We start from the raw sequence: 56,051 nt of genomic DNA, 5'->3' as shown, positions 1-56,051 counted from the left end.
TTTAGTCATTGAGTACGGGTAGTAAGTAGGCCAATTTTCCATTTCCTGTAACAGTTTTTCATGAGACTCATTCCCCATATAAATATGAAAGTGAGATGATTTATGAGGCTCAATAATATGGTCGCTAAACTGAATATATTGAGGTGCATTTGAGCCGCTATCCTGACAATTAAACAGATAGCGCACCCCTTTCTTTCCTGATGCGTAATGCAGAATCTTAAAACCAGAGTAAGTGTATTTACATGAATCTATTTTATTACCCGAATGAAACTCAACAACACCATTCTCGATTCCTATCATATTAGTGTCAGTGGCATAGCCCTTTTTATAGTAGTCCCTATATTCCTCAACGCTTTTACTTTTATCTTTCTTTGCTTTCTCAATCAATACCGGGTCTAAATCACCATTCAGTAAATAGGAATTCAATGATTCCCATACACCATCCCAGTCACTAAGCATTCTGTCTTTAACCTCTTTCTCATCAAAAATACCATTACTTGCCTGAAGCGCTTTTTCAGATTGTTCATGACTATGACTATGCGAGCTATGAGCAAATGTTTGAAAAATGATAAGTGAAAAACAGGCACTTAATACCAGAGTGGGTAAGGTGTAATGCTTTCTTTTCATTGAAATGTCCTGATTAATTTATGAATTAAGATATGTTATAACATAACAATTATTAATTTAAAATTGTTTCTGAAAGATTCTTGATAAGGTAATAAATGGTATCAGGTCGGACATTATCGAATGATATTGCTCTGAAGGTAGTCATAATGAATGGTTTACAACACTGTAGTTTGCTGTTCTTTTGTGGAGATATGCATTTTCCTCTTTATACTGTATGCCAGCAGAAACAGGTTTTAACTATTTTATATCTAATGGCTTCTCTGGCAGTTATCGACACGTTTATATTTGGATAATCTCTCAATATCTCCATCAGGTAAAGAACGACTGATATCGCCATCGGTCACATATTTATATTCATTATCAGATACATAGATATACTCTATTGTTTCAATAATAATATCGTCTGTCTTGTGGTGGTATTCACCTTTAATTTTAAATTCATACTTATGTTTTCCCGGTTTTTTATCAACACTCACCAGAAAATCATTATCTCTCTTAAAATATGATATGGTTCTTGTTGTACCGATTCTGTCTGTATCGATTATAGGATCGTTAAACTTATCGCCATTAAAATATGTTTGTTGAGCATCGACCACTTCACATTTCCATTCACCACCAACAAGCATGTCTTCTGTGACTTGTTTATCATCGCCGCATCCGGATAAAAACAATGCTGAAATAATTAAAATCTTCGTATATGCGATCCCTTTCATTTGTCCTCCTTTAAACATAACAGCCAAAACAGAACTAAAACTTATCAGTTTCGTTTGATTCTAGTACCAATAACGAACTGTTACTTAAGCAAGTTCTCCTCACTTCTTCATGTATTTATCCCAGCTTATCATTCCGATAGGACATCTACACCAGCAATAAGACGATTAAGGTCTTTTGATGAAAAGGCAACATAACGCGCCGCCCTGAAAGGGGTTGAATTAGATAAATGTGAGAACACAAATCATGGTTAACTTATTGTTTGATACAATCGAATACCAGAAATAAAAAGCCCCGCAATTGCAGGGCTCTGTTAGATTATTGACCTTATCGGTAACACAAATTTTCTTCGAACTCCCCGCCAGCTTTGCCACGTATCGCTAAGTTGCGTGCTGACTTGCCAATTATGGCCATCGAAGATAATTGGACCACCTCCCTATGGGGTTGAACAATCTTCTTACCGCACTGCCGCTTATCACCTTGTCGGGTTGATTCTGTTTGTGATTTCTTAGGCTTTATATATACATAATAGTTGATTATTAAATTTTGCAAGGTGTTAGTCAGTAAAAAATTTGGTTAACCGGTAATATGTCGATGGATAAATTCTTATCCATTGGACTTCGTATAGCATCAACAATACCTGTTCACGCAAACCAGAAGTCTGCTCAACTATGAAAAATAGTACCCGGTTTAATACTAAACGATTTATCGTAGCCAAAATAGTTTAGCACTAGCGTGATTACTCCGTGTCGGAAGCTTACAGTTCTTAGCTACGACTGAAGATGGCTCAGGATGCAAATGAGGTACGATCCTTGGTGCTTCACTGTGCATAGTCGTGATATCAATCACCGCCATAATAACACCTGAATTTGAGCATAAAAAAGCCCCACTTTAAAAAGCGAGACTCAGCATCTTTTCGTCATCTAACCCTTTAATGGGACTGTTAAGCCTCTATCTGTGTTTATATGAATTTAACAAGTTAAATCGCTGGTCTTTTAATGTTATTACTATATAAATTGAGATTATTTTATGAAACTTAGTATTTTTGAAAATGGTATGGATTCATCAGTAAAAGGTTTTAATTTCTAACGAGTTCTTTTAAAGTTGATAAAGCAGATGCTTTCTATTAATTAGGGTGACTAACCATGCCTAACTTTTGTACCCAATGTGGCTCAACAATTACTGATAGTGTGAAGTTTTGTGGTCAATGCGGCGTCGCAGTCACTGTAGTAGATGCAGCACATTCAATGCAACCCGATAGTCCAAAAGACAAAGTACCTGCTATTGGTGGATGGCTTTTGGTTATGTGCGCTAGTTTAGTATTACCAGTATTAGTTTCTTCATTATACTCTTTATATTCAAATAATTACCAATTTGGAGTAAGTACAATAACTGATCTTGCTGGCTTTGTACTCTTAGCGATGCTAATAGCAAAAAAACCAAGGCGATTTATTTTGCTAAATTATATTTTAGTATATGTATTTTTCTCTACTCAATCTCTTTCATTATTCTTATAACAGTAATACCCCTTGATGATATACAATTATGGCAACTTATCATTATTACCGGTTTTTTATTGGATATAGTTTCTCCCATTGTTTGGCTTTTATATATAAGTAAATCAAAGCGAGTAAAATTAACATTTCCTGAAGCTTTTAAATAATACCCTTTCGAGGCTTTTTTATTTAAGTAAATATCTCAATCCAATGAGTTACTTAGTTAAGGAAAATTCATGGGATACTCATGGTTTCTTGACGGAGATTCCCCCAAGAAGATAAAGCCCCTAAATAGGGACCCAGTCTTTCGTATCTTAAACTAGTTGAAACATGCATATTATCTATGGAGTACTGAACAACACATCATCTTTTGATTACATAATAATCTCTGGCATGTTCAACAAGATGACTTACCTTTACTCCGGCCAGACCTGTACTCACACTGTCTTTAGGTTTCTTTTCAACCCGGATACTCGTAAATATACCAGCTTCATCCTGGCCCGAATCACCCAATAATGAACATAAGTAACACCAATAATATGAGAGTTTGATGGCAGACCGCTATTCTGCTTTAACCCTCAAGATAATCACTCCACTTTGTTGTATAAGATGGGGAAAGATGTTCTTGTTTCATTTTCCAGCTTTGCTGTATTCCCTGTCCTGCAAATCAGACTCTTCCTTTTCCCGAGTAGTTAATACCGTCAATCAATCATGGAATCCCCATCAGCTCGCACAAAAAAAGTTGCTGCCGGATGATTGATACAAAGCTCATTCAAATCAAGCGAACGCTCTACATAATCGGCAGCAGGAGATGGGAAACCAGCAGGCACACTCTCACCATAGAATGGTACTTGCTGACCATCTGCTATGACGGGTTTGAAGATTTCTAATGACATACTGCTCTCGAAATACTGATAATATTCACAGTGCATCCAAAGCGTAGAATTGAAGCGGACGAGAGATTGTAAAGTCTTGTGAGTGACAATAGAAATGATTGATGATCGGAATAAGGCTAGTTGATAAGATACTGAAAAAAATAATAGGAGAAAAAATGAAAAAGTTATTTTTACTTCTGGCGCTGTCAGGACTAGTAGGATGCCAAACTGTCACTGATATGAGAGCACAAGGCCCATATGCTGAATACTCCAGCTCTAAAGATGCTAAGTCACTAGCCACATGTATTATGGCTGGATGGGAAAAAGAACCACTAGTTCTTGGTCAAGCTTTTGATGCGGCGATCAATTTGCTTGATGGCGGCTACTCAGTTTATACCCCCAACTATGCTGAAGTTGCCGATGTTTACGAAGCAAAAAATGGTTCGCTTATTAAATACTATTTACAGCGCGGCGGTGCTATGACTACTCAGTCTCGAATAGATAAGAGAACAAAAACTGTTACTTCTTGTTTATAGTAATTCTCAGTAAGCATAGGTCCTCCCCATAAGAAAGCTCTCTAATGAGGGCTTTCTTATGGGGAGGACCTACCAAGAACTAAACCATGACCGAGCAAACCATTACAAATACTCTAATACGTAGCACTGGAGTAAAGTTTAAATCCGATGATCATTGCGATTACACAGATGTGATTATCCATCGCCTGCAAGTTCGTTCCCGGGCAAACTGTAGAGCTCCTTATATACCGGAGCCCAAACCCAGAAAAATCAAAATTCCTGTTATTGCTCTGCGTAAAAATCCAAACAAATAGGAACACTGCGAAGTTATTCTTACAATATAATGTTAGCTGTTCATCAACTCGGTTGTCTGGGCACTAACGAAAAGGTGGTAGCAAAAGACCTCTCTATTCCGATCAACAATATCCGACAAACTCTTGCTCATGAAACTAAAACATCACACAAGTCATGGATACCGGCTGGTCCCCCACCAAAATCCTTTCCCGTCTCATTTTAGAGAACTAGCTCTCAATAGAACATTAGAGTACAACAAAGTAGTTGGATAAGCGTTTAATGGATAACACTGACTGCTCAGCAATGTTATTTTGATTCATAATAGTTTTTATAAGCTTCATTAAATTTTTTCGTGTTATTATCAATTGCAATTTGAGCCTAGGTAATAAATGTAAGTAAATCATCTTGATGCACTCCCCCGTCACAAACGCGATCCCGCAGAGAGCCATTCTTTTTATAGCGCCGGGTAAATACAACATTGTGTTTTACATTAAGAATAACTGTTTGTTGATAGTCCTGATAAAAACGACTTTCTGGGTCAAAGAAAGTACTAATGTCATTAGCACTTCGCTTTAAAGCTTTTTGAGCAAATATTTTTAATGGAACGAAACCATTATCATCAGCTGAAACTATAAATTCATTGATTAATGAGTTTTGAAGCATTGTCATCTGTATTCTCAATAAAATCATAATTCAATATAATTATATTACTGAACATATATGGTCATCACAATAGCCTTATATCTCCAGTACAAATAAGACATTATCATAAGCTACAATCTTACCAACCTACCTAAAGGCGTCTTGTTGATGTTTTATTCGCTAAAGAATCAGCACCAAGCATGACTAACACCACTCCCAGAATAAACTTTTTCATCTTACATTCTTTTTAAAAGCGTTTGATGGAGATTCATAAACTCGTTGCAAAATTTTAGCCTTTACACAGGAAGAATAAAGCTGATACAGTCCATACAAATCATTTGTCAGCGACAAATTACCTCAGATAATAAAAAGGATTTTATTGTGAAAAAGAATATGAAGCTTATTCTTTATGTTTTATTGACACTCAGCCTTACCACAGTGGCTAGTGGTTGTGTAAAAACCAGTGGTGGTAGATTGTGTACTCCACTCCTTACCTGTTAATGTCCCCTCCCGGCTCTGTATAATACTGGAAATATTTAATACGGAGCTGGCATAATGAAATTGTTAATTCTTGTTGTTCCCCTTTTGCTTTCTGCTTGCTCGTAACCTGCACCAAATGAATAAAATATGGACATAAGTACTCTAATCTTAATTGCAGTAGTATTGATGATAATAGTTTCTATTATTTCTACGATAATCACACAATCCATAGCAAAGCCGTCAGGAATGAGTATTATTTTTAGAATACTCATTTTTGCGGCTATATCTGGGATCCTGTTCTTTATTGTTATGTCGATTACTTTAGCTGAGCTATAGCGTTATTAATCTGATTTAAGAGCCCGCCTGGTACGTTTTTTTATCACCCGAATTTGGAATGAATATAAAACTCCTTATAGGTAAAAGTTTTTATAGCCGCATGCAGTTGTGGTTTTTTATTAACCACACAACCACTTCCCTATTATTTTCAATCAACTATAACCGAGTGACTAAGGCATGGTATGACAAGAAAGCTGGATTTTCAGAAGACCAGAACCTGGAAACTTATGGCGTAACCCACTGGATGCCAATGCCAGCTGCACCTGCTGTCAGAATTATAAATTCATAGTTATTTTTACAATGTTAACTCAATAACATCTGGTCTTTTTAATACCTCTTTACAGTATTCAATTTCAGGATGCTCATGGGTTTCAGTGTTTTCACCTTCCAAACCAACTGCCGTTTTACACGTACCTACGAGGGAGCCATATGCAAAGCCCATCTTGGCAATGCTAAATAATCTTTCCTTGCAATCATCCATATTACTATCATTCATTTCGTGACACGTATGCTCGATACTTTTTCTTATTAAATTTTCATTAGCTAAAGAGCTGGTACTAAGCATGGCTATCACTACACCCAGAATAAACCTTTTCATCTCATGTCCTTATTAAAAGCGTTTGATGGATATTATCACAAGGAAATTAAATGACTAACACTGACTACTCAGCAATGAGTGATTTTGAGATAAATAAGCTGGACCCAAATCAACGAGGATTCATCACGCGATAAACAGTTATTCAGTGGTCATAAAACAGAAAGCCAGGTGCTAATTTATGACAGAAAACTGACCGTTACCCCATCGCTGGATGCCCCGTTAATAAAGCCCAAAAAGTAGCAACTGAGAATAAATATTCTCAGTCAATTCTCACAAGCATAAAAAAACGGGCTAGCCGTTAAGCTAACCCGTTGATAATTCTGGCGGAGGAGGTGAGATTCGAACTCACGGTAGGTTGCCCTACGACGGTTTTCAAGACCGTTGCCTTCAGCCGCTCGGCCACTCCTCCGCAACGGCGTGAAATATAGAACAGCTTGAGGTGCCTTGTAAAGAGGATAATTCAGCTATTTTGATCGTTCGGCTGAAAAAACAGCAAAAACAATGTTTTTTGTCGATTTAAACGCCATTCCTCTCAAATTCATCCAAGGCTTATCAGAGATTTCTCTCTATAACTCCTTCTCCAGACCCAATTTTTTAATTTCAATTTTTGGGCATTTATTCATTATGACTTTCAGTCCGGCTTTTTGAGCTATCGCTTCGGCTTCTGGATTAATTACATCTAACTGTAACCACAAAACCTTAGCGTTAATGGCTATAGCCTCTTCAGCGACCTCATAGGCCGCATCTGAGTTGCGAAAAACATCCACCATATCTACCGGACGATCGATCTCTTTTAAACTGGCAAAAACTTTTTGCCCTTGTAATGTCTGCCCTGCCAATTTAGGACTAACAGGAATAACCTCGTACCCTTGAGACAGCAAATAGTCCATCACGACATAACTGGCCCGTGCAGGCTTATCACTCGCACCGACCAGAGCAATAGTCTTAACTTGCTGTAATACTGACTTTATTTCACTTTCTTGCACCATCATTTGCTCCTGCAATTATTCTTTCTGTTTATCTCAGTTTAGCCACCAAACCGATACTCAGCTTAAGGCGAAGACCAATAAGATGTATACTTTTATATATTATCGCTTTTTTCCGAAACAGAGTTTCAGTAGTCTATGCAGAATAACTATTTAAATAGAGGTTTGGTTTCATATGCAACTAACAACACGAACAATTCCAATACAAAAGAACATTGCACTGGTTGCTCACGATCACTGTAAACAGTATCTGTTGAAATGGGCTGAAGACAATAAATCCGTACTGGCCAAACATAAACTATTTGCCACAGGGACTACCGGGAATTTAATTCAGAGAACGGCAAACGTTCCTGTCTCCAGTATGCTTAGCGGACCAATGGGTGGAGACCAGCAAATTGGCGCTATGATCTCTGAAGGTAAAATTGATGTATTAATTTTCTTCTGGGACCCGCTAAATGCCGTTCCTCACGACCCTGATGTAAAAGCCTTATTACGACTGGCAACCGTCTGGAATATTCCTGTCGCGACCAATCGGGCAACTGCCGATATGTTGATATGCTCAGGCCTGTTTGAAAAAGAGATCGTCATTGATATTCCTGATTATCAGAAATACCTGCAAGAACGTCTGAAATAATTTTCAGCCTGACCTTAGGCTTGCTTTACAGCGCGGGCCTAAGGTTTTCTTTTAATCACCGCACCACTCTCTGCTAATTGCTTAATAAATACTGATGGAGATTCAGGATCCTGTAATAGCCATACCTGATATTTAGCACGGGTTAACGCTACATACATTAAGCGCCGCTCTTCCGCATAAGGAAAACGCTCCGTTTGTGGTAATAACACCTGTTCAATAACCGCACCACGCTCTGTCAATGGAAAACCATCTCTCCCCGAATGTAATCCGGTAATAATCACATATTCAGCCTGTTGTCCTTTGCTGGCATGCATCGTCATAAATTGAATATTCAACTTTGGCCATCGCGTTGCCGCTTTAGCTAAAGCAGAAGGCTTAGAATAGTGATAGCGTCCCAGAATAAGAATCCTTTCATTCGGTTTCACATAACTGCTTAACTTATCAAACAACGCTTCCAACTGATTATCGGGCAAAATAGTGATGGGATGTTTCTCTCCCTGCATCAGACTTGAGATATCTCTTTTTATCTGAGCCGGATTCTGCTGGATATAACGGCTAGTAATATCACTCATGTTTTGACCAAAATGGTAAGTTAAATCCAGATTACATTGCTCACCAACCCCGAAAATATGATTAAAGTTGGTGGTTAATAACTGCTCTGCCCCGCTGAACCGGTATATAGACTGCCAGTCATCACCAACGGCAAACAGGTGACTTCCCGTTTGTTGAGCGCGTAACGCATTAATCAATGCTGCCCGCTGAGGCGAAAGATCCTGAAACTCATCGACCAAAATGTGATGCCAGGGACTAACAAACTTTCCTTTTTCAATCCAGTTCACCGCCTGATGAAGTAAGCCGGGGAAGTCTACTGCCCCCTCTTCTTTTAACGCTTTTTTCCAGGCTTTTAATAGTAGGGATAATAAGCGTATTTTCTTCTGAAAATCTGTCTTCAACTCTTCTGGTGCTGACTCAATCATTTCGGCCTGGCTTCCACCATGATTGCGAATGAGACCAAGCCAGTAATCTAACCTTACGGCTAAACGTTCAGATAATGTACTGTCTTTCCAAAATGCATCCTCTGCCAATTGCCACCCTAATTCTTGAGACAGCCAGTTTTTCCAGCCTGACGCCTGACTCTTTTTCTCTGCACACTCAGACTGCCATTGCTCAATTAAGAATTTCTGTCGGGTTTTGGTATCCGTTTCCAGTTTGCTGATAACCGGAACCTTTTTGCTGCATTGGCTAATTATCGATAAGGCCAATGCATGAAATGTTTTAGCCTGAACATCCGTTCTCCCCAAACGTTGCTGGATACGGTTGTTCATCTCATCAGCAGCATTACGCCCAAATGCCAGTAACAACATTTCCTCTGCGCTGGCTTCTTTGCGGTATAGCAACCAGCCGGCTCTGGCAACCAAAACAGAGGTTTTACCGCTACCCGCTCCCGCCAGAACCAAAACATTTTTTTCACCGCTAATAACCGCTCTGCACTGTGCTTCGTTCAGCGGTTGAGTTTCTATATGGTCAAAAAATTGCCGGTGCTGTTTTAGCATGGTTTGAACCCAATGCCGATTGCTGGTCTCAAGCAATTGATTGCCCATCGTTAACCATTTTGAGCAAAATGCATAACATGGTTGGCAGTTAGCAAACTCAATTAAACGCTCAACAGGCAACGGGACGGAACTCACAGCAGTTGTAACTTCATCCTGAATCGCTGATAAGTCATCATGAGTGAGCCACCTTTCTTGTCGTAAACGAACGTTAATTTTTTCAGCTTGCTGTTCCAAGATCTCAGCAGCAATTTGACTCATCTCCTCTCCCCACTGCTGCCAAATGCTCATCAAGTGTTGATAGAATTTTTGAGTCTCTTGCCACTCAGTGCCGTGAAGACGCACCACTTTTTGTTCAGGTAATTCAAACTCCAACTCCCCCCAAACAATGCCTCTTTTACAACGAACGGCAACTAATTGATTAAAAGGAATGGTATAAGCATGTTTTGGACCACTGACTTCAACGCCAGCATTCAACATTTTCACCCGATTATAGGGATGTTGAGCTAAATGTTGCCCAACCGAAGTTGATTTTAATTCCATAGTGTTAACAGCGCCTGTTTTATACAGTAAAGATTCTAATCACAGTTTACCCTTTATTGCACCGAGCTCTCCAGCCAGAAACTGCGAAATATGCTGAATTTATCAACCAGAAATATTATCGGTAACTCTTTTCCATTGAGTAAATTTGAATAAACCGTAACAATACACTCGTTGTAACGATTCTCTTATCATTGTGCGGAGTTAGCTGATGCGTAGTATATTAAATATACTCAATTTTATTCTCGGTGGTGTGATCACTACATTAGGATGGTTGCTGGCAACAATCGTAACCATTGTGCTTATATTTACTCTGCCATTGACGCGTTCCTGTTGGGAAATAACAAAACTTTCACTGTTTCCATTTGGTAATGAAGCCGTACATGTTGACGACCTCAATCCTGATGAGAAAAACGCATTAATGAATGCGGGCGGAACTGCGCTAAATATCTTTTGGTTTATCTTTTTTGGTTGGTGGTTATGTTTGGCTCATATCTGCGCCGGGATAGCTCAATGCATTACTATTATTGGTATCCCTGTAGGAATCGCTAACTTCAAGATAGCCGTTATTGCACTATGGCCAGTTGGTCGTCGTGTCGTTTCGGTTGAAGTAGCACAACAAGCTCGTATATCTAAAGCCAAGCGTCAGCTTCAACAACGCTAAGCCTTCATCTTTTATGAGTAACAGGATACGGATGTGATTTCATTGATTTTAGGGCTTCGTCGTTACTTCTATAATAGTAACCTGCTCTACAGCATCCGTATCTTTATAGCGCTTACGGGAGTGGTTTTTGTTCCCTGGTGGATTAATCAAAGTTTACTCACGCTTCCATTAACGCTTGGTGTTGTTGCCGCAGCATTAACCGATCTGGACGATCGTCTGACCGGGCGACTGCGTAATTTGTTGATTACGCTTATCTGCTTTTTTCTGGCTTCCGTTTCCATTGAGTTATTGTTCCCTTATCCCTGGCTCTTTGTTGTTGGCTTACTCTTCTCAACAGCCGGATTTATTCTGCTAGGATCTCTTGGGCAACGTTATGCCACTATCGCTTTTGGTGCTTTGCTGATTGCGATCTATACCATGTTGGGTGAATCACTGTATGAATCATGGTATATACAACCGGTATTACTGCTGGCGGGAGCTATTTGGTACAACCTCATTACCCTGTTAGGACATTTGATCCTGCCAATTCGTCCTCTGCAAGATAATCTGGCTCGCTGTTTTGATAGTCTGGCTGGCTATCTTGATAGCAAATCAATGTTGTTTGACCCGGATGAAGAACATCAATTCACCGACCAGTTGATTCACGCCACTATGGCTAATGGTGTACTGGTTAGTACTCTAAACCAGACCAAGGTTTCATTACTTACTCGTCTTAAAGGCGACAGAGGCCAGCGCAGTACTCGTAGAATGCTGCATTACTATTTTGTTGCCCAGGATATTCATGAGCAGGCCAGCTCTTCTCATGCTCAGTATCAACAGTTAAGCGAAGCCTTGCGTTATACCGATATTCTTTTCCGCTTTCAGCGGCTTTTAACCTTACAGTCAAAAGCATGCCGTAGCATTGCTTACTCTATTCGATATCAGCAAAAGTATGTTTATGATACTTACCAGACTCAGGCGATAACACATCTGGAAAAAAGCTTATCTAATCTGGAATCCAGCCATAGCCTCCCCGTTGCTATGACACAGTCATTACAGCATCTGCTAAATAATTTGAAATCCATTGATTCCCAACTCAATAACATCGAATCAGAACAAACGACCAATACTAAATCAGTGCAAGACAGTATGCTGGCGGATGATAAACTCACGGGCTTAAAAGATATCTGGTCAAGAATTTCTCAAAACCTGACACCGCAATCGGCACTGTTTCGCCATGCCGTTAGAATGTCAGTGGTCTTGTGTATTGGATATGCCATTATCCAGTTGGCGAATTTGCAAAATGGTTACTGGATTATGCTAACAAGTCTGTTTGTTTGTCAGCCAAACTATAATGCCACCCGAACTCGTCTGACATTAAGAGTCGTGGGCACCGTTGCTGGTATTTTATTAGGCCTGCCAATACTCTACTTTGTACCTTCTCAGGAAGGTCAGTTAATACTGATTGTTATCAGCGGCGTTTTGTTTTTTACCTTCCGCAATGTTCGTTATGCATATGCAACCATGTTTATCACACTGCTAGTCCTTTGCTGTTTTAACCTGTTGGGCGAAGGTTTTCAGGTTGCACTTCCCCGAATCATCGATACGTTGATAGGTTGCGGTATTGCCTGGGCTGCTGTCAGTTTTATTTGGCCTGACTGGAAATTCCGACATTTATCCGTGGTGCTGAAAAAAGCGATTGATGCAAACTGTCGTTACCTTGATGCCATACTGGAGCAATATCATCAGGGCAAAGACAACAGCGTTGACTACCGAATCGTACGACGTAATGCCCACAACTGTGATGCTGAACTTGCTTCTGTAATTTCGAGCATGGCTGCAGAACCTAATAAAGACGCGCATCAATTGGATAATGGTTTCCGATTACTCTGCCTGAATCACTCTTTACTGGGTTATATTTCAGCATTAGGCGCCCATCGGGAACAGCTAACCAGCAGCCCGGAAACGCTATCTCTTCTTGATGATGCTGTTTGTTATATTGATGACGCATTGCAAATAGATACTGAACAGAATGAAAAGATGATTTCAACGCTCAATGCGATTAATCAAAAGATAAAAATGCTCAACAGTCAGTCTGAAAATAAAAACCAACTAGTTACACAACAACTAGCGCTAATAATTGGGCTACTACCTGAGTTTGTCTCTCTGTCAGATACAATCTATTCTGAGATAAAGGAATCTCCGGCCTCTTCCAAGTAAGAGCGCTATCTATTGAATTATTTTATTTTTTAGAATTAACGAAACTTACTTTTTTGTCTTATCGTAAAGTTTAAGCTGTTCTGTTAAATCATCGCGAAGTGCCGTGGGTAAAGTAACAACATGACACCCTTCTATTGCACCGGCTAATGAAAAAAGTAGATCAGATTTTATGCCCTTCTTCATTTCTCGAATCTTAATGAAAGACTGAAACGCACCCAGGCTGAATAACTCCTCACAGGATTTAATTCCCGCTTGCCTTAACATTCTTTCTATTACCAGATTAAGGTTAGGTAAATCCTTTATTCTTACGTACTCTTGAGTATCTTTTTCTCGCATTTCAGACGAAGCCGCAGAAAGCGCATAGGTAGCAAGTCGCCGTAAAATCTCTTTGTTCTGCCATAAAGACTCATTCACATGGTAATACTTCAGCAGCACAGGAATTCCCCTTTTTCTATAAACAAACTGATTCATACCATAAGTAACAAAAATCGATTCCAATTGGTTATTTGCTCTTAAATAAAACTTATCTTCAGATACTAATCCAAACATTACCTTGCCTTTACATATCCCGTATCCCCCAAACATTGAACGAGATGTGAGTTCTCCCAATTCACTAAAATGTTCAATAACGTTCCTGACTAACTGTTTAGTATCTTCTCTGTCCATATAACCTCTAATGTTTTTTGATAAATCAATTGGGTGTAGTTTGATACGTAACGACGAAAAGTAACGTAACGAAACTATTTTCAACATAATCAATTTTCAAAAAATATCTAGAAGTAATAGTTAGTTAATACCGTAATAATGCAAAATTTGCGAAGCATCATGAAAATACTTGATTTCGTCCAACGCCTAGAGTACTGTACAAATACACAGTATGGTTATAGGTGATTAAATTATGCGCTCAATACAACAAACACATCACAACGCTTCATATGCATTAACGAATGCGATAGGCAACACTCAGAAGCATGTTTATACCTCCAGCCAAGTGAGTGAAATCATTTACGATCCACAAAATCCATTCACACTTCACCTGCTGCTTCCTTTTCTTCAACAATTGGGGCATCAGCCTCGTTGGCAACTTTGGCTGTCGCCTGAACGTCGCTTAAATCGTTACTGGATTAATAGTCTGGGATTACCGGAAAATAAAACCATTGGCTTAAATTCAGTTTCAACGGAAAGCACTATTGAGATGATGGAAAAAGCATTACGTAGTGGTAATTTCAGCTCCGTTATTGCCTGGCTACCAGCAATTAGTCCGGAAATTAAAGAAAGATTAAACCAGGCGGCAAAAGAAGGTGATTGTTATGGGTTTATCTTACAATCTCTCCCAATGCTACAAAGCGCCCTGTTGCATAATGATATGTTTAGTAAATCTCATTGGCACTAACTGATATAGCTCCCATTATAATCATCCAACACAGAGATATGATTATCAGACGCACAGCGATACATAGAAATGGTTATATTGTTAAAATTTAGCCCAATGCGTTGCGAAAGATAAGATAGCGCTTAAATATTAAGGCTTATTTTAAGTAAGTATTTATATTTACCAATTACCCAGTTCCCGGTTTGTAAATATGGTGCATTATTAAACCCAAAATAGAGATGAAATATTAAATTTGAGGGTATTAACTGGCATTTTTCCCGCTGATGATTATTGCTTAATGTTATTACTTCCTGTGATAAAGGCACTTTTTATCGCCATCAGAAACAACTCTTCCCTCTGTATCAATCAATTGGATTATTAGCCCACATAACATCTTTACTTAAGCTAACATAACATTACAAAGCGTCTGTGATGTAATTTTATGTTACATAATAACAATCTACTAATAGCACAGAATGCTTAACACTTCCCTTTCTTCTCTCATAATCATTAATTTATCGCTATTATTTATTCAACTTGATTATTATAATGCCACTCAGGTTAGCTTTTAATTAAGAGTTACTGACGTAACACAGGCGTTAATAATTAAACTAATCAGGATATTTTTATCTGCTTTTAGTACTCAACACTTGTAACTTTTCTTACACGTTGTAAACTTTACCTTGATTAGGTTGCTTTATGGTTCCAGATTCTCGATGTCAGTCATGGATTGATGAGGGTACTTTAACTTCGAACTTTAAAACTAGAACCACATAGCATTAACTTATATCACTACTATTTTAGATGATAACGAGGCGCAAAATGAAAAAGACAGCAATTGCACTAGCAATGGCACTGACCGGTTTCGCTACTGCAGCGCAAGCCGCACCATTAGACAACACTTGGTACACTGGTGCTAAAGTGGGCTGGTCTTCTTACCATGACACTGGTTTCTACAAAAACACCGGTCTTGATTCACTGAACAACCAAAATACTCACCCTAACCAATTAGGTGCTGGTGCTTATTTCGGTTATCAAGCTAACCAATACTTAGGTTTTGAATTAGGTTATGACTGGTTAGGTCGTATGACTTACCGTGGTGATAACAGTGCTGCTTATAAAGCTCAAGGCATTCAGTTAGCAGCTAAACTGAGCTATCCAGTAATGAACGATCTGGATATCTACACCCGTTTAGGTGCTATGGGCTGGCGTGGAGACACCAAAGTTCATCCAGCAGCTGGTGGTGAATATAAAGCTCACGATACTGGTATTTCTCCACTGGCAGCAGTTGGTGTTGAATACGCTATCACTCCAAGCATCGCTACTCGTTTAGATTACCAGTGGGTTAACAACATCGGTAACGGCGATTCTGACAGCGTTGGTACTCGTCCAGACAACGGCATGCTGAGCTTAGGCGTAGCTTACCGTTTCGGTCAAGCTAAACCAGCTCCAGCTGTAGTTGCTGTACCAGTTGTTGAAACCAAGCGTTTCACTCTGAAATCTGACGTTCTGTTCGCTTTCAACAAAGCAAACCTGAAGCCAGAAGGTAAGCAAGCTCTGGATCAATTATACGGCGAATTAAGCTCAATTAACCCAACTAACGGTTCTTTAGTTGTTCTGGGTTACACCGACCGTATCGGTTCTGAGAAATACAACCAAAAACTGTCTGAGCAACGTGCACAAAGCGTTGTTAGCTACTTAGTATCTAAAGGCATCCCTTCTGATAAGATTTCTGCTCGTGGTTTAGGCAAATCTAACCCAGTTACCGGTTCTACCTGTGATGGTATGAAGCGTGGTGCTGCTCTGATCGATTGTCTGGCTCCAGATCGTCGTGTAGAGATCGAAGTTAAAGGCGCTAAAGACGTTGTAACTGAAGTTAAAGAAGCTGTTAGAAAGTAATAGTCTTCTGATATAGCTTTATACAAAAAAACCCCGCTTTGCGGGGTTTTTTATTATCACTTAAAAACTAACAATCCACTTCAAAATCTCTCTGCGTCACATCTTATGTCACTTATCCTGAGTTAAGATAGCTTTCAAATCCTGTTTTAATAGCGACATTTGATTAGCATATTGCTCTTTTCTTTCTGCATCTTCGATAAGTTGAACAATAGTTTCAGATAATGTTGCCCCACGACGTTGAGACAAGGCTGAAAGACGTTGCCACACCAAAAACTCAAGGTCGATAGACTTTTTACGCGTGTGTTGCTGTTCTGCATTAAAGTGGCGCTTACGTCTGGCCCGGATAGTTTGTTTTAATCGGTTCAATAGTTCAGGATTAATATGTGCGCTAATCCATTCCTGAACCCGGTGTGGTTCATTCTCTAACTGTAGCAACTCATCCACTTTTTCCTGAGCTGCACTATATTCTATATAGCGAGTTATCTCTTCACCTTCCCGGTGCTTTTTAACCAGATACTTCCACTTCCACCCACTTTCAAGATTATCTAATTGCTGATATTTCATAAAGCACCTATTGAGTGACCGTGTAACATTTGTAGCATAGCAGCTTTTGAGCCCTTCTCAAGACTTTGTCCCTACTGTTTTTATCGCCATTGTCTATAATATTGACCAGACAATTGGTTAACTGAATCACGGGAGTATGAACTCCGTGTGTTTCTTGTATAATCTCGTTTTCCTTTTTGAATTAAACAGCGAATACTTTGACTATCAATCGACTTGAATGGCAACAGTTATTGCCAAATACCGCTGCCTGTACAGGCCTGTTCGAACGAGAATATCGTCGCGAACCATTAAACATTGCAATCACGCAGCCCCGTTTGCAGAAGTCTTTGCATACTTTCTGTCATCAGCATATGACGGCTTCGCCGTTTATGCTGATAAAAGCTGTTGATAGCCGTGCCTACCTTTCACTGATTCATGATGCGGTAAAAAATATTCAGCCCGTACGTCCTGAAGTTTTTGGCAGCCGATATGAAATCAACAATCAGGTTATCAGCCGAGTTGATGCACAAAGTAAAAGCGATAATTTTGCAGCTACTGATGACTGCCTGTATGAAGAATGGTTGGAAACAGAACAACTGTTTGGCTGCCTGCGCAAGCATAATGATAGCTATACGCTGGAACCGGGTTTAATTCATAAAGCGAACGGCGGAATTCTGATTCTTTCTGTTCGTACTTTGTTAACTCAGCCACACTTATGGTTTCGCTTAAAACAAGCAGTCGTTAGCAAGCGTTTTCAGTGGTTCTCTGTTGATGATACCCGTCCTTTGCCGCTATCTATCCCTTCAATGCCATTAGAGCTAAAGGTCATTTTAGTTGGCGATCGTTATGGATTAGGTGAACTCCAGGAGCTGGAACCGGAACTGATTGAACAGGTTATTTATACTGAATTCGAAACCGATCTGGTCGTCAATCAGGACGAAGATATTGTGACCTGGTGTGAATACCTCAATTCAGTTGCCAGTCATTACCAGTTACCTTCAATCGATGCCAGCGCCTATCCTTCGCTCATTAATATTGCGGTTAGAAAAAGCGGCGATCAGGAAAAGCTGCCTCTCTGCCCTCAATTACTAAGTCATATATTAAGTGATGCCGTACCTTTTGCGGCTCCGGCTATTACCGCCCAATCTCTGGAGCAGTCAGAACAAGAAAAGCTGTGGCGTGAGAGCTATCTATCTGAAATGGTATTAGATGATATAGACCTTGGTCAGGTGCGTATCGAAACCGAAGGCTTTGTGATTGGCCAAATCAATGGTTTATCCGTTTTGGAATATCCGGGGCATCCTCGCGCAATGGGAGAACCATCACGCATTAGCTGTGTGGTTCATCTGGGCGACGGAGAAATCACCGATGTAGAGAGAAAATCCGAGCTGGGCGGTAATCTGCATGCTAAAGGCATTATGATTATGCAGGCCTTTATTGCAGCGGAGTTGGCCTCCGACCAACAGTTCCCATTCTCTGGTTCTATCGTATTTGAACAATCTTACGGTGAAGTTGACGGTGACAGCGCTTCACTGGCCGGCCTGTGTGCATTGATGAGCGCTTTGTCACAGCAGCCAATCAATCAACAAATTGCGGTAACCGGTTCAGTCGATCAGTTTGGTAATGTTCAAACCATCGGTGGAATTAACGAAAAGATCGAGGGATTCTTTGATGTTTGTAATAGCCGTGAACTTACCGGCTCTCAGGGCGTTATATTGCCGCTGACAAATATACGTCATCTCTGTTTGAAGAATGAGGTTATCGAAGCGGTGAAGGCCGGTCGTTTCCATTTATGGGCCATCGACCATGCACAGGATGCTTTGCCATTACTGACTGGATTACCTTATGTTGATGAAAATAAACCAAGCATTATTGGTTCCATTCAGGAACGCATTACTCAAGTAGCAGGAAACGATCGAAATCGCCTGCCATGGCCGCTTCGTTGGCTTAATTGGTTTAATCGCGGCTGATCGGACTTGTTCAGCTTACAACTGTAAGCTAATCTAGTGCGATATTACCAAATGGGTATACTGCCCTTTTACATATTCAAAAAATAAGGTTAGTACAATTATGTTTGAAAAACGCGAATCCTATACGAAAGAAGACCTGCTCGCTTCAGGTCGTGGTGAATTATTTGGCGCGGGTGGACCTCCATTACCGGCACCAAATATGTTAATGATGGATCGCATTGTAAAAATGACCGAAACCGGCGGGCAGTATGACAAAGGTTATGTAGAAGCAGAATTGGATATCAATCCTGATCTGTGGTTCTTTGGTTGTCACTTTATTGGCGATCCGGTTATGCCCGGTTGTTTAGGTCTGGATGCAATGTGGCAATTAGTAGGCTTCTATTTAGGCTGGTTAGGTGGTGAAGGTAAAGGCCGTGCACTCGGCGTTGGTGAAGTTAAATTGACCGGACAGGTATTACCAACCGCTAAAAAAGTGACTTACCGACTACACCTGAAGCGTATCGTTAATCGTCGCTTAATTATGGGATTAGCCGATGGTGAAGTATTAGTCGATGGTCGCGTCATTTACACCGCTACCGATCTGAAAGTGGGTCTGTTCAAAGATACCAGCGCATTCTAATCATCCACACTTCTTGATGTAGGGTGCTTTTTACCATCGTAATAAAGGCGTATTTCATCGAAATGGAATACGCCTTTATTGTTTTGGTCATTCGTTGATTGTTGTTTAAACATTACTCAACCGAAATGAATCAACCCGATTATGATAAAAAATCGAGTAATTGATCATTTCGCAATGGTGACAGCAAATAGAACTCTCCCAAACTTCGCCCTTATAAGGCGCTTTTGATAGCAGTTTTTGCTTACAGTAGGGACAGTGATAGACCAACGAATGTTCATTTTCATCAATCGTGTCCACATTCAACAAATTGTTGCCTCGCATTATTTATCCTTGTTTATATTCTATTTTTCCTTAGGCAACACTTAAGACGACACAATCTCAAAAAACTTAAATCCAAAATAATCAATTTGTAGTTAAAAACGCATAAATCGACAATACGCGTTCCTATCAGGGTTAGCTAAACTATTAACTGCAGAACAATTTCTCTCAGGTATCTGTGGACTTGCCCCCACACTAATCGCCATAATGGTCCCATTATTCAGCTGTCACGGAGTCATGATGAATCAGGAAAAACTCTATATTGAGAAAGAACTGAGCTGGTTGTCGTTTAATGAACGGGTATTACAGGAAGCCGCTGATAAAAGTAACCCGTTGATTGAACGGATCCGTTTTTTAGGCATCTATTCCAGCAACCTCGATGAGTTTTATAAGGTTCGTTTTGCCGATGTAAAACGGCGTATTTTGATTAAAGAAGAACAAGGATCTGCATCCAGCTCCAGACAGGTTTTAAAAAAGATTCAGGCTAAAGTATTAAAGACCGATCTGGAATTTGACAACCTTTACAACGAACTCCTGCTGGAAATGGCTCGCAATCAGGTGTTTTTGATTAATGAACGCCAACTATCTGAAAATCAGCAACTCTGGTTACGTCATTACTTCAAGAATCATCTGAGACAACACATTACCCCTATCCTGCTCAATAACGACATCAGCCTGCTTGAATTTTTAAAAGACGACTATACCTATCTGGCCGTTGAAATCGTGATTAATGCAGAGAAGAAAGAGTATGCCCTGTTGGAAATTCCATCCAATAAGGTCTCTCGTTTTATTACTTTACCGCCTGAGCCGCCGCGCCGACGCAAGCCAATGATCTTGCTGGATAATATTATTCGTTTTTGTCTGGACGATATCTTTAAAGGTTTTTTCGATTATCAGTCTCTTGATGCCTACTCGATGAAAATGACTCGGGATGCCGAATATGACCTGGTAAACGAAATGGAATCCAGCTGGCTTGAACTGATGTCTTCCAGCCTGAAACAACGCCTCACAGCAGAACCCGTTCGATTTGTTTATCAACGTGATATGCCAAATGATATGGTAGAAATTCTGCGCAAAAAGCTGGGGATATCTTCTTATGATTCCGTGATCCCCGGTGGGCGCTACCATAACTTTAAAGACTTTATCAGTTTTCCGAATGTAGGTAAGGCCAATCTGGTTAATAAGCCGTTACCTCGTTTAAGGCATATCTGGTTCAATAACTTCCGTAATGGTTTCGATGCTATTAAAGAGCGTGATGTATTGCTCTATTATCCTTACCATACTTTCGAGCACGTTCTTGAACTAGTCCGTCAGGCGTCATTCGACCCTAACGTATTGGCTATCAAAATTAATATTTATCGGGTTGCTAAAGACTCTCGCATAATCGAATCAATGATTAATGCCGCACACAATGGCAAAAAAGTGACAGTGGTTGTAGAGCTACAGGCGCGCTTTGATGAAGAAGCAAATATTCATTGGGCTAAGCGCTTAACCGAAGCGGGAGTACACGTTATTTTCTCAGCTCCTGGTCTGAAAATTCATGCCAAACTTTTCCTGATTTCCCGTATAGAAGATGGTCAGATTGTTCGCTATGCCCATATTGGTACCGGTAATTTTAATGAAAAAACCGCCCGCCTCTATACTGACTTCTCTCTGCTTACTGCGGATTCCCGTATTACCAATGAAGTCCGTCGGGTATTTAACTTTATTGAAAACCCTTATCGACCCGTTAGTTTTGAGCATTTACTGGTTTCGCCACAAAACTCTCGTTTAATGCTCAACAAGCTGATCGACAGAGAAATCTCTTTTGCTCAGGCAGGATTGGATGCCGGCATCACCTTAAAAATTAACAATCTGGTCGATAAAGAGTTGATTGACCGGCTTTACGCAGCTTCAGGGGCGGGAGTAAAGATTCGCCTAATCGTTCGCGGAATGTGCTCGCTGGTGCCTAATCTTCCCGGTATTAGCGAAAATATTCAGGTGACCAGTATCGTTGACCGATTCCTTGAGCATGCGCGTGTTTATATATTTGAGAATCAGGGCGACAATCAGGTATTTATCTCTTCTGCTGACTGGATGACGCGCAATATTGATTACCGTATTGAAGTTGGCGTAGCCATTCTCGATCCGGTGCTGAAACAGCGAGTTCTGGATATCATTGATATTCAACTATCCGATACGGTAAAAGCCCGGATTATTGATAAAGAGTTAAGTAACCAATATGTCCCTCGTGGAAACCGCAGAAAAGTGCGTTCACAAATTGCCATTTATGATTATTTGAAAGCATTGGAACAGCCGACCAACATAGAGTCGACGGATATAACAGAGAAATAATAATGCACTTAAACGATTCAATAACAACAAAACCACAAGAAATTGCAGCTATTGATTTAGGGTCCAACAGCTTTCATATGGTTATCGCCCGTGTTGTTAACGGAGCATTACAAATTTTAGGACGATTAAAACAGCGAGTTCATCTGGCCGATGGTTTGGATAGAGATAACAACCTCAGTGAAGAGGCAATACTACGTGGGCTAAACTGTTTGAGCCTGTTTGCGGAACGTCTTCAGGGCTTTTCTCCGGACAGTGTGCGCATCGTTGGCACTCATACTTTACGGCTGGCAGTAAACGGTCAGGATTTTCTGCAGCGGGCTCGTGAGATTTTACCCTACCCAATCGAAATCATCTCCGGACAAGAGGAAGCTCGCCTTATTTATATGGGGGTAGCCCATACTCAACCGGAGAAAGGCCGTAAATTAGTTATTGATATTGGCGGCGGTTCCACTGAGTTGGTGATTGGTGAAGACTTCTCCCCTCTTATCGCTGAAAGCCGTCGTATGGGTTGTGTTAGTTTTGCTAAACAGTTTTTTCCCAATAATGAAATCACTAAACAGAATTTCCAGCGCGCTCAATTGGCTGCGGAACAAAAGCTGGAGAATCTGGCCTGGCAATACCGTATTAAAGGCTGGCAGTACGCCTTAGGTGCATCAGGAACCATTAAAGCCGTACATAATGTACTTATTGAAGAGATGGGTGAAAGAGACGGTATTATTACGCCTGAACGTCTGACGCAGGTGGTTAATGCCACGCTCAAATTCAAATCTTTTGATGCAATCGATTTAGATGGCCTGTCGCCCGATCGACAAAGCGTTTTTGTTCCCGGGCTGGCTATTTTATGTGGTGTATTTAATGCGCTGGCAATTAAAGAACTAAGATTATCTGATGGTGCGTTACGAGAAGGCGTTCTGTATGAGATGGAAAGTCGCTTCCGCCATCAGGATATTCGTAGCAGAACAGCCATCAGTTTAGCCGAACATTACAATATTGATCGGGAACAGGCCAATCGGGTATTAACGACAACCCAATCGTTCTATGCTCAATGGCTTGCGCAAAATGCCTCACAGGCAAATCCACAGTTGGAAGCGCTACTTGGCTGGGCTGCAATGTTACATGAAGTGGGATTGAGTATTAACCACAGCAATATGCAGCGCCATTCCGCCTATATTCTGCAAAATACTAATCTACCGGGTTTTAACCAGGAACATCAACTTCTGTTGGCCTCTTTGGTGCGTTTTCACCGTAAAGGAATAAAGTTAGATGAACTCCCCAGCTTTAATTTAGTAAAAAAGCGCCAGTTTATTCCGTTGATTCAAATTCTTCGTCTGGCTATCCTGCTAAATAATCAGCGTCAGGCAACCACAGAGCCGGAATATTGCCGACTTCATAGTGATGATTACCATATAACGCTGGTTTTCCCACCTCAATATTTAGATATAAACAGCCTGGTGCTAGCCGATCTGGAGCGAGAGCAAGAATATTGGGAAGATGTAGCCGGTTGGAAACTATTGCTTAAAAATGATGATGAGTAACCTGAATCAAAAAATATAAGTAGAAAAAACGCCGGTATATCACCGGCGTTTTAGCTTTGTAAGACTGGTGGTTAAATTAGAACTTGTAACCAACGCCAAACATAAATGCCCATGGGTCAAGACGCGTACTAACGCTATGACGAGTACGGTTACCAGCGGCATCCGTTGATGTGAAGTTTACATCAGTATCAATGTTCATCCACCACACAGAAGTATTCACTACCCAGTTCTTATCAACGTTGTAGTCAACACCCGCTTGTAACGCCACGCCCCAGGAATCATCAACGCTTAAGTTACTTAAGCCTGCACCTTTACCGGTGTTGTTGAAGTCTTCACTGAAGAATGTGGTGTAGTTGATACCTGCACCCAAATAAGGACGCCATGTGCTCTCTTTAGTACCAAAATAGTACTGAGCCATCAACGATGGTGGTAAATGTTTAACGGTTGCGATCGTGCCTGTCGCTTTTAAGCCAACATCATGATTGAACGGTGTAGCACCTAATAATTCAATACCGATGTTATCAGTAATCATATAACCGAAAGTTAATCCAAGCTGTGTATCATTATTTACGTTGAATGAGCCCAGACCTAATACGTTATCAGAACCTTCATTCGGTCTTACTGTAATTGAACCAGCACGGAATAAAAAATCACCGGCCTGATGAGCAAAAGCAAATGAAGGCGCTAATGTTGCAGCAATTAAACAAACCAGAGGGAGTTTTTTCATTATCCATGTTCCTTTTAGGGTTAATGTGTGTGAAATATACCTCCTTGGTAGTAAAATTGATCCAATGCAGATCACAGTTCCTGACAAAAATTGACAAAAGAGTGAACTTAACAAGTTAATTGTTTTCTATCAGGTTTCTATATTTGATTGAGATCAATATTCAACGATATACAACTCATTTAACAACGCTTATATATTCATCAAAATAAAAAATCCGAATACATTATTTTTCCTGATATCACAATTTGGCGACACTACTACCCCGGAGATAAGATCTGTAAGCGACCAACAGGATGACATCTTAATTTTTACGGATAAAAATCGGCATAGATAATAAAGTTCAAGAGTATGGTCTAACAGGTTACAATCGCTATAACAGTGCATATTATCTTTAGACAGGAGACTCCATGCCCATCACGGCCCATTCCCTCTTCCGTGACAGCGTAAATTTTATACGTAACCAATTATCCAGCTTTATTATGCTGGCATTACTGGCGTCATTTATCTCTTATGTTTTGCTTCAAACCATGATGCCGGATACTACCGTTCTTCATCAGATGATCACGGGGTCTGTTGGGTCGTCAGCTATGACGCGTGGAGAAGTTGAACAGGCTATTAAGGGAATGCCTTATGAACAGCAATTAGCCATTGTTGAAGCGGCTGTTCCACTGTTTGGTGCCGTTGCTCTGAGCTTCTTGCTCAGTCAAACAATTCTTATCTCCGGTGTAATTAATCTGGTTATTCAGGTCTCCCAAGGACAACCGTCCAGTGCTTTACGAGCACTTGGTTCATCCGTAACCTCATTACCGATGTTAGTCGTTTTACTCGTTATCTCGTCAATGCTGATTACTTTTGGGTTATCTCTGTACCTGTTGCCAGGTCTGTTTTTTGCGTTTGTATTGGTGTTATCCCCTATTATTATGCTGGAATCCCGCAAGGGGTTGATTTACGCCATCAGTACCAGTTGGGGAATGGCATTTGCTAATCTGAGAATTGTTCTTCCTATTCTGTTATTTACACTGTCAACCAAGTTTATTTTGCTGGTGATCTCTATCAATTTATCCACTGTATCACCAATGGTTGTTGCACTATTACTAAGTGCTGTGAGTAATCTGGTAACGGCATTTTTGTTTGTCTACCTGTTCCGTTTGTATATGCAGGTTAAACCTGCATAATCGCCAATAAAAAAGCCGGTGAAAAACACCGGCTTTTTTACAACCATCTGAACATTAATCTTTAGGCGGGTTCTTCCGAAGTATGCGCAGTCTCTTTACTCTGAATAAATTTAAGCGCCAGATAGAGATCGGGAACCAGCATGATCTCCTCTTCCTTCATGGCTGGCCTGTTATCCTTAAACCAACGGGTAAGCTCTGTTCTACGCCCTGCCAGTACCAGTTTAATCTGGCGTAACTTGAGGTCTCTCTTCAGTTCATCAATGGATGCCAGCACGCTAATATCCGCATAGGTAAAACTGGCTACCGCATCTATCACTACCCAACGGGGTTGAAATGGCGTGCTGTCTACCAGATTCAAGATACGGCGCTTAAAATAGGCGACGTTAAAATAGGTCAACGGGGAGTTAAACCGATACATCATTACCCCAGGAACCGCTTTAACTGTGGTTGTATTACCTAATGAGTGGATCATTCCATCTTCATTCACACCAAGTAATTGCTCTGTTGGTCGGAATACCGTGCGTAAAAACTGCAATAGCCCTAACAGAACTGCTAATCCAATTCCCTGAATAACACCAATCAGTAACACGCAAACAAAGGTAAAAATCGCCAGACTAAATGCCTGCCGATTACGCCGTCTGAGATTCCAGATACCGCGTAAATCCATTAGCGACCAGGCCGCATAAACCAGCACCACACCAAGCGCTGAAACCGGAATAAACTGTAATGGCTTAGTCAGTAGTAAAACCACCAACGCAATGACTAACGCAGCAATCACAGATACCAGTTGGCTCTTTCCACCATTAGCATCATTAACTGCGGTACGGGAGTCGGCTCCGCTGATTGCAAAACCCTGAGAAACTGCCGACATAATATTAGCGATGCCTAACGCTCTGAATTCTGCATCAGCATCAATATCGTAACCATTTTTAGCGGCGAAACTGCGTGCGGTTAGCATCAAACTAACAAAGCTAATCAATGCCAGGTTAAGTGCAGGAATAACTAACTCTCGCATCAGGCCAGGTTGAAAATGGCTCCAGTTAACCATTGGTAAACCAGAATCAAATCCGGCGCCACCAATGGTTTCTACACCGTATTGTTGAATATCCATTCCCCATACCAATGCCGTTGTTACGACAATAGCAATCAAAGGTGCTGGCCACTGGCTACGAAACTTTTTAATCCCAATTAATAGTAATAACGTTAAGGCCGAAATACCTAAAGTCGGCAAATGGCTATCCATAATCTGAAATGGTATAGCCATAATTTTTTCTATCAATTGGTTAGCATTAATTTGAATACCAAGGATTTTAGCAATCTGCCCAACCATGATGGTGACAGCAACACCATTCAATAATCCGGTCAGGATTGGTTGGGAAAGTAAATCCGCCAGCGCCCCCAACCTGAATTTACTGGCCAGAAGACACCATCCCCCCATAATCAGCGTCATAATAATAGTTAACTGCCACTGCATTTCGCTATTACCGGCCGCCAATGGGGTAACCACTGCAGCAATAACCGCACAGGTTGTAGCATCAGGTCCGACGATTAACTGGCGGGATGAACCAAAAAAGACATAGGCAATCATGGGTAAAATGCAAGAGTAAAGACCAACAATAGCACCCACATTAGCCAGTTCTGCATAAGCAATTGCTACCGGTAATGCCACCGCCGCTACCGATAGTCCGGCACGGATATCCGCGGTTAGCCAGCTTTTATCGTAAGCCAATAAATTCTGTAATCCGGGCATCCATTTTAAAAATACTCTTGAAAACATATTTATCCTCTACCGCCGGTCGCCTTGTCTGACACTCTGTGAAAACTTCCGCAATAATCATACAACATAATGCCTTAGCTGGCGGGGAATAACAGTGTACTTTGTTACTTATTCTTCCCGTTTAATACAACTCTTATACCAATTGGTTGTTTTTGCCACTTTTACCCTGAGATTAAAAAGACTAGGATAGCTTGTCCGAAGCTTATCAATAATAACGGGAGTATAAATGGCTAAGATTAGTTTTGTGGGTTTAGGCGTGATGGGCTACCCGATGGCGCGTCACTTAATAAAGGCCGGGCACGACGTAACAGTTTATAACCGTACTACAGCAAAAGCAGAACAATGGGTAAAAGAGTACGGTGGTAAACTTGCGTTAACGCCTCGTGAAGCGGCTATTAACGCAGATATGGTCATGACCTGCGTTGGAAATGATGACGATGTTCGCTCGGTCTATTATGGTGAGGATGGCATTTTCGCTGGTGCTAAAAAAGGCGTAATTCTTATCGATCATACTACTGCATCCGCTGATTTGGCTCGTGAGCTTTATCAGGCAGCCAAAGAGATTGGATTGGATTTCCTGGATGCTCCCGTCTCCGGTGGTCAAGCCGGTGCAGAAAATGCGGCTCTGACCGTTATGTGCGGCGGTGATGAAGCTATTTTCAAACAAGCCGAAGACATTCTGAAGATTTATGGCAAAGCCGTCACTTTAGTCGGTGAAAGCGGTTGTGGTCAGCTGTGCAAAATGGCTAACCAACTCTGTATTGCTGGTGTATTGGCTGGCGTATCTGAAGCCGTACGTTTTGCACAAAAGGCCGGATTAGATGTCAAAACGGTACGTGACGTAGTAAAAATGGGATCCGGTAGCTCATGGCAATTGGAAAACCGGGCTGAGACGATGGGTGAAAACAAATTTGATTTTGGTTTTGCTATCGATTGGATTCGTAAAGATCTTGGTTTCTGCTTTGATGAAGCTGAACGTAATGGAGCCAAGCTTCCCTTTGCGAAACAGATTGATGAAGCCTATGCTGAATTACAACAACGTGGACTGGGCCGTTGTGATACCTCTGCCCTGATCCGTTTTTTGGACGATAAATAGTTATTTGTTACTTTGGCGGTAGTGTAAACCTACCGCCAAATCCGGTATAGTCAGCAGCTTGCTGACCAATGGAAAGAGCTATGAAGCAGTTTCTTGATTTTCTGCCCCTAATTGTATTTTTCACATTTTATAAACTCTATGACATTTTTATTGCTTCCGGCGCGTTAATTGTCGCCACGGCTCTGGCTGTGATCTATAGCCTGATAAAATATCGTAAAGTAGAAAAAATGATGATAGTGACCTTTGTCATGGTCGTCATTTTTGGCACCTTAACCATTATTTTCCACTCACCTGACTTCATTAAATGGAAGGTGACGGCTATCTATGCCCTGTTTGCATTGGGATTAATTTTCAGTCAGTTTGTCCTGAAAAAGCTATTAATCAAAAGTATGCTTGGCAAAGAGATCACATTACCTGAACAAGTATGGTCACGGTTAAATATTGCCTGGGCACTGTTCTTCCTGGCCTGTGGTCTTATCAATATTTATGTCGCATTTTGGTTATCCATGGATGTCTGGATGAACTTTAAGGTATTCGGACTGACCGGACTAACGCTTGTGTTTACGCTACTTAGCGGCATCTATATCTACCGCCATATACCTGATGAACAGAAAAATCCACCCGCCAGCGACAAACAAGACTAGGTTTTCTGTCAGCGAATCATGATATAACCATAATTAAATTTTTATCACTCCCATTGCGTGTGGCTCCGGGAGTGATAAAAATAATATGAGCAATTGAATTGAGGCTTAACGGATAAGCCATTATCTTTCACTTATAACAAACACTATCAGAAACACATTATGAGCAAACAAGATCGTACTCCTCGCGGAGAGCTGGTTCTCCGGACTCTGGCAATGCCCGCGGATACTAACGCCAATGGTGATATCTTTGGTGGTTGGATCATGTCACAGATGGATATTGGCGGTGCAATTCTGGCTAAAGAACTTGCCCGTGGACGTGTAGTAACGGTTGCCGTCGATGCGATTACCTTTTTAAAACCTGTCACTGTTGGTGATGTGGTTTGTTGCTATGCACACTGTATTCGTACGGGTCGTAGTTCCATCACGGTGAATATGGAAGTCTGGGTCAAGAAAGTCTCTTCCGAGCCAATCGGACAACGCTATTGCGTTACTGAAGCGATCTTTACCTATGTAGCGGTTAACGATCTGGGAACTTCCCGCTCTCTGCCAGACAACAAAAGAAATCTCTCTTTCGATTGATTTTATTCTGTCTGAAATTAATTATTCCCAAATAAAACAGGTCGCAATAGCGACCTGTTTTATTTATTAACCATGCTAACAGTGATTAGCGAATTTGTGCCCCACCGTCAATTTTAAAGATAATCGTCAGTTTTTTATCTTTAACCACCACTGGCGTATAGCGCCATTTCTTCAACGCAACTTTCACATCCCGTTCAAACATCCTTGGTGGTGTGGATGACAAAATTCGTACGTTCTCAATACGCCCGTCTTCATCAATATCAAACATTATCTCAACCTGCCCTTCGATACGGCGATCAAACGCCTGTTTAGGATAAGCGGGTTCTACCTGTCTTAATAACTTCGATCCTGTTGCTGGCGCTGCGCCACTAACAGAAGATGCCGGACCACTGGCTACCTTGCTGGTATTAGCAGTAGAGATTGGCGCCGTTGCCGGTTTCTCTACTGGTGCCTGTTCAGTCCTTTCTTTTACCGGTTCTCTTTTCGGCTTCGGCTCTTTCTTCGGCTGTTTCTTCGGCTTCTCTATCGGTTTTGGCTTAGGCTTTTCTATTTCAACAGGCTTAGGCTTTTCCACCGGTGGCGGTTCAGGGACAGGTTCGGGTTCAGGAATGGGCTCCGGTTTAACTTCTTCCGGTTCAGGCTCTGGTGCAGCGGTTGGTTGTTGTGCCGGAGTATTTTGCTCTGCCACTTCCGCTGGAGTAGCAAACATCGCAGGGTTAACCATTACAACATTCATTGGAGCCGAATCATCTGGAGCGGGAATTTCAATCTGATCTTTTATCGAGGCGAATACCAACCCACCGATAAGCGATGCATGTAGACAAACTGAAAAGGTAAGCGGCCAGGAAAAACGACGCGCCAGAAAGAATTTTTTCAAAAGGAACCACTTCACTGTTCTGGAATGTGGGAATTCTAAATGAAAATGGTAATGAGATTCAATATCAATTTAACATATCGGTATTTCAGTGTAGCCGATGGCCTGCATATTTTCATTTATCACGTTGGTCATAATATCTATAGTTTACAGTAATAAATCATGTAATATCGTCTCTCTTATCGCCCAACAAATATGACAATAACATTGAGGAATAATACCGTGTTATATCTGATTTATGCTGAAGATGTACCTGGTTCTTTAGAACAACGTCTCGCTGCCCGCCCTGCTCATCTGGCTCGTTTGCAGTCGCTAAAAGATGAAGATCGTTTAGTCGTCGCCGGTCCAAATCCGATTGCTGATAGTGAAGACCCTGGAACAGCGGGTTTCTCCGGTTCCGTCATTATTGCTGAGTTTTCTACTTTGACAGAGGCTAAAGCGTGGGCAGATAAAGACCCTTATGTTGAGGCGGGTGTCTATCAAAAAGTAACGATAAAACCATTTAAGCGTGTGTTCTGATATTGTTGGGGGTTCTCTCAGTACAATATCGGGGAACCCCAACCAACAACTTAACGATCGGTGTTATTACCATCCATGGATATTTGCATAGAGCAAAGAGCGTTGCTGGCGCCCCAGTTGTTGCTCGGTCCTGATGTGGTGGATCCGGCTGTTTCTGCGAGATTGCCCTTCCAACCAGCGATGGCGTCGGCGTTGTGCCTGCCGCAACATGCGCCAGCGTCCAACTTCAGTTCTGGATCTGTGCATAATGACCAATGTGTTTTCAAATAACGATAAGGAGTGTTAATTGTAACGCAGGCAATTTTTTCTTTTGAATGAATAAATCAAAAAATAAGTAACAAAATCTATAATACACTTTAAAGAAGTGTTTTACCTTTTCGCGACTCTGCGTAAACTCAACTCTTTATTTTTAAAGCAAACAGGATAACAAATTTCCGATGACCACTTTCTATACTGTATTGAGCTGGTTACTGGTATTAGGTTACTGGTTACTGATAGCGGGTGTTACGCTCCGGGTATTAATGAAGCGACGTTCTGTCCCGTCTGCCATGGCCTGGTTACTGGTTATCTATATCCTTCCGCTAGTCGGTATTGTGGCCTACCTCCTGTTCGGGGAACTTCACCTTGGTAAACGTCGGGCAGAACGAGCTAAGGAGATGTGGCCGTCCACGGCAACCTGGTTAGGCGAGTTAAAAAACTGCCAGAATATTTTTGCTACCCAAATTAGCCCTGTGTCAGAGCCGCTGTTTCAACTCTGTGCCCATCGCCATGGCGTTCCTGCTGTCAGAGGCAATCAGCTTGAACTGTTAACCACCAGTGAAGACACCATGAAGTCGCTGATCCGTGATATTGAGTTAGCTGAACACAGTATCGAGATGGTGTTTTACATTTGGCAAAGCGGTGGTCAGGTAGATAATGTTGCTGAAGCACTGATGGCTGCTGCTCGTCGGGGGGTACATTGCCGGGTGATGCTCGACTCTGCCGGAAGCATGCATTTTTTCCGCACGCCTTACCCTGAACTCATGAGAAATGCCGGAATTGAACTGGTTGAAGCGCTGAAAGTTAATGTGTTACGGGTATTTTTGCGTCGTATGGACCTACGTCAACACCGTAAAATCGTCATTATTGATAACAATATTGCCTATACCGGCAGTATGAATATGGTTGACCCTCGTTTCTTTAAACAGGGATCCGGCGTAGGCCAATGGATTGACCTCATGGCGAGGATTCAAGGCCCTGCTGCAACCATGTTAGGGCTTATCTACGCCTGCGACTGGGAAATAGAAACCGGTAAACGTCAGCTTCCTCAGGCACCGGATACCACCAGGTTACCGTTTGAAGAGGAAGATGGTCATACGGTACAAGTTATTGCTTCCGGTCCTGGTTTTCCTGAAGAGATGATTCATCAGGCTCTGCTTACTTCGGTCTATTCCGCCAGAAAGCGTTTAATTATGACAACCCCTTATCTGGTTCCCAGTGATGATTTGCTACACGCTATCTGCACTGCTGCTCTAAGAGGCGTTGACGTTAATATTATTGTACCGAAGAAAAATGACTCTTTAATGGTTGGCTGGGCCAGTCGCTCATTCTTCTCTGAACTCCTTGAGGCTGGCGTAAAAATACACCAGTTTGACGGGGGATTACTCCACACTAAAAGCGTTTTAGTTGATGACCAACTTAGTCTGGTAGGAACCGTAAATTTAGATATTCGCAGCCTGTGGTTGAATTTTGAAGTGACTGTTACTGTTGATGACCGGGCATTCGCTGAAGATCTGGCTTGTGTACAGGAAGATTATATCGCTCGTTCGACACGGCTAAATCCGGAAGAGTGGGCAACCCGCCCGATGTGGAATCGGATAATCGAACGTTTATTTTATTTCTTCAGTCCATTACTATAGCCACAACATTTAAATATTCTCTTTGATGAGCGTCCCGATGGATATAGCAGATTTTGATTTAGATAACCGGTTAGATGAAGATGAAACGCTGGATCAGGCTTACGATATTTTTTTAGAGCTGGCCTCTGACAATCTTGATCCGGCAGATGTCATTCTGTTTAACCTGCAGTTTGAAGATCGTGGCGCCGCTGAGCTGCACGATCCTTCCGATGAGTGGCTTGAGCATGTTGACTTTGATTTAAATCCTGATTTCTTCGCCGAAGTAATTATCGGCCTGACGAATGAAGCAGATGAAGTTGATGATATTTTTGCCCGCATCCTTATCAGTCGGGAGAAAAACCATAAATTCTGTCATATTCTCTGGAAAGAGTAGTTTGATTCATTTTGGTATTTAAGCCTTTAGTAATAAAAATCCCCGCCTGTTTGCGGGGATTTTTATTATTTATCTTACTCAACGCCGTATCTAAGCCAGTAATCCCGGGAAAGAAACTTTTATTCCCGTAATAATGAACTCAATTCCCAACGACATCAGCAATAGCCCCATAATACGCGTTACGACGTTAATGCCTGTTTGTCCTAACAAACGAACTAATAACGGTGCTGCACGAAACAATAACCAGCAGCAAAATGAAAAAAACGCAATTGCAATAAAGAAACCCAGATAATCCATCCAGGTGTTGTATCGGGTACTCCAGACGATCGTCGAGCTAATAGCCCCCGGTCCTGCCATTAGCGGAAGTGCTAAGGGTACTACACCAACATTGTCACGAATTGCAGTTTCAGTTTTTTCCTGTTTGTTCTGTTTATCTTCCCCCAACTTACCGCTGATCATCGACATTGCGATGGTCACAATAAGAATCCCCCCCGCAATGCGGAAAGAGTCGATTGAAATCCCAAACAGATGCAATATCGCATCACCTAAAAACAGCGAACACCACAATATAATGGCAACAGATAAGTTAGCCGTTAGATTGGTTTTATCTCTGGCAGCTGGCGACTGATAATTCGTCATACTGATAAAAACCGGAAGAATACCCACCGGATTAACTAATGCAAACATACCAACAAGGAACTTAATGTATCCTGATAAATCCAACATGGCATGGCCCATTGTGGACTCCCTATGTAATAGACCGCAGCTCAAATTCAAACGGTGCTTAATGTAATAGAGTTATCTTTTAGGGTCTAGCGTTAAAAACCGGATACAACACCCAGTTTTAGAAAAAATGCAGCGATATACCCCTAATATAGCAAATTAATATTATATAAATGTAATGCTCGGACTGTTGATGGATAAAAATGTAACAATTTGGCTTGCTGAAAGGTGTCAGCATGCTATTTATGTGATATGGATCACAATACCAATCACTCTGAATAGGTAAGCTGTGATGTAATTAATAAATATACAGACACGTACAGCACATATATTATTTGCCGGTAAAATAAATTTAGTTATAACAATAAATTAGCTTAGATTTTTTCAGTAAGTAAATCGTATTGAGATAACAGAGCTTCCACTATACTTAATACTTGCATCGCGACTTACTCACTAAAAAAATTTATCAATCTTAGGAGAGTCACAATGACCGTAAGTAACGCCACTGAACTTAACGCGCTTGTTGCACGAGTGAAAAAAGCTCAACGTGAGTATGCTAATTATACTCAAGAACAAGTCGATAAGATATTCAGAGCAGCCGCTTTAGCGGCAGCAAATGCCCGTATTCCTCTGGCCAAAATGGCAGTTGAAGAATCTGGCATGGGTATTGTGGAAGACAAAGTGATTAAAAACCACTTTGCTTCTGAATACATTTACAACAAATACAAAGATGAAAAAACCTGCGGTATTCTGGAAGAAGATGAAACTTTCGGTACTATCACTATCGCTGAACCAACGGGTATTATCTGTGGTATCGTTCCAACCACTAACCCTACATCAACCGCTATTTTTAAAGCGCTGATCAGCCTGAAAACCCGCAACGGAATTATCTTCTCTCCACATCCTCGCGCTAAAAACGCCACTAACGAAGCTGCCAATATCGTTTTGCAAGCCGCGATTGAAGCCGGTGCTCCAAAAGATATTATTGGTTGGATTGACGTACCTAGCGTTGAACTATCAAACCAACTGATGCATCACCCGGATATCAACCTTATTCTGGCTACCGGTGGTCCAGGTATGGTTAAGGCTGCTTATAGCTCAGGTAAACCTGCCATTGGTGTAGGTGCTGGTAACTCCCCTGTCGTTATCGACGAAACCGCTGATATTAAACGTGCCGTGGCATCTATCCTGATGTCTAAAACCTTTGATAACGGTGTAATCTGTGCGTCTGAACAGTCTGTTATCGTGGTTGATAAGATTTATGACACCGTGAGAGAACGCTTCGCTTCTCATGGTGGCTACATGTTGAAAGGCCAGGAGTTAAAAGCTGTACAGGGTATCATTCTGAAAAATGGCGCTATTAACGCCGCTATCGTTGGTCAACCTGCAGTAAAAATTGCAGAAATGGCTGGAGTAACAGTTCCCGCTACCACCAAAGTATTGATTGGTGAAGTGACTCAGGTTGATGAGTCAGAACCTTTTGCTCACGAAAAACTATCCCCAATGTTGGCGATGTACCGGGCGAAAAATTTTGAAGATGCCGTAGAGAAAGCTGAGAAACTGGTTGCTATGGGTGGTATTGGTCATACATCAGGCCTCTATACCGATCAGGATAATCAGGGTGAACGTATTGCTTACTTCGGCGATAAGATGAAAACAGCCCGTATTCTGATTAATACGCCAACCTCTCAAGGTGGTATCGGTGACTTGTATAACTTCAAACTGGCACCTTCACTGACTTTAGGTTGTGGTTCATGGGGCGGCAACTCAATTTCTGAGAACGTAGGACCAAAACATCTTATCAATAAGAAGACTGTGGCTAAGCGAGCAGAAAACATGTTATGGCATAAACTTCCTAAATCAATCTACTTCCGTCGTGGTTCATTGCCTATTGCTTTAGAAGAAGTTGCGACCGATGGTGCCAAACGTGCCTTTATCGTTACTGACCGTTTCTTATTCAACAACGGTTATGCAGACCAAATTACCAATGTTCTGAAACAATATGGCGTTGAAACTGAAGTTTTCTTCGAAGTAGAAGCTGACCCTACTCTTAGCATCGTGCGTAAAGGGGCAGAACAAATGCACTCCTTTAAACCTGATGTCATCATCGCGTTAGGCGGTGGTTCTCCTATGGATGCAGCTAAAATTATGTGGGTGATGTATGAGCATCCTGAAACTCACTTTGAAGAACTGGCATTAAGATTTATGGATATTCGTAAGCGTATCTATAAGTTCCCGAAAATGGGTGTAAAAGCCAAGATGATCGCGGTTACCACTACTTCAGGTACCGGTTCAGAAGTAACGCCTTTTGCGGTTGTAACCGATGATGCTACCGGTATGAAATATCCATTAGCCGATTATGCCTTAACGCCTGATATGGCTATTGTGGATGCTAATCTGGTAATGAACATGCCTAAATCACTTTGTGCTTTTGGTGGTTTAGATGCGGTAACACACGCATTAGAAGCATACGTCTCCGTGCTGGCTAACGAATACACTGATGGTCAGGCTCTACAAGCACTTAAATTGCTTAAAGAGTACCTGCCGGTTAGCTATAAAGAAGGGGCTAAAAATCCGGTTGCTCGTGAGCGCGTTCATAATGCTGCCACTATTGCCGGTATTGCCTTCGCTAACGCCTTCTTGGGCGTATGTCACTCAATGGCGCATAAATTAGGTTCTGAATTCCATCTGCCACACGGTTTGGCTAACGCGTTATTAATCTGTAACGTTATTCGCTATAACGCCAATGACAACCCAACCAAACAAACTGCATTTAGCCAATATGATCGTCCGCAATCTCGCCGTCAGTATGCAGAAATTGCCGATCACTTAGGTTTATCTGCCCCAGGCGATCGTACCGCGGCCAAAATTGAGAAACTGCTAAACTGGTTAGATGAAATTAAGAAAGAACTGGATATTCCTGCATCAATTCGTGAGGCTGGTGTTCCTGAAGCAGATTTCCTGGCAAAAATTGATAAACTGTCTGAAGATGCATTTGACGATCAATGTACTGGTGCTAACCCACGTTATCCATTAATTTCCGAGCTGAAAACCATTCTGCTGGATACTTATTATGGACGTAGCTACGTTGAAGAACAGCAGCAACCTGTTGTTGAAACCAAAGCTAAAGCACCAGCCAAAAAAGCTAAAAAGTAACGTCTACTTTTATGCCTTCAAAGCCGCCTTAACTGGCGGCTTTTTCATATCCAGGCTCTTTGTCTTCTATGAGCATAAAACTACGTATAGCTCGTTTAAGGGCTCAGAATGAGTATGAGTCTATCTTCACCTTAACGATGTCTATTCCACAGTTCACTTTAGATTACAGGACCTGATATCTGGATACCTAATCAGAAGCGCTATCCTGAGTTAATACTATCGCGGCAAACCAGCTGTAAACAGGTAACCGAAACCTGTGTCTATCGCTCAAACACTATGAATAATATTGAAAAAGTGCTCGTGAGTTATTTAACCGCAGATGAATACGTACCGTATGTTTTAGTTATCATAATTCTAATTAATACATATACATCCATTAAAATATTCTATACAGCCCAGAGATAGATTCATCGAATATTATATCGATAGACAATGAACACACTTTTATCAGGGATATAGTCAGATTTTCTTCTGGAAGTAATCTTAGGAATGCTCAAACATTCTTGTAATTAGCCTTAATTAACCACCATATTCATATGAATTTATTATAATTATCTTTCATTCTGAACAGATAGTTACTCAAATTTTTATTACAATTAAAGTGTTATATGAAACGCTTGTAGGCAGTGCAAAGACTATTTGTCAGCTAATTATTTTTTGGAATTATAACGATTTATTGGAGTATCTATTGTTTTCAGACCATAAAAATCACTCATCGTTATAAATATATTTGATATAAAACCTGCCTCATATCGCTACGCTATAAGTCACATCATACCGGGATATAGAGCATAACAATAATAATGTATATAGTTACACAGGATAGAATAGGCGTTGAAAAGTCTTGTGGATAATTGCATCACCCCTTTTACAACGCGTTATAGATAGAATTTCTCTGGTTAATAGTAAGAAAAGCTAACGCATGAGAACAGTAATAAGTGTCATATAACATATTACCTCTATTTAGTAAGGCAAATAAACCTATGCTCTGGCTTTTAATGAGATATGCCACGAATTTTTTATAACCACACAAAATGTGTTTTCCCTCCTATTAACCAGCAGTTATTGACGATATTTGACTATCGTTTATAAATAAATTAACTTTATTTATGTAATACCCTATTGCAGAATTTAATTTAGCGCTTTATTATTAACCAAAATTTCAATCCATAATTAATTTGAGAACGATACAATGAGCGAAGCATTAAAAGTCCTTAACAATATCCGTACTTTGCGTGCTCAAGCCAGAGAGTGCTCTCTTGAGACTTTAGAAGAAATGTTAGAGAAAATGGAAGTAGTAGTAAAAGAGCGCCGTGAAGAAGATCAGGCAAATCAAGCTGAAATTCAAGAACGCACTCGTAAATTACAACAATATCGTGAAATGTTAATTGCTGACGGTATTGACCCAAATGAATTACTTCAGTCTCTTTCTGCAACTAAAGTCACGGGTAAATCTAAACGTGCCGCACGTCCTGCTAAATATCAGTTTACTGATGAGAACGGCGAATTAAAAACCTGGACTGGCCAGGGTCGTACACCAGCCGTTATCAAGAAAGCTATTGAAGAACAAGGTAAATCTCTGGATGATTTCCTGATGTAATTCAAGTTTTCCTTCCTGAATAAAGCCTCCGTAAATGGGGGCTTTATTTTTTTGTGCTATTAAATAAATATTATTCAGATAAGGATTTTTCAACATTCCGGACATATAGCTATTTTTCTTCAGTTTATGTCATAGCTATTAACTAATAGTTACAATAGAAATAATACAATTTAAATATACCTTTTCTAACGATTAGCCCATGAAGTCATTTAAATTATTTAAGATGATTAACCAAATAAAAAAGAGGAACTGAATCCTCTTTTTTTAAACACGCTACAGACTAATAATTCAATGTTATCGATAAAATTCCCGATACCAATCAACAAATTTCTGTACTCCATCAATTACAGACGTATGGGGTTTAAAGCCAATAACATTATACAATGCAGAAGTATCTGCACTGGTTTCCATTACATCCCCTGGTTGCATGGGTAGCAGATTCTTTTGAGCTGTTTCCCCCAACGCTTTCTCTATGGCTTCAATATACTCCATCAAGCGTACAGGATTACTATTACCTATATTATAAACGACATAAGGTGCAGAGCTGGTGGCCGGCGTACCCGTTTCAACGGTCCACGACGAATTAGCCGTCGGAATAATATTTTGTAAGCGAATTATTGATTCGACAATATCATCAATATAAGTAAAGTCTCTACGCATATCCCCGTGGTTATATACGTCGATACTACGCCCTTCTACTATGGCTTTAGTAAATTTAAATAAAGCCATATCTGGTCGTCCCCATGGACCATATACGGTAAAAAAACGTAATCCGGTTGTAGGTAGATTAAACAGATGGGAATACGTATGAGACATTAGCTCATTAGCTTTTTTTGTTGCGGCATACAACGAAATGGGATGGTCAACACTATCATCCGTCGAGAATGGTAACTTACGGTTTAAACCATAGACAGAACTTGAAGAAGCATAAAGTAAATGTTCAATATTATGGTGACGACACCCTTCCAGAATATTTAAATGTCCGGTCAGATTCGAATCTGCATAAGCATGAGGATTCTCTAATGAATAGCGCACACCAGCTTGAGCCGCTAAATGTATAACCCGTTGGAATTTTTGCTCCGCAAAAAGTCTGGCGATATTATCCCGATCGGCCAGATCTAATTTTAAGAATTTGAACTGAGGATGGCTTTCAATTAGTTTTAGCCGTGCCAACTTCAAATTAACATCATAATAATCATTAAGATTATCAATACCGACTACATCATGGCCTAATGCTAATAGTCTCTGACTAACATGAAAACCAATAAACCCGGCGGCTCCCGTAATAAGAAATTTCATTATTGACCTCAAATAACTGGATTTACCGAAGCACCACGACCAATACCATAATAGGTAAATCCTCGCTGAGCCATGCGTTCTGGTTCATACAGGTTACGCCCATCAAATATCGCCGCATGTTTCAATGTTGCTTTTATTAGATCAAAGTCAGGGGCACGGAAGTTTTGCCATTCAGTACAGATAATCAAAGCATCTGCGCCCTGTAACGCGGCTTCTTTCGTCCCCATCAATGCCAAATCAGAGCGAGAGCCATAAATGCGCTGCGTTTCTTCCATCGCTTCAGGGTCAAACGCCTGAACCTTCGCGCCAGCTTCCCATAGAGACTCCATTAATACCCGACTGGATGATTCACGCATATCATCAGTATTAGGTTTGAAAGATAATCCCCAAAGCGCAAAGGTACGCCCTTTCAGATCGCCATTGAAGTGACGTTGAATAAAACTAAAAAGCTTGTGTTTTTGCTTAGCGTTAACCGCCTCTACCGCTTGTAATAATACGGGTTGATAACCGATATGCTCAGCGGTCCGAATCAGCGCTTGCACATCTTTAGGAAAGCAGGAGCCACCATAACCACAGCCAGGATAGATAAAGTGGTAACCAATACGTGAATCAGAGCCAATACCCTGACGAACTTTTTCTATATCCGCACCCAATAACTCAGCCAGATTGGACATTTCGTTCATAAAGCTGATTTTTGTCGCCAGCATACAGTTAGCGGCATATTTTGTTAGTTCAGCACTACGGATATCCATAATTACCATTCTATCGTGATTACGATTGAATGGACCATAGAGCTCACGCATCAAATCCAATACTTGATTATTATCGGTTCCGATAATAATACGTTCCGGCTTCATACAATCAGATACTGCAGCCCCTTCTTTAAGGAATTCCGGATTTGAAACCACATCAAACGGTAAATCAGCCTGACGACGAGCAAGCGTATCCATAACTACTGATTTGACTTTATCGGCAGTACCAACCGGCACAGTTGATTTGTCGATAATTACTTTATAGCTGGTCATATGTTCAGCAATAGTACGTGCTACTGCAGTAACATATTTTAAATCAGCAGAACCATCTTCATCCGGAGGCGTACCAACCGCAATAAACTGGATTTCACCGTGAGCCACACCTGCTTTCGCATCGGTGGTAAACGTTAATCGCCCTGCTTCATAATTCTCTTTTACCAGCGGCGTTAATCCGGGTTCAAAGATAGGAATAACACCTTTCTTAAGATTGGCTACTTTCGTTTCGTCAACATCGATACACATAACATCATGACCGACTTCTGCCAGTACGGCAGCCTGTACTAATCCTACATAACCAATACCAAAAACTGTGACTTTCATCTTTTATTGTCCAAATTATAGTTATTAACCTTTAGCCGGAAGCTGAAGCTGTTGCAGCCATGAGCCAAACTCTGCACCTAATCCTGCATGGCGCAAACCATACTCAACAAATGCCTGCATATATCCCATTTTGTTACCGCAATCATGGCTGCGGCCTCGAATATGATAGGCATCAACAGGTTCAGATTCCATCAGCATTGCAATAGCATCTGTCAATTGAATCTCATCACCGGCACCCGGTGGAATACGGGATAACAGTGGCCAAATATTGGCAGATAATACATAACGTCCAACAATTGACAAATTAGAAGGTGCTTCAGCAACGCTTGGCTTTTCTACTACTTTAGCAATAGGTGCACTCTCACCCGCAGTAAGCCCATAGCCATTGCAGTCAACAATTCCATAATCACTGACTTCATTAATTGGAACTGGTTCAACCATGATCTGGCTATGACCTGTTGTCTCATAACGATTGAGCATTTCACTGAGGTTATCTTTCTGAAGGTCGGATTCATATTCATCGATAATCACGTCAGGTAATACCACCGCAAAAGGCTCATCACCAACTAAAGGATGAGCACACATGATGGCATGACCTAATCCTTTAGCCAGCCCCTGACGCACATGCATTATTGTCACATTATTGGGACATATAGACTGAACTTCATTTAAAAGTTGGCGTTTAACCCGGCGCTCTAAAATAGCTTCAAGTTCAAAACTGGTATCAAAGTGGTTTTCTATGGAGTTTTTAGAAGAGTGGGTAACCAGCACAATGTGGTTAATGCCTGCTGCAATACATTCATTAACTACGTATTGGATTAAAGGCTTATCTACCAGTGGTAGCATCTCTTTAGGAATTGCTTTAGTTGCAGGCAGCATGCGGGTGCCCAGTCCAGCAACCGGAATAATTGCTTTTCTTATTTTAGGCTGTATAGCTGACATAAATGATGTTCCCACTATTGATAAATATCGCTTATTAATACGATATTCAGTTAGTTAATATAGAATTCTCCATTGCTCATTAGTGAAATAGATTAAACTTTAAACATGCTATAAATCAGGCACATCTAAGGCATACTATTCTGAGCAAATTATGGCGTGAGTATATCAGCTAAGAGACCATTCTCCGATATCATTCATCGGCCAATCAGATAACAAATTGCTAAACAGCTGGCTTAAAGCGTTGCACTCAGTTGCAAGCGTCCACCACGTCCTTTGATATGACAAACCCAACGATCCGCAACCAAATTAACCTGGCTGGGATAAAGTGTCTGTAAGGTCCCCATAGGTACACTGTCATCTAACTCATATTTACGGTCGTTAGCTTCAATATTAACGTGCAGCCCAGCCGAAACAATTAATAGCTTTTGTTTTGGTGCATGATAATAGCCAGCAAGAAAAGGAAACTGCCCTTCCAGATAAGACTGATGTAGCAGTTGGTTAATACGGTTTAAAATAGTAGACATTTGCGGTAATGCTTCATCTTGTTCAGCTAAATGTTCCTGTAATAGATTATTAAACAGCGCTCTTAGCATTAATGCTGCCAGTACCCCTTTATTTTCTGACCGTGAAATATCGAGACAATAAAAAGCAAAATCATGTTCAGACAACGCGGCAATATCAAATACGATTCCTGGTTTCTCCGCTAAAGTCAGTTGGCGATAATTAATTTTACAACCAGCCAGAGTTTGCTGAGCCGGAGGCTGAAGTTGTTTAAGTAATTGCACCGCTTCCTGAGGTTTTTCGCTAAGATCGGTCCAGTCAGCAAGCATGGCTAACTCTTCGCTGGCAGGCGAAGAGAACAAATAGGGATAAAAGCTGGACAATAGTGCATCACGCAAATGATTCAAATCAGTAACCGGCTTAAGCAGAACATCCTGAACCCCGAGACGTAGCATCTTATCAACATCGGTGATTTTTTCGGTTGCTGAAATAACGATGACCGGAATCTGGCAGCCCTGATGACGTAAACGATCGACCAGCGTTATGCCGTCCATATTGGGCATATTCAAATCGCAAATCATTAATTCTGGCTGAAACTGTGTAACATAGGTCAACGCCTGTTCGCCATCTTCAGCTTCGCCAATTATTGCACCTAATGAGGTTAAATATCCCGCCAACATTGAACGGAATACAGCATCATCTTCAACAAGGAGTATGTGTTTATTGGCTAAAGGGGGTGTCATTGTAAACTTCCATGCTTTCTGTTTATTATATTTTGGTTCAAATTTGGCACTTGTGCCTGTAAAAGTATGAATTATTCTTGTCAATCTATCTTGCCAAAACGCTAATTATCGATAAACGCGTTGTCAGCATAGCGGAGTAAATATTGTTCAAACTATGTCCATGCGGTAGCTTAAAGGAGTTTTCTGTATGCTGCCACTCATTGATTTCTGGTCAAACCATTGCTACAACCGCGCTTGAATTAATGAAATCACGTTATTGTGCTTATGTCAGCCATGATGTCGAATATTTAGTTGCGACATGGCATCCTGATGTCCGCTCACCAGATTTGGCTGAATCCATTGCTGAGATAGAACATGATAATTAAATGGACTGTACTGTGATAATTCCGAAACATACCGGAATATACAGGAACATAAAGGAAAGAGTTTTGTAAGAGGATTGCAAGGGCTGCAATAAAAATCAGGCTCAATTTTTTAAAGAGACCCAAACAATTCTGAGTCTCTTTTTGTTTTACCGTTACTCTTTTGGTAATTCATTAGAATCACCAGAAAACAGGTCACCTTGCATATCTCTGAGCGTCTCTTTACGAATCAATTTTACCACCTTATATACGTGCTGAACACTCACGCCGAATTTAGTAGCAACTTCATCGTGGTTACGGCCATTAAAAGCCTCGAAGATTTGTAGGTGAGTTTGGGCACTCTTAAGCTGAGTACCTGACGGAAAGTAAATCAACTGCCCACACCATACCTGAGACATCCGTAGCGCCACTTCTTGGCCAAGGTGCTCAGCCGTTATACCTGAAACACCGAGCACATCTTTCACGCTGTCTGTTACATGATCAGCTAGGTTCACCAGTAACTCTGGCCCCTTACTTTTAAACAGTCGATCTTGGGCTGCCTTACTCATTTTGTAGCCTCCGTTCTCGATGACCATTGCTTAAGGTGCTCAATCACAATGCTGGCTTTACGTTTATCCAGCCATTGTAGCGTATCTACTTTAACCATACGTTTAATGAAGTGGTTTAGGGCTGATTCGGTGCCGTTTTTGACAACACCACGTTTAGCCAGCCCATGCCAAAGCGAACGGATTAACTCAAGCTGTGGGCGTAGTGAATTAGCTTGATTTGGTACCTTGGCGCGAACCTTAAAACCTAGCCCCTTTAAGTGGTCTAAAACGATACTAAGCTGCTTCGGAGACATTTCCCGTAATGAGGCTTTTGCTGTCAGCTTAGCCAGGATAGAACGGTAAACATCCTCATCTAAACAAAGTTGCGCTTTAGCAATCTGAATAAGCTGAATCAGTTTTCCTCTTTCCATATCATTCACCTTTTACTCGGCGGTTCCAGGCATTGGTCGCACACCGTTTCTTTTGTTCAATTGAGCCAACAAACATAGCCGTTTGAACATCGCACTTATGGCACCGGACAACCCATGCTCTATACGGATTATCCTCTTCATCCATTTCGAATAACTCAACCTCAGAAGAACCACAGAAAGGGCAAGGTTTTAATTTATCCATTAGAACCACCCCTCATACTCACTAACAGGAACCCGCTCTGCTTCAATAGAAAACTGCAATTCTTCTCGATCATTACAATCAATTGAATGCGCTTTTTTAGCCGCCATAGCAAGACACTCAACAGCTTTAAGGTATTCATCGGAACGGAAGTTACTAACAGTGAAATGACCACAAAAAACTCGCCAAACAGTGCACCGTTCTTCAGCTTGTTTTTCAGCTATGGCGTCTTGTATTGCATTTTGAAAGTCTTTCAACTGATACAGGTCTAGGTTGGCAATTCTTTCTTTATAGCTACTCATTGCAATGCCCCTCAGCAGTTGAGATACCTAATAGATTGGCTAATTGGGCCAGCTTTAGTTGCTTAAAATGGTCAATTAGACCATCCATGCCATTTTGCCTAAGCTGCTCGATCATAATCTCTACATCTGCGGCTTCTTCAGCTAGTGATCGCTCATCTCCACAATGGTTAATAACACGACTAGCTGCTGCTGATAGTTCACTGGCCTCCTCGGCCAGCTTACATAATTGTCGGTCATAGCCCCATTTTATGGTAGCGGCTTTAAATAGTGCTGCTTTATTCATCATCATGCCCTCTCAAGAGTTTGATGACATCAGAAGCCAACTTGTAGGCTTGTTCTCTATCAATACTGGCGAAATGCTTATCACGCAAATTTAGTCCTACCTCAGTATCGCCAAATCCCCAGGATGTAATTGCTGATACCCCGTTATACTCGCAACGAAGCGCTATAATTGGATGGTCATTTTCGTCATGAGTATCAGTGGTAATAAGTACTTGACCGATATCGTCAAATTCAAATAATTTTGCAAAATCCATATCACACCCCCGCAATATCTAAAGGGATATGAACCATCCGGCCATCATCAGCCTGTTCCCTGAAGTTCAGATAGGTTTTAGAGACAGCCACCTGTAATGAATCAGCAATAGCTTCCATCGCCTGAAGCCAACGCGGATCGTTAATCTTTATCCGACGCAGGGAGAGAATACGGGCAGTATTAAGCTGGCCTTCTTTATCAACCTCAAATGCATCGGTAATCAATGCCTGTAGGTTTTCATTCGCCCCCTTGGCCCATTCAGACAGACACTCATCAATAATGTCTTTAGCTATCTGTAACTCTGGCCCAAACGTCAGCGAATCCTGAACAGAGATCCGAATTTGCTCAGCGCCATCAAACGTGCTGAACGTTATGTTGCCTTTCTGGCCACCAAGAGTGCGCTGATATTTTTCAGCCACTAGATCCAACCAGGCATAGCACTCATCAAATGTCTTTGTTTTAAAGGCTTTTAGGGTTTCATGGATATCACGAGCCTTCACTATTTGGGCTCTTACAAACGCATCCATTTCAAGGTCATAATCTGACACTTGGGTAACAGGTACTAAACGGCCTTTACGGTCTTTCATGTATCCATCAGGAACTTGTTTCATTTAATACCTCCCCATATACCTAAAACGACAATAACAATAATCCCAATAACTGAACCCCATACCGCTAGCCGGTCAGCTAAGGAAACTTTTCGATGATGCATAACGTCATCACCAGTGAGCTGATGAAGAAGATTATCAACAGGGATACGAATACAAGGGCGGTGAAGATATAAAGGAATATCATCCTTATCTTTTGGTCGCTCCCACATGTCACCATGCATAAGCCCTAAGCCAGCCAGTTCATTTTCAGATGTCCAGGCCACTGGGGTATTACTATTGGCTTCAGAACGCTGAAGACTATCCATATTAGATATCCTCCCGTGTTTTCACTGACTCTATAATCAGTTCACCAGTTACTTTTGGCGCACCAATGCGGCAAGCCAGATTCAGCGCACCGGTAACCAGATTATTCACCGCCAGCGGATAACAAAGGGAGCGTACCTTTACGCCTCTGGAAGAACCCCGACCTTCAGTAACGCTGATACGTAACCGATTTAGAATTTCATCAAAGGCGCTAGGCTCAAACAGAGTGGTATAGTCAATATTGATACAAGCAAACTTATGCTTAATGTATTCCTCTACCTTTAGATCCAGCGGCTTAAGGTTAACAATCTCGGTACGCTGAACAACCTCACGCACCTCTGGATTGAACTCAGAAAGTTTGTACTGAAGCTCTGTCTGGCCGATTAAGATAATGGCCAGTAACTTTTTAAAGCCTTCCTGAAGCTCATAGAAGCGCTTCAGGTGCTTCAAGGTTGGGATAGGTAAACCATGCGCCTCTTCGATGATCAATACATGCTTACGCCCAGTTAAAGCACTGGCCTTCAGTAAATCGTGCATTTGACGCGCACGAGCTTCGGCAGAACGGCGAGGTTTAGCCTGAGGGTCAATGGCGTTAACGATGGCACCGCTGATATCAACACTCTTAAGCGCCTTACCTTTAACTTCATTATCTTCCATACCCAGAACATAAGGCTCGATAACCGTGATTGGTTCATGGTTGACGTTAATCCATTCGATAAGGTCTTGACGTAACGTTGACTTACCGGCACCTGACTCACCAATAACCGCCAACATTCCGCCATATTTAGCGGTTTGGCGCATTGCTTCCCACACATAGCGAATATCGTCAGACAGAAAAACGTCACTGTCTGACTGCATTTCATCAGTGAACGGATCGCGCAGAATACGGAAGTGGGCGCGGGTTGCGCGACTTAGCGTATGTTTACGTAGTAACATATGAGTGGACTCCTTTTTTCCTAGTGGGGTGTCTACTGGTGCAGGGTTGTCCGCCAAGATTCCCTCTGCACCAGTTTCTTCTTCAAATACATCAACTAAAAATTCTTCCTTTAGCCCTTTGTTAACTAGGGCGTCTTCTATCTGTTTCTTTATGGTTTCCTTGTCAATGCTACGGGGCCAAAGATTGTGGTTAATGATCAGGTTAACAACGGCCTGGCTTAATGTACCGTTTTTGTACTTAATCTGACGGGCAAGCTCTGTTTGCTTCATACTTAGCTTGCTCATCATTCGCTTTAGATTTAACGCCATAAATCCGTCCTTAAATCGCTCTTAGACCGGTGGTACCAGTATCCTGACCAACGGCAATTGGCTGGGTAAATAGCTGGATAACTGACTGAATACTGTCTTCAGGAATGCCATCTTTATACCGACTGGCTAACCATTTGTTTTCGTCAGTACTCAGGCTACGACCAATAGCACCGGAAATTCTTAGCATTGCGGCGGTAGCTGATAGCATTGATACTGGCGTTTTTAGGTGCTCAGGAGTATCAATCTCCGTACCTTGCTTAGGTAAGTAAGTTGGATGCTCAATATCATTGAAATAACCGTGAGCATTTAAGCCGCCAAACGGTGCAGCCTGTTTAGCGCGTGACTTTTTAACTTCTTCTGGGGTTTGGCCTGGATAAGCCAGTTCATCCATTTCTTTGGATACTTGCTCAATGATGGTCTCCGGCTGAGATTTGTATTCTTCACCAATGACAGCGGCATCCAGTAACTGGCCAAAGCGGTCATAGTTGCGCTCAGGTTCGACACGATAGATCAACATTTCACCGTCATATTTCGGAGCCTGGATCTGAATGGCACAATCACCATAAACTAGCGCCCGAACGTAAACCTTACCTTTGACAGTTACGCCATCCAGCCCCTTAAGGGAATAGGACAAGGCCCTATCTGACTGAGGATGTTTAAAACCGATGGTCATATCATTACGAACGGTACGCTCTTGCTCTTTACTGGTCATTAATGCCTGACAAACTTCAACAGAAGGCAGTAAGCGCAGTTCATCGGCCCGAATCAGTTGCCATAGGTCATGACGAGATATCGGTTCAGCCAAACCACGTCGATTTAAGCGAGTATCTTGCCCTGGAATACGGTTAGCGTTATATGCCTCAGCCCATGCGGTAGCTGCCTTGTTCAGTTGGGCGATATCTTCAACGGGCTCAAAGCGCAGACGGCTTTCAAATTGGGTTTCAATGATATTATTGGCGTTTTCAACACCGCCTTTGGCCCGTGCGTTACCGGCTTCATGCTCTAAATAGGTCACCTCAAGGTGATCGAGCAAATTTTTAATAGCGCTAGAAGTGTTCGCTGAACCCTTATCCCAATAGATAATCTTCGGTACACCATGAAATAGCCGACTATCCTGCTTACTCCAGGCAAACATCAGGAACTGGAACAGAACATGCTGATTTTCACCGGCTGATTCCACGTACCAAGGTACAAAATGGCCAGAAGCACGGTCATATAAGGTATAACGCCACACCTTGTATTTAATTTTGGCGTAGTTCTCCAGCTTGTTCTTATAGAACTCACGCTCACGCATGATGTACTGCTTATTTTTCATGTAATAAATCAGACAAAGAGACGGATCGACTTCATGAACATGATTAGGATGTAAAGCCCGTAATGCCTGGACAGGATTAACCTGCATTTGGGCTTTCACGTTAAGCTTACGTGAGCGTAATAGCCGGTTAAGCTGAGAGTTTGACACGCCGAACTCATGGCCATTCTGTTCCAGCATCCCCCGAGCTGTGGTGGTAAATAAAGTTTGCTTACCGTTATCACGAACAGACTCACGACTGGTTGCACCTAGGACAACTAAGGCATCACGAGATACGCTGGTTTTACCTTTATCTGAGCGGGTTTTACGTTCACACCGCCAGCCACACTGTTTCTTCAATCGACGATAAATAGTCTGTGGGGGCCAGCCTAAAAACTCCTGAGCCTCTTCAATAATGCTTCCTCGCTGCCCGTGAACCGCTAAATCCAGTTTTTTGGCCAGTTCAATAAGGTAGCTGTGAATTTCGGGACTAATAGACATAGCAACACTCCAAGTTACATATCAGACGTGCGAATATCGCTCATAACCTGATCAAATCGACCGCCAGCGGTTTCTATTTCGTCACCAAACTTGTCCCACAGGTCTTTGTACATGCGTTTGGTCTGTGAGAGTGTGATGACTAATGCTCCGTTGAGTATTAATAAGGTGTTATGCAGCGATTCAGGCAACTGGAACGGTGCTTCAGGGTCATAATTAGGATCGTTTTCCATTGCTTCAAACTGCAATTTTTCCATCATCTCAATGTGCTGACGATACTCATTAAATAAGGTATCTACTTCAGCCTGAGTCTGTGTTATCTGAACCTTTAAGGGCTCAAGGCGTTCGTCTAAAGGGATAGTCTTTAGCTCATACTTGTTAAGCTTCAGGCCCATTTCTTCTTTTTCTTTGCTGATATCGGTGTTGCGCTTTTGCAGAGCGTCGTAGTCAGCTTTGGCATCAAATTTAACCTTTTTCAAAGCCTCTTTTAATTCTCTGGTCGACATACGATCAATTTCATCTAAAGTCAGATTGGCAACAGTTCCGCCATCAGCTAATTCAGCCAATATTTCATCGTCTTCCGTCATTAATTCGAAAAGTTTAGTTTTGCCTAAATGCGAAAGCGCTTGCGCGGTGGGACGCAATTTAGGAGAAAGGTATTTAATTGCTGCTTGCATCATTAACTGTGCAGTGCGCGGTGCTAGATTAAGCCTACTCTTAAGAATATGATGGAACTCTCCCTGAGGTTCATTTTCTTTTATTAATATCAGCCTCTTACCGAACTCCAGCATAGATTCAGCACATTGTGCTGAAAAAAAACAGGCTTCATTTACCACTCGCTCACGTTCATAAGGCAACCCATTATCGAACTGAATGGAAAGCACCGAACTATGCATAGATAGGACATTCTGATTTTCGATTATTTGCTGTTCAGGTAATTGAACTAATTCAATAGGTTCATTTTTTGGGTTAGGTGTTCTGGCCATGATTAATGTACCTCTTCTTCACTTGATTTGACTGGCCAGCCTTGCTGGACTAACAGAGCTGCACCTTTGATTAAAATGTCAAAGGAACGAGCCTCATGTTCACTCACACCAGTTACTTTAGATAAAGTGGCAAAATCACCCAATCCTCCCTTTTTAAGGATAGAAGTGGCTGCAATAAGGTGATCAATCATACCCATTTCAATTAATGCCTGAAGCGCGCCGATTTGCCGCATTAAATCATCGTAATTTTCTTGCTTAAAGTTCATATTTTTCACCTTGTTTATTTGGAAAAAATCCGTTGATTAGTCTCAGTAATACGATCCTGTATATTGTTAATATGCTGAACATGAGCCTGTGCGATTCGTAGCATTTCAGTACTGTGAGCAAATAGACCATTATCAAGTTTGATAACTAAGCCCTCCTCAATCAGCACACTCAAGGCCCGGCTTACATTAGATGGAGAATCATCAATAGCTTCTGCTATTGTGCTGTTTGAAATGCCTGTCAGGGTGTAACCCTTAACGGCTTTTAATACCTTCAGAATGCGAGAACCGGATGTTGAAGTTGTTTTCATAACGGAACCTTATTCCTCAACTGGCATGCCTAGTTTCTTGGCTATTTCCCGACCCTTACCGAAATAACCTCGACGAACGCCCCGAACAACATCGGAAACATCTCGATATAAAAAACCGTTTACCTCAGCGAATGCCTTTAAAGTTAACCCCTGAGATTTAAGTCGGTTTTTTACCTCATCTGAAATCTGTTTTTGTGTTCTCACATACATGTTTCTTCACCTCCGTCTATTTAATCGGTGTTAAATGCTGTTACACTGAATGTGTGATTTCCATTATGGTGCTGATTTCTGCACCTGTCAACATCAATAGTGAAGAATATCTCATGATAAACGATAGGTTAAAAAATGAACGTGAGCGTTTGAGACTCACCCAGCCAGAATTTGCTGAGGCTTCAGGCGTATCTAAGCGGACTGTTATTGAGTGGGAGAAAGGAAATACCTCACCGAATGCAGTGCAGTTATCATCACTATCTGGCGTGGGTGTCGATGTTCAATATGTTCTTACTGGCGAAAAGAGCACTTTTAAAAAGCTTATGGATAAATTTGAAGAAGAAGATGACGGCGATGAGAGCCGAGATGAGGAGCCGTTTACCATGAATACACCGGCAACTTACCGCCTCAGTAAGGATGAATGGGAACTGATGAAGCGTTTCCGATGTGCTGACCTAACAATTAAGATGAAGGTCATGCAATTGCTATTAAGTGTTGATATGACCGATAAAACTGTCGATGACTTTAAGCCAGAGCCTACATCAAACTCTACTCAAAACTTTCATGGTTCGGTAACAGCTGACCAGATAGCCGCTCGGGACATTACTAACCACGGAAAAGGAAGGAAATAAGTATGACGCAAGAGTTTCGGGGATATACCCAAGGTCAATTCGCTGGTCGTGATATTGTCAATAATCACTACGCGCCAAAAGATAAAATCCCCTGGCAGCAACGGCCAGATGATGAATTAAAACAAATGATTAGCCTAGAAAAAAAGAAACGCCTTAATGCCGTTAAGCGCAAGTATATTAATGTTCCCTCCATCATGTTTTTGCTCATGATGCTGCTTCCTCTCTATATGCTCTATTTCGTAGGAAGTGAAATCCTTCTTTATAAGGATTGGTCAGTATTGACCCGATTGAGTCTGTTCATTCAGGAGCATCTAATTTACGTGTACTCATTTCTTGGTGTGTTAGTCGCTGTAGTATTTTGGGTGACGAAGAAAACAAGATTAGAAAACCGAATTATTCGGGAAAGTAATATCAATATTGATGATATTACTACTGTTTTGAAAGGTAGGCATTAATCTAACTTGTGACCTGACAAAGCTAAACTAGTAATTTTACGAGGCTCTATATTTGGTGAATATGTGTTATCTATAGTTTAATAAACTAATTAATGGTTAATATCTCAAGGAATCGATCATAATGAGTAATAAAGAAAATAAATCTCAACCAACCAGAACCGGTTCTAACGAGAGTGAGCAACTACCCGGGAGAAGAGAATGGGTGGTGAATGAGGATAGTAAGTATAGTCGAAGAGATAACGCAATTACTAACTCGTTCGCACCACCGAGCCGTCCAGGCCGAGGGGAAGATAGTGGAAATAAAAAATCTGGAAAGTGATTGGGAAGGACTTCTATTTGATATCCGTCGTTCGGTTCGCTATCACAACCGACGCAGAGCATTTTATGATCGGTTGGATCAACTAACTAATGTTATTGCTTTAGTATTTGGTTCAGCGACTATCTATTCAGTCCTGACACCTCAAGCCAGAAATACATGGACAGTGCTTAGTGCAGCATCTGTCACAATTTTTTCTGCAATTAATTTAGTTGTAGGTTCTTCACAACGAGCCCGTTCTCATTATGATTTGGCTAAGCGTTTTTTTGCATTGGAAGAAGAAATCATTCAAGTTGAAAAACCTACTGGAAAATTGTTGCGTGAGATGACTACTAAACGCCTTTCCATTGAGAAAGACGAGCCTCCGGTTTTACGTGTGTTAGATTGCATTTGTTATAATGAACAAGTGCAAGCTATGGCTTATGGTCGGGAGCAGATGATTAAAATTGGTTGGTGGCAGCGTTTGTGTTCACCATTTTTTGACGTACGGCCAGATAAGATGCGTCGATTATCTGATTTAGATACAGCTAAGTAGCGTTTTTACATATTAATTTAGGTCATAGGTATTGCGATGAATAAGACACCCCAAGAACAGGTTAATAATTTATTGAAAAAACGTCAGGCCAGTATTGATAAGGCTGCTGAATCAATGCTTAGCAATGTTTTAGGTAAAGCTGTTATTTCTATACTAGAAAAAGGCAAGCCACTTTCTTCAGCTACCTTGTTACAATACCTTCAAGACGAGCTTTCAGATCATCCAAAGTCCCTCGCTGCAAGCTGGCACCAATATGCCGTTGATTATTTGGCTCGCTATTCAGAACAATAACGTCAGTTAGCTATATTAATAATAATCAGGGAAACTTAAATATGTCAGATAAAGCAATTTTACAAGCTTTATTCAATCAACAGCGTCTTCAAATATTAGAACTAGGAACTGTCCACAATAAATTTAGTGATGACTATTTATTTGCCTGGGAATCTGGCGTATATCCATTATTCTCCGACACTGATGGCTCAGTTCCACAGCGACCTCATGAAGTCTATAAAGACAATTTCGTAGTCTCTCCAGAACAAGTAAAAAATATATTCGATTTTTTATGTACTCGTTCCAGAGAAAAACAACCACCTACTTTTTATGAGCTTGAAGACCATTTTGGTGGCAAATTTGATGGCAGTTATGGGCGTGGTACATTAATTGATTGTTGTCGTTATTTCTTTTTACATAGATGCTTTGATAAAACCTTCTGGCCAATATTACTAACGCCAATGCAACATCCATCTGAAGCGACTTATCTGGATGAACCATTAGACAGAGATGATATATTTTTTAATTAAAAAGCTTTAATCACGGCTAAAATACCAAAACCCCAGCACCGCCTACTATGGCGGTGTTTTCAATTTTATTGGGGTTTAAATCATGTCGTTATTAAAAAGTGTCCGCCAACATCGTTTACTGACCTGGGCGTTAGCCACCGTCATCCTGCTCGGCGTTATCGCCGTTCTGTCACCACAGCAGTTACCTGTCACCCTCTATAAGCTTTCTCTGGTCTCCTTAGCTGCGGTGATCGGGTATCACTTAGACCGGGCATTATTTCCTTATGCCAGCCCCGGTAGTTACTTGGTTGATAACTGGAAAGCTATCAGTGCTCACCCGATTAACGGAGTGGATAAACTTGAACCTGAATACCCGGTAATTAGTGGTTATCAGCGTATCTTCGCCGCTGTTCTGTTACGCCGGGCGATTGTCGTCATGGCCGTTATTCTTGGCGTAACACTGGGGCTGTAATCATGAGAGCCGTTATCTTATTCATCTTATTGATAACGGCCTGTCACCCGGTGCTGGCTTCAACAATACCGGCTGATGCGGCCCGTTATAAGCGCGACCTTATCCGCGTTTCTCATGCTGAATGGGGACTGGATGCACCGGTAGCCACTTTCGCTGCCCAAATCCATCAAGAAAGCCGCTGGCGCACTGATGCCCGTTCGCCAGTCGGTGCTATCGGCTTAGCTCAGTTCATGCCAGGAACATCAAAGTGGATTGCCGGTACCTATCCTGATCGCCTCGACGGTAATCAACCCTATAACCCGATGTGGGCTCTACAAGCGCTGGTTATCTATAACCGATGGCATTACCAGCGTATCTCCGCGCAGACCGATTGTGACCGCTGGGCCTTCACGCTAAGCGCCTACAACGGTGGTTTGGGTTGGGTTCAACGTGACAAGAAGAAGGCAGCGGCTCAGGGACTTGATGCCAGCCGTTATTGGGGCTCGGTTGAGTATGTTAATGCCGGGCGCAGCGCTGCCAACTTTAAGGAAAATCGGGGTTATCCAGAGCGAATCATTAACCGCTGGCAACCGCTATATCAGGATGCTGGCTGGGGGGGCGGTGTATGCGATTAAGAACGATATACCTCATTTTCAGCGTTATTGCTCTGGTGCTGGGTTTCTCCCGCTATTACTACCAACAGGGATTATCCCAAGGCCAATTGGATTGCGCTCAAGGTAAAGCTGAATCGGCACAAAGCCAGTTGAGTCAGTTTGTATCTGCCAGCCAGCAGTTGGCAACTAATGCAAACCGAGCCAGCAAAACCCTGTCGGTAAAAATAGCGGCCCGAACGGCTGCTGACCAACATAGTACTCAGGAGATCCGCTATGTACTTAAAACCGTTACTCGCAATCGCTGTGAGTTTCCTCCTGATGTCATGCACCAACTTGAACAGGCCAGACTACGAGCCAATCAGGCTGCTACCAGCGGCATTGGCAGTGGGCTGTCTCCCTCTGCCAGCACCGGAGAACAACGGTGATGACGCTATCGTTATTGCATTAAAACAGGCTTATGACGGCTATGGCCTGTGTGCC

Annotated in this window: 63 protein-coding genes, 1 tRNA gene and 3 pseudogenes (2 of these 67 only partly in view); 32 read left to right on the top strand and 35 right to left on the bottom strand. The window is 41.6% G+C overall.

Going from position 1 to position 56,051, the window contains the following annotated elements; translation table 11 throughout:
- Both zinT and EKN56_RS06720 read right to left on the bottom strand, forming a co-directional pair.
- Window positions 1-627: the 5' portion of a metal-binding protein ZinT gene (gene zinT / locus EKN56_RS06725; RefSeq protein ID WP_130591067.1), read on the bottom strand. It extends 33 nt beyond the left edge of the window; only the first 627 of its 660 coding nucleotides appear in the window; the start codon lies at window positions 625-627; its stop codon lies beyond the left edge, outside the window.
- 248 nt (window positions 628-875) lie between these two features.
- On the bottom strand, window positions 876-1,340 hold the full coding sequence (locus tag EKN56_RS06720; protein ID WP_130591066.1) for a hypothetical protein: 465 nt from the start codon (window positions 1,338-1,340) through the stop codon (window positions 876-878).
- Between the two features lie 1,143 nt (window positions 1,341-2,483).
- On the opposite strand from EKN56_RS06720, the gene EKN56_RS06715 reads away from it, so the two are divergent.
- Window positions 2,484-2,855 carry a zinc-ribbon domain-containing protein gene (locus EKN56_RS06715; RefSeq protein ID WP_130591065.1) on the top strand — a complete coding sequence of 124 codons (372 nt, stop codon included), beginning with the start codon at window positions 2,484-2,486 and terminating at the stop codon, window positions 2,853-2,855.
- A 550-nt stretch (window positions 2,856-3,405) separates the two neighbouring features.
- Here EKN56_RS06715 and EKN56_RS21155 read toward each other — a convergent pair.
- Window positions 3,406-3,489: pseudogene (locus tag EKN56_RS21155) on the bottom strand (DUF4113 domain-containing protein); the annotation flags it as partial.
- Between the two features lie 49 nt (window positions 3,490-3,538).
- Window positions 3,539-3,730: pseudogene (locus EKN56_RS06705) on the bottom strand (S24 family peptidase); the annotation flags it as partial.
- 155 nt (window positions 3,731-3,885) lie between these two features.
- On the opposite strand from EKN56_RS06705, the gene EKN56_RS06700 reads away from it, so the two are divergent.
- Window positions 3,886-4,245 carry a hypothetical protein gene (locus EKN56_RS06700; RefSeq protein WP_130591064.1) on the top strand — a complete coding sequence of 120 codons (360 nt, stop codon included), beginning with the start codon at window positions 3,886-3,888 and terminating at the stop codon, window positions 4,243-4,245.
- Window positions 4,246-4,896: 651 nt separating this feature from the next.
- On the opposite strand, the gene EKN56_RS06695 is transcribed toward EKN56_RS06700, so the two are convergent.
- Together EKN56_RS06695 and EKN56_RS06690 are read right to left on the bottom strand one after the other, a co-directional pair.
- On the bottom strand, window positions 4,897-5,187 hold the full coding sequence (locus EKN56_RS06695) for a hypothetical protein (protein ID WP_130591063.1): 291 nt from the start codon (window positions 5,185-5,187) through the stop codon (window positions 4,897-4,899).
- Between the two features lie 509 nt (window positions 5,188-5,696).
- A complete protein-coding gene (locus EKN56_RS06690; protein WP_130591062.1) occupies window positions 5,697-5,912 on the bottom strand; it encodes a hypothetical protein in 216 nt (71 codons plus the stop codon).
- 122 nt (window positions 5,913-6,034) lie between these two features.
- Here EKN56_RS06690 and EKN56_RS21605 point away from each other — a divergent pair, with 122 nt between their 5' ends.
- Window positions 6,035-6,265, top strand: coding sequence for a DUF551 domain-containing protein (locus EKN56_RS21605; RefSeq protein ID WP_130591061.1), 231 nt, complete (start codon window positions 6,035-6,037; stop codon window positions 6,263-6,265).
- A 6-nt stretch (window positions 6,266-6,271) separates the two neighbouring features.
- Here the strand turns inward: EKN56_RS21605 and EKN56_RS06680 are convergent, their stop codons facing one another.
- Window positions 6,272-6,574: a hypothetical protein gene (locus tag EKN56_RS06680; RefSeq protein ID WP_130591060.1), complete on the bottom strand. Its 303-nt coding sequence runs from the start codon at window positions 6,572-6,574 to the stop codon at window positions 6,272-6,274.
- Between the two features lie 114 nt (window positions 6,575-6,688).
- Between EKN56_RS06680 and EKN56_RS21150 the strand changes: the two are divergent.
- Window positions 6,689-6,814, top strand: a pseudogene (locus tag EKN56_RS21150) (integrase); the annotation flags it as partial.
- A gap of 81 nt (window positions 6,815-6,895) precedes the next feature.
- On the opposite strand, the gene EKN56_RS06670 reads toward EKN56_RS21150, so the two are convergent.
- Together EKN56_RS06670 and EKN56_RS06665 are read right to left on the bottom strand one after the other, a co-directional pair.
- Window positions 6,896-6,983: transfer RNA gene (locus tag EKN56_RS06670), tRNA-Ser, on the bottom strand.
- A gap of 157 nt (window positions 6,984-7,140) precedes the next feature.
- Window positions 7,141-7,563, bottom strand: a complete 423-nt coding sequence (locus EKN56_RS06665; RefSeq protein WP_407656547.1) for a CoA-binding protein — start codon at window positions 7,561-7,563, stop codon at window positions 7,141-7,143.
- 172 nt (window positions 7,564-7,735) lie between these two features.
- Here EKN56_RS06665 and EKN56_RS06660 point away from each other — a divergent pair, with 172 nt between their 5' ends.
- The gene (locus tag EKN56_RS06660) at window positions 7,736-8,194 is read left to right on the top strand and encodes a methylglyoxal synthase (protein ID WP_130591059.1); all 459 of its coding nucleotides are present in this window, start codon (window positions 7,736-7,738) and stop codon (window positions 8,192-8,194) included.
- A gap of 38 nt (window positions 8,195-8,232) precedes the next feature.
- Here the strand turns inward: EKN56_RS06660 and helD are convergent, their stop codons facing one another.
- Window positions 8,233-10,287 (bottom strand): DNA helicase IV, encoded by a 2,055-nt coding sequence (helD, locus tag EKN56_RS06655; protein WP_130591058.1) that lies wholly within the window; start codon window positions 10,285-10,287, stop codon window positions 8,233-8,235.
- Window positions 10,288-10,495: 208 nt separating this feature from the next.
- On the opposite strand from helD, the gene EKN56_RS06650 reads away from it, so the two are divergent.
- Together EKN56_RS06650 and yccS are read left to right on the top strand one after the other, a co-directional pair.
- Window positions 10,496-10,948: a YccF domain-containing protein gene (locus EKN56_RS06650; RefSeq protein ID WP_130591057.1), complete on the top strand. Its 453-nt coding sequence runs from the start codon at window positions 10,496-10,498 to the stop codon at window positions 10,946-10,948.
- Between the two features lie 33 nt (window positions 10,949-10,981).
- Complete coding sequence (yccS, locus tag EKN56_RS06645; protein WP_130591056.1) at window positions 10,982-13,147, top strand: YccS family putative transporter; 2,166 nt, start codon at window positions 10,982-10,984, stop codon at window positions 13,145-13,147.
- Window positions 13,148-13,192: 45 nt separating this feature from the next.
- Here yccS and EKN56_RS06640 read toward each other — a convergent pair whose 3' ends face one another.
- On the bottom strand, window positions 13,193-13,813 hold the full coding sequence (locus EKN56_RS06640) for a TfoX/Sxy family DNA transformation protein (protein ID WP_168189618.1): 621 nt from the start codon (window positions 13,811-13,813) through the stop codon (window positions 13,193-13,195).
- 232 nt (window positions 13,814-14,045) lie between these two features.
- Here EKN56_RS06640 and sulA point away from each other — a divergent pair, with 232 nt between their 5' ends.
- Together sulA and ompA are read left to right on the top strand one after the other, a co-directional pair.
- Window positions 14,046-14,540 carry an SOS-induced cell division inhibitor SulA gene (gene sulA / locus EKN56_RS06635; protein ID WP_130591054.1) on the top strand — a complete coding sequence of 165 codons (495 nt, stop codon included), beginning with the start codon at window positions 14,046-14,048 and terminating at the stop codon, window positions 14,538-14,540.
- A gap of 801 nt (window positions 14,541-15,341) precedes the next feature.
- Window positions 15,342-16,418 carry a porin OmpA gene (gene ompA, locus EKN56_RS06630; protein ID WP_130591053.1) on the top strand — a complete coding sequence of 359 codons (1,077 nt, stop codon included), beginning with the start codon at window positions 15,342-15,344 and terminating at the stop codon, window positions 16,416-16,418.
- Window positions 16,419-16,526: 108 nt separating this feature from the next.
- On the opposite strand, the gene matP is transcribed toward ompA, so the two are convergent.
- Entirely contained in the window at window positions 16,527-16,982 is a 456-nt protein-coding gene (gene matP, locus EKN56_RS06625; RefSeq protein ID WP_130591052.1) for a macrodomain Ter protein MatP, read from the bottom strand.
- A gap of 197 nt (window positions 16,983-17,179) precedes the next feature.
- On the opposite strand from matP, the gene EKN56_RS06620 reads away from it, so the two are divergent.
- From EKN56_RS06620 to ppx, 4 genes are all read left to right on the top strand, one after another.
- A complete protein-coding gene (locus EKN56_RS06620; RefSeq protein ID WP_130591051.1) occupies window positions 17,180-18,931 on the top strand; it encodes an AAA family ATPase in 1,752 nt (583 codons plus the stop codon).
- Between the two features lie 100 nt (window positions 18,932-19,031).
- Complete coding sequence (fabA, locus tag EKN56_RS06615; RefSeq protein ID WP_130591050.1) at window positions 19,032-19,550, top strand: bifunctional 3-hydroxydecanoyl-ACP dehydratase/trans-2-decenoyl-ACP isomerase; 519 nt, start codon at window positions 19,032-19,034, stop codon at window positions 19,548-19,550.
- A 558-nt stretch (window positions 19,551-20,108) separates the two neighbouring features.
- Window positions 20,109-22,202: a polyphosphate kinase 1 gene (gene ppk1, locus EKN56_RS06610; RefSeq protein ID WP_130593623.1), complete on the top strand. Its 2,094-nt coding sequence runs from the start codon at window positions 20,109-20,111 to the stop codon at window positions 22,200-22,202.
- A gap of 2 nt (window positions 22,203-22,204) precedes the next feature.
- The gene (gene ppx / locus EKN56_RS06605) at window positions 22,205-23,737 is read left to right on the top strand and encodes an exopolyphosphatase (protein ID WP_130591049.1); all 1,533 of its coding nucleotides are present in this window, start codon (window positions 22,205-22,207) and stop codon (window positions 23,735-23,737) included.
- A gap of 76 nt (window positions 23,738-23,813) precedes the next feature.
- Here ppx and ompW read toward each other — a convergent pair whose 3' ends face one another.
- Window positions 23,814-24,464, bottom strand: a complete 651-nt coding sequence (ompW, locus tag EKN56_RS06600) for an outer membrane protein OmpW (protein ID WP_130591048.1) — start codon at window positions 24,462-24,464, stop codon at window positions 23,814-23,816.
- A gap of 407 nt (window positions 24,465-24,871) precedes the next feature.
- Here ompW and EKN56_RS06595 point away from each other — a divergent pair, with 407 nt between their 5' ends.
- A complete protein-coding gene (locus EKN56_RS06595) occupies window positions 24,872-25,639 on the top strand; it encodes a YciC family protein (RefSeq protein ID WP_130591047.1) in 768 nt (255 codons plus the stop codon).
- A gap of 61 nt (window positions 25,640-25,700) precedes the next feature.
- Here the strand turns inward: EKN56_RS06595 and EKN56_RS06590 are convergent, their stop codons facing one another.
- Entirely contained in the window at window positions 25,701-27,416 is a 1,716-nt protein-coding gene (locus EKN56_RS06590; RefSeq protein ID WP_130591046.1) for a SulP family inorganic anion transporter, read from the bottom strand.
- 226 nt (window positions 27,417-27,642) lie between these two features.
- Between EKN56_RS06590 and EKN56_RS06585 the strand changes: the two genes are divergently transcribed.
- From EKN56_RS06585 to yciA, 3 genes are all read left to right on the top strand, one after another.
- Window positions 27,643-28,512, top strand: coding sequence for an NAD(P)-dependent oxidoreductase (locus EKN56_RS06585; RefSeq protein WP_130591045.1), 870 nt, complete (start codon window positions 27,643-27,645; stop codon window positions 28,510-28,512).
- An 80-nt stretch (window positions 28,513-28,592) separates the two neighbouring features.
- Entirely contained in the window at window positions 28,593-29,156 is a 564-nt protein-coding gene (locus EKN56_RS06580) for a septation protein A (protein ID WP_130591044.1), read from the top strand.
- A gap of 159 nt (window positions 29,157-29,315) precedes the next feature.
- Entirely contained in the window at window positions 29,316-29,735 is a 420-nt protein-coding gene (gene yciA / locus EKN56_RS06575; protein WP_130591043.1) for an acyl-CoA thioester hydrolase YciA, read from the top strand.
- 85 nt (window positions 29,736-29,820) lie between these two features.
- On the opposite strand, the gene EKN56_RS06570 is transcribed toward yciA, so the two are convergent.
- A complete protein-coding gene (locus EKN56_RS06570) occupies window positions 29,821-30,612 on the bottom strand; it encodes a TonB family protein (RefSeq protein ID WP_130591042.1) in 792 nt (263 codons plus the stop codon).
- Window positions 30,613-30,831: 219 nt separating this feature from the next.
- Here EKN56_RS06570 and EKN56_RS06565 point away from each other — a divergent pair, with 219 nt between their 5' ends.
- Window positions 30,832-31,128: a YciI family protein gene (locus tag EKN56_RS06565; RefSeq protein WP_130591041.1), complete on the top strand. Its 297-nt coding sequence runs from the start codon at window positions 30,832-30,834 to the stop codon at window positions 31,126-31,128.
- Window positions 31,129-31,194: 66 nt separating this feature from the next.
- Here EKN56_RS06565 and EKN56_RS06560 read toward each other — a convergent pair whose 3' ends face one another.
- Window positions 31,195-31,374: a YciY family protein gene (locus EKN56_RS06560; protein WP_130591040.1), complete on the bottom strand. Its 180-nt coding sequence runs from the start codon at window positions 31,372-31,374 to the stop codon at window positions 31,195-31,197.
- A 191-nt stretch (window positions 31,375-31,565) separates the two neighbouring features.
- On the opposite strand from EKN56_RS06560, the gene cls reads away from it, so the two are divergent.
- Window positions 31,566-33,026, top strand: a complete 1,461-nt coding sequence (gene cls / locus EKN56_RS06555; protein WP_130591039.1) for a cardiolipin synthase — start codon at window positions 31,566-31,568, stop codon at window positions 33,024-33,026.
- 37 nt (window positions 33,027-33,063) lie between these two features.
- Window positions 33,064-33,399, top strand: coding sequence for an HI1450 family dsDNA-mimic protein (locus tag EKN56_RS06550; protein WP_130591038.1), 336 nt, complete (start codon window positions 33,064-33,066; stop codon window positions 33,397-33,399).
- Window positions 33,400-33,489: 90 nt separating this feature from the next.
- Here the strand turns inward: EKN56_RS06550 and EKN56_RS06545 are convergent, their stop codons facing one another.
- The gene (locus EKN56_RS06545) at window positions 33,490-34,137 is read right to left on the bottom strand and encodes a YchE family NAAT transporter (RefSeq protein ID WP_130591037.1); all 648 of its coding nucleotides are present in this window, start codon (window positions 34,135-34,137) and stop codon (window positions 33,490-33,492) included.
- Between the two features lie 471 nt (window positions 34,138-34,608).
- Between EKN56_RS06545 and adhE the strand changes: the two genes are divergently transcribed.
- Window positions 34,609-37,278, top strand: coding sequence for a bifunctional acetaldehyde-CoA/alcohol dehydrogenase (gene adhE, locus EKN56_RS06540; RefSeq protein ID WP_130591036.1), 2,670 nt, complete (start codon window positions 34,609-34,611; stop codon window positions 37,276-37,278).
- A gap of 1,192 nt (window positions 37,279-38,470) precedes the next feature.
- Complete coding sequence (gene hns / locus EKN56_RS06535; RefSeq protein ID WP_130591035.1) at window positions 38,471-38,878, top strand: histone-like nucleoid-structuring protein H-NS; 408 nt, start codon at window positions 38,471-38,473, stop codon at window positions 38,876-38,878.
- Window positions 38,879-39,172: 294 nt separating this feature from the next.
- On the opposite strand, the gene EKN56_RS06530 is transcribed toward hns, so the two are convergent.
- The 4 genes from EKN56_RS06530 to rssB all read right to left on the bottom strand — a co-directional run bounded on the left by EKN56_RS06530 (window position 39,173) and on the right by rssB (window position 43,715).
- Window positions 39,173-40,177 (bottom strand): NAD-dependent epimerase, encoded by a 1,005-nt coding sequence (locus EKN56_RS06530; protein WP_130591034.1) that lies wholly within the window; start codon window positions 40,175-40,177, stop codon window positions 39,173-39,175.
- 8 nt (window positions 40,178-40,185) lie between these two features.
- Window positions 40,186-41,529 carry a UDP-glucose dehydrogenase family protein gene (locus EKN56_RS06525; protein ID WP_130591033.1) on the bottom strand — a complete coding sequence of 448 codons (1,344 nt, stop codon included), beginning with the start codon at window positions 41,527-41,529 and terminating at the stop codon, window positions 40,186-40,188.
- 24 nt (window positions 41,530-41,553) lie between these two features.
- Entirely contained in the window at window positions 41,554-42,471 is a 918-nt protein-coding gene (galU, locus tag EKN56_RS06520; protein WP_130591032.1) for a UTP--glucose-1-phosphate uridylyltransferase GalU, read from the bottom strand.
- A gap of 233 nt (window positions 42,472-42,704) precedes the next feature.
- Window positions 42,705-43,715 carry a two-component system response regulator RssB gene (gene rssB, locus EKN56_RS06515; protein ID WP_130591031.1) on the bottom strand — a complete coding sequence of 337 codons (1,011 nt, stop codon included), beginning with the start codon at window positions 43,713-43,715 and terminating at the stop codon, window positions 42,705-42,707.
- 143 nt (window positions 43,716-43,858) lie between these two features.
- Here rssB and EKN56_RS06510 point away from each other — a divergent pair, with 143 nt between their 5' ends.
- A complete protein-coding gene (locus EKN56_RS06510; protein ID WP_130591030.1) occupies window positions 43,859-44,080 on the top strand; it encodes a YchJ family protein in 222 nt (73 codons plus the stop codon).
- A 152-nt stretch (window positions 44,081-44,232) separates the two neighbouring features.
- On the opposite strand, the gene EKN56_RS06505 is transcribed toward EKN56_RS06510, so the two are convergent.
- The 14 genes from EKN56_RS06505 to EKN56_RS21600 are packed head-to-tail and all read right to left on the bottom strand — an operon-like array spanning window position 44,233 to window position 51,789.
- Window positions 44,233-44,625 carry a Mor transcription activator family protein gene (locus tag EKN56_RS06505; RefSeq protein WP_130590730.1) on the bottom strand — a complete coding sequence of 131 codons (393 nt, stop codon included), beginning with the start codon at window positions 44,623-44,625 and terminating at the stop codon, window positions 44,233-44,235.
- Window positions 44,622-45,035, bottom strand: coding sequence for a gp16 family protein (locus EKN56_RS06500; protein WP_130590731.1), 414 nt, complete (start codon window positions 45,033-45,035; stop codon window positions 44,622-44,624). Before EKN56_RS06500 ends, EKN56_RS06505 begins: the two co-directional genes overlap by 4 nt.
- Window position 45,036: 1 nt before the next feature.
- A complete protein-coding gene (locus EKN56_RS06495) occupies window positions 45,037-45,237 on the bottom strand; it encodes a Lar family restriction alleviation protein (RefSeq protein WP_130591029.1) in 201 nt (66 codons plus the stop codon).
- Entirely contained in the window at window positions 45,237-45,536 is a 300-nt protein-coding gene (locus EKN56_RS06490) for a hypothetical protein (RefSeq protein ID WP_130591028.1), read from the bottom strand. Before EKN56_RS06490 ends, EKN56_RS06495 begins: the two co-directional genes overlap by 1 nt.
- On the bottom strand, window positions 45,529-45,825 hold the full coding sequence (locus tag EKN56_RS06485) for a nucleoside triphosphate pyrophosphohydrolase family protein (RefSeq protein ID WP_246019991.1): 297 nt from the start codon (window positions 45,823-45,825) through the stop codon (window positions 45,529-45,531). Before EKN56_RS06485 ends, EKN56_RS06490 begins: the two co-directional genes overlap by 8 nt.
- Window positions 45,812-46,072 carry a hypothetical protein gene (locus EKN56_RS20895; protein WP_168189567.1) on the bottom strand — a complete coding sequence of 87 codons (261 nt, stop codon included), beginning with the start codon at window positions 46,070-46,072 and terminating at the stop codon, window positions 45,812-45,814. Before EKN56_RS20895 ends, EKN56_RS06485 begins: the two co-directional genes overlap by 14 nt.
- A gap of 1 nt (window position 46,073) precedes the next feature.
- A complete protein-coding gene (locus EKN56_RS06480) occupies window positions 46,074-46,682 on the bottom strand; it encodes a DUF3164 family protein (RefSeq protein ID WP_130591027.1) in 609 nt (202 codons plus the stop codon).
- Complete coding sequence (locus EKN56_RS06475; RefSeq protein ID WP_130591026.1) at window positions 46,679-46,987, bottom strand: hypothetical protein; 309 nt, start codon at window positions 46,985-46,987, stop codon at window positions 46,679-46,681. The genes EKN56_RS06480 and EKN56_RS06475 overlap by 4 nt, the downstream gene beginning before the upstream one ends.
- A gap of 1 nt (window position 46,988) precedes the next feature.
- Window positions 46,989-48,230 (bottom strand): ExeA family protein, encoded by a 1,242-nt coding sequence (locus EKN56_RS06470; RefSeq protein WP_130591025.1) that lies wholly within the window; start codon window positions 48,228-48,230, stop codon window positions 46,989-46,991.
- Between the two features lie 10 nt (window positions 48,231-48,240).
- On the bottom strand, window positions 48,241-50,022 hold the full coding sequence (locus tag EKN56_RS06465) for a DDE-type integrase/transposase/recombinase (RefSeq protein WP_130591024.1): 1,782 nt from the start codon (window positions 50,020-50,022) through the stop codon (window positions 48,241-48,243).
- Between the two features lie 14 nt (window positions 50,023-50,036).
- Window positions 50,037-51,005 (bottom strand): DUF3102 domain-containing protein, encoded by a 969-nt coding sequence (locus EKN56_RS06460; protein WP_246019989.1) that lies wholly within the window; start codon window positions 51,003-51,005, stop codon window positions 50,037-50,039.
- Between the two features lie 2 nt (window positions 51,006-51,007).
- On the bottom strand, window positions 51,008-51,271 hold the full coding sequence (locus tag EKN56_RS06455) for a hypothetical protein (protein WP_130591023.1): 264 nt from the start codon (window positions 51,269-51,271) through the stop codon (window positions 51,008-51,010).
- Window positions 51,272-51,285: 14 nt separating this feature from the next.
- Window positions 51,286-51,579 (bottom strand): helix-turn-helix domain-containing protein, encoded by a 294-nt coding sequence (locus EKN56_RS06450; protein WP_130591022.1) that lies wholly within the window; start codon window positions 51,577-51,579, stop codon window positions 51,286-51,288.
- A gap of 9 nt (window positions 51,580-51,588) precedes the next feature.
- Window positions 51,589-51,789 carry a helix-turn-helix domain-containing protein gene (locus EKN56_RS21600; protein ID WP_130591021.1) on the bottom strand — a complete coding sequence of 67 codons (201 nt, stop codon included), beginning with the start codon at window positions 51,787-51,789 and terminating at the stop codon, window positions 51,589-51,591.
- A 65-nt stretch (window positions 51,790-51,854) separates the two neighbouring features.
- On the opposite strand from EKN56_RS21600, the gene EKN56_RS06440 reads away from it, so the two are divergent.
- From EKN56_RS06440 to EKN56_RS20890, 9 genes are all read left to right on the top strand, one after another.
- Window positions 51,855-52,421 (top strand): helix-turn-helix domain-containing protein, encoded by a 567-nt coding sequence (locus tag EKN56_RS06440; protein ID WP_246019987.1) that lies wholly within the window; start codon window positions 51,855-51,857, stop codon window positions 52,419-52,421.
- 2 nt (window positions 52,422-52,423) lie between these two features.
- The gene (locus tag EKN56_RS06435) at window positions 52,424-52,876 is read left to right on the top strand and encodes a hypothetical protein (protein WP_130591020.1); all 453 of its coding nucleotides are present in this window, start codon (window positions 52,424-52,426) and stop codon (window positions 52,874-52,876) included.
- A gap of 293 nt (window positions 52,877-53,169) precedes the next feature.
- Window positions 53,170-53,727 carry a hypothetical protein gene (locus EKN56_RS06430; protein WP_246019985.1) on the top strand — a complete coding sequence of 186 codons (558 nt, stop codon included), beginning with the start codon at window positions 53,170-53,172 and terminating at the stop codon, window positions 53,725-53,727.
- A 36-nt stretch (window positions 53,728-53,763) separates the two neighbouring features.
- Window positions 53,764-54,018: a hypothetical protein gene (locus EKN56_RS06425; RefSeq protein WP_130591019.1), complete on the top strand. Its 255-nt coding sequence runs from the start codon at window positions 53,764-53,766 to the stop codon at window positions 54,016-54,018.
- 41 nt (window positions 54,019-54,059) lie between these two features.
- The gene (locus EKN56_RS06420; RefSeq protein ID WP_130591018.1) at window positions 54,060-54,527 is read left to right on the top strand and encodes a hypothetical protein; all 468 of its coding nucleotides are present in this window, start codon (window positions 54,060-54,062) and stop codon (window positions 54,525-54,527) included.
- Between the two features lie 82 nt (window positions 54,528-54,609).
- Complete coding sequence (locus tag EKN56_RS06415) at window positions 54,610-54,978, top strand: putative holin (protein WP_130590743.1); 369 nt, start codon at window positions 54,610-54,612, stop codon at window positions 54,976-54,978.
- Window positions 54,979-54,980: 2 nt separating this feature from the next.
- Complete coding sequence (locus tag EKN56_RS06410; protein ID WP_130590744.1) at window positions 54,981-55,592, top strand: transglycosylase SLT domain-containing protein; 612 nt, start codon at window positions 54,981-54,983, stop codon at window positions 55,590-55,592.
- Window positions 55,583-55,996: a hypothetical protein gene (locus tag EKN56_RS06405; protein WP_130590745.1), complete on the top strand. Its 414-nt coding sequence runs from the start codon at window positions 55,583-55,585 to the stop codon at window positions 55,994-55,996. Before EKN56_RS06410 ends, EKN56_RS06405 begins: the two co-directional genes overlap by 10 nt.
- A protein-coding gene (locus EKN56_RS20890) for a hypothetical protein (RefSeq protein ID WP_168189566.1) crosses the window boundary here: on the top strand, window positions 55,956-56,051 show its 5' portion. 57 nt of this gene lie beyond the right edge of the window; only the first 96 of its 153 coding nucleotides appear in the window; its start codon is at window positions 55,956-55,958; the stop codon falls past the right edge of the window. The genes EKN56_RS06405 and EKN56_RS20890 overlap by 41 nt, the downstream gene beginning before the upstream one ends.

This window comes from Limnobaculum zhutongyuii (assembly GCF_004295645.1).
Lineage (GTDB): Bacteria > Pseudomonadota > Gammaproteobacteria > Enterobacterales > Enterobacteriaceae > Limnobaculum > Limnobaculum zhutongyuii.
Note: the sequence above shows the minus strand (reverse complement) of the source record. Positions and strands in the feature narration are given on the sequence as shown.

What these genes read in the sequence shown, in the direction of transcription:
- EKN56_RS06470 (WP_130591025.1), bottom strand. Translation starts at nt 48,230, where the DNA reads ATGGCGTTAAATCTAAAGCGAATGATGAGCAAGCTAAGTATGAAGCAA.
- EKN56_RS06560 (WP_130591040.1), bottom strand. Translation starts at nt 31,374, where the DNA reads ATGCACAGATCCAGAACTGAAGTTGGACGCTGGCGCATGTTGCGGCAG.
- EKN56_RS21600 (WP_130591021.1), bottom strand. Translation starts at nt 51,789, where the DNA reads ATGTATGTGAGAACACAAAAACAGATTTCAGATGAGGTAAAAAACCGA.
- EKN56_RS06640 (WP_168189618.1), bottom strand. Translation starts at nt 13,813, where the DNA reads ATGGACAGAGAAGATACTAAACAGTTAGTCAGGAACGTTATTGAACAT.
- ppk1 (WP_130593623.1), top strand. Translation starts at nt 20,109, where the DNA reads ATGAATCAGGAAAAACTCTATATTGAGAAAGAACTGAGCTGGTTGTCG.
- sulA (WP_130591054.1), top strand. Translation starts at nt 14,046, where the DNA reads ATGCGCTCAATACAACAAACACATCACAACGCTTCATATGCATTAACG.
- EKN56_RS06450 (WP_130591022.1), bottom strand. Translation starts at nt 51,579, where the DNA reads ATGAAAACAACTTCAACATCCGGTTCTCGCATTCTGAAGGTATTAAAA.
- EKN56_RS06585 (WP_130591045.1), top strand. Translation starts at nt 27,643, where the DNA reads ATGGCTAAGATTAGTTTTGTGGGTTTAGGCGTGATGGGCTACCCGATG.
- EKN56_RS06590 (WP_130591046.1), bottom strand. Translation starts at nt 27,416, where the DNA reads ATGTTTTCAAGAGTATTTTTAAAATGGATGCCCGGATTACAGAATTTA.
- EKN56_RS06680 (WP_130591060.1), bottom strand. Translation starts at nt 6,574, where the DNA reads ATGAAAAGGTTTATTCTGGGTGTAGTGATAGCCATGCTTAGTACCAGC.
- EKN56_RS06420 (WP_130591018.1), top strand. Translation starts at nt 54,060, where the DNA reads ATGTCAGATAAAGCAATTTTACAAGCTTTATTCAATCAACAGCGTCTT.
- EKN56_RS06490 (WP_130591028.1), bottom strand. Translation starts at nt 45,536, where the DNA reads ATGAGTAGCTATAAAGAAAGAATTGCCAACCTAGACCTGTATCAGTTG.
- EKN56_RS06650 (WP_130591057.1), top strand. Translation starts at nt 10,496, where the DNA reads ATGCGTAGTATATTAAATATACTCAATTTTATTCTCGGTGGTGTGATC.
- EKN56_RS06505 (WP_130590730.1), bottom strand. Translation starts at nt 44,625, where the DNA reads ATGAGTAAGGCAGCCCAAGATCGACTGTTTAAAAGTAAGGGGCCAGAG.
- EKN56_RS06715 (WP_130591065.1), top strand. Translation starts at nt 2,484, where the DNA reads ATGCCTAACTTTTGTACCCAATGTGGCTCAACAATTACTGATAGTGTG.
- EKN56_RS06695 (WP_130591063.1), bottom strand. Translation starts at nt 5,187, where the DNA reads ATGACAATGCTTCAAAACTCATTAATCAATGAATTTATAGTTTCAGCT.
- EKN56_RS06405 (WP_130590745.1), top strand. Translation starts at nt 55,583, where the DNA reads ATGCGATTAAGAACGATATACCTCATTTTCAGCGTTATTGCTCTGGTG.
- EKN56_RS06595 (WP_130591047.1), top strand. Translation starts at nt 24,872, where the DNA reads ATGCCCATCACGGCCCATTCCCTCTTCCGTGACAGCGTAAATTTTATA.
- EKN56_RS06500 (WP_130590731.1), bottom strand. Translation starts at nt 45,035, where the DNA reads ATGGAAAGAGGAAAACTGATTCAGCTTATTCAGATTGCTAAAGCGCAA.
- EKN56_RS21605 (WP_130591061.1), top strand. Translation starts at nt 6,035, where the DNA reads ATGAATATAAAACTCCTTATAGGTAAAAGTTTTTATAGCCGCATGCAG.
- EKN56_RS06495 (WP_130591029.1), bottom strand. Translation starts at nt 45,237, where the DNA reads ATGGATAAATTAAAACCTTGCCCTTTCTGTGGTTCTTCTGAGGTTGAG.
- EKN56_RS06485 (WP_246019991.1), bottom strand. Translation starts at nt 45,825, where the DNA reads ATGATGATGAATAAAGCAGCACTATTTAAAGCCGCTACCATAAAATGG.
- galU (WP_130591032.1), bottom strand. Translation starts at nt 42,471, where the DNA reads ATGTCAGCTATACAGCCTAAAATAAGAAAAGCAATTATTCCGGTTGCT.
- EKN56_RS06410 (WP_130590744.1), top strand. Translation starts at nt 54,981, where the DNA reads ATGAGAGCCGTTATCTTATTCATCTTATTGATAACGGCCTGTCACCCG.
- EKN56_RS06465 (WP_130591024.1), bottom strand. Translation starts at nt 50,022, where the DNA reads ATGTCTATTAGTCCCGAAATTCACAGCTACCTTATTGAACTGGCCAAA.
- matP (WP_130591052.1), bottom strand. Translation starts at nt 16,982, where the DNA reads ATGAAATATCAGCAATTAGATAATCTTGAAAGTGGGTGGAAGTGGAAG.
- ompW (WP_130591048.1), bottom strand. Translation starts at nt 24,464, where the DNA reads ATGAAAAAACTCCCTCTGGTTTGTTTAATTGCTGCAACATTAGCGCCT.
- adhE (WP_130591036.1), top strand. Translation starts at nt 34,609, where the DNA reads ATGACCGTAAGTAACGCCACTGAACTTAACGCGCTTGTTGCACGAGTG.
- EKN56_RS06475 (WP_130591026.1), bottom strand. Translation starts at nt 46,987, where the DNA reads ATGGATAGTCTTCAGCGTTCTGAAGCCAATAGTAATACCCCAGTGGCC.
- EKN56_RS06545 (WP_130591037.1), bottom strand. Translation starts at nt 34,137, where the DNA reads ATGGGCCATGCCATGTTGGATTTATCAGGATACATTAAGTTCCTTGTT.
- EKN56_RS06435 (WP_130591020.1), top strand. Translation starts at nt 52,424, where the DNA reads ATGACGCAAGAGTTTCGGGGATATACCCAAGGTCAATTCGCTGGTCGT.
- EKN56_RS20895 (WP_168189567.1), bottom strand. Translation starts at nt 46,072, where the DNA reads ATGGATTTTGCAAAATTATTTGAATTTGACGATATCGGTCAAGTACTT.
- EKN56_RS06525 (WP_130591033.1), bottom strand. Translation starts at nt 41,529, where the DNA reads ATGAAAGTCACAGTTTTTGGTATTGGTTATGTAGGATTAGTACAGGCT.
- EKN56_RS06665 (WP_407656547.1), bottom strand. Translation starts at nt 7,563, where the DNA reads ATGGTGCAAGAAAGTGAAATAAAGTCAGTATTACAGCAAGTTAAGACT.
- EKN56_RS06530 (WP_130591034.1), bottom strand. Translation starts at nt 40,177, where the DNA reads ATGAAATTTCTTATTACGGGAGCCGCCGGGTTTATTGGTTTTCATGTT.
- hns (WP_130591035.1), top strand. Translation starts at nt 38,471, where the DNA reads ATGAGCGAAGCATTAAAAGTCCTTAACAATATCCGTACTTTGCGTGCT.
- cls (WP_130591039.1), top strand. Translation starts at nt 31,566, where the DNA reads ATGACCACTTTCTATACTGTATTGAGCTGGTTACTGGTATTAGGTTAC.
- rssB (WP_130591031.1), bottom strand. Translation starts at nt 43,715, where the DNA reads ATGACACCCCCTTTAGCCAATAAACACATACTCCTTGTTGAAGATGAT.
- EKN56_RS06425 (WP_130591019.1), top strand. Translation starts at nt 53,764, where the DNA reads ATGAATAAGACACCCCAAGAACAGGTTAATAATTTATTGAAAAAACGT.
- EKN56_RS06720 (WP_130591066.1), bottom strand. Translation starts at nt 1,340, where the DNA reads ATGAAAGGGATCGCATATACGAAGATTTTAATTATTTCAGCATTGTTT.
- ompA (WP_130591053.1), top strand. Translation starts at nt 15,342, where the DNA reads ATGAAAAAGACAGCAATTGCACTAGCAATGGCACTGACCGGTTTCGCT.
- EKN56_RS06700 (WP_130591064.1), top strand. Translation starts at nt 3,886, where the DNA reads ATGAAAAAGTTATTTTTACTTCTGGCGCTGTCAGGACTAGTAGGATGC.
- fabA (WP_130591050.1), top strand. Translation starts at nt 19,032, where the DNA reads ATGTTTGAAAAACGCGAATCCTATACGAAAGAAGACCTGCTCGCTTCA.
- EKN56_RS06460 (WP_246019989.1), bottom strand. Translation starts at nt 51,005, where the DNA reads ATGGCCAGAACACCTAACCCAAAAAATGAACCTATTGAATTAGTTCAA.
- yciA (WP_130591043.1), top strand. Translation starts at nt 29,316, where the DNA reads ATGAGCAAACAAGATCGTACTCCTCGCGGAGAGCTGGTTCTCCGGACT.
- EKN56_RS06480 (WP_130591027.1), bottom strand. Translation starts at nt 46,682, where the DNA reads ATGAAACAAGTTCCTGATGGATACATGAAAGACCGTAAAGGCCGTTTA.
- EKN56_RS06550 (WP_130591038.1), top strand. Translation starts at nt 33,064, where the DNA reads ATGGATATAGCAGATTTTGATTTAGATAACCGGTTAGATGAAGATGAA.
- EKN56_RS06415 (WP_130590743.1), top strand. Translation starts at nt 54,610, where the DNA reads ATGTCGTTATTAAAAAGTGTCCGCCAACATCGTTTACTGACCTGGGCG.
- helD (WP_130591058.1), bottom strand. Translation starts at nt 10,287, where the DNA reads ATGGAATTAAAATCAACTTCGGTTGGGCAACATTTAGCTCAACATCCC.
- EKN56_RS06660 (WP_130591059.1), top strand. Translation starts at nt 7,736, where the DNA reads ATGCAACTAACAACACGAACAATTCCAATACAAAAGAACATTGCACTG.
- EKN56_RS06440 (WP_246019987.1), top strand. Translation starts at nt 51,855, where the DNA reads ATGGTGCTGATTTCTGCACCTGTCAACATCAATAGTGAAGAATATCTC.
- EKN56_RS06690 (WP_130591062.1), bottom strand. Translation starts at nt 5,912, where the DNA reads ATGAGTATTCTAAAAATAATACTCATTCCTGACGGCTTTGCTATGGAT.
- EKN56_RS06455 (WP_130591023.1), bottom strand. Translation starts at nt 51,271, where the DNA reads ATGAACTTTAAGCAAGAAAATTACGATGATTTAATGCGGCAAATCGGC.
- ppx (WP_130591049.1), top strand. Translation starts at nt 22,205, where the DNA reads ATGCACTTAAACGATTCAATAACAACAAAACCACAAGAAATTGCAGCT.
- EKN56_RS06580 (WP_130591044.1), top strand. Translation starts at nt 28,593, where the DNA reads ATGAAGCAGTTTCTTGATTTTCTGCCCCTAATTGTATTTTTCACATTT.